Source organism: Thiocapsa imhoffii (genome assembly GCF_016583985.1).
GTDB classification, from domain to species: Bacteria; Pseudomonadota; Gammaproteobacteria; order Chromatiales; family Chromatiaceae; genus Thiocapsa; species Thiocapsa imhoffii.
The window spans coordinates 172,128-229,798 of sequence record NZ_NRSD01000003.1 but is presented as its reverse complement, the minus strand read 5'-3'; the positions used below and the strand labels follow the sequence as shown (position 1 = coordinate 229,798).

Annotated in this window: 44 protein-coding genes (2 of these 44 cut by a window edge); 33 read left to right on the top strand and 11 right to left on the bottom strand. The window is 64.0% G+C overall.

Going from position 1 to position 57,671, the window contains the following annotated elements; genetic code table 11:
- Both CKO25_RS05005 and CKO25_RS05000 read left to right on the top strand, forming a co-directional pair.
- A protein-coding gene (locus tag CKO25_RS05005; RefSeq protein ID WP_200386825.1) for a hypothetical protein crosses the window boundary here: on the top strand, positions 1–527 show its 3' portion. 28 nt of this gene lie to the left of the window's left edge; the window shows 527 of its 555 coding nt (coding positions 29–555); its start codon lies beyond the left edge, outside the window; its stop codon occupies positions 525–527.
- Positions 528–848: 321 nt separating this feature from the next.
- The gene (locus CKO25_RS05000) at positions 849–2,315 is read left to right on the top strand and encodes a sensor domain-containing diguanylate cyclase (RefSeq protein WP_200386824.1); all 1,467 of its coding nucleotides are present in this window, start codon (positions 849–851) and stop codon (positions 2,313–2,315) included.
- A 175-nt stretch (positions 2,316–2,490) separates the two neighbouring features.
- Here the strand turns inward: CKO25_RS05000 and CKO25_RS04995 are convergent, their stop codons facing one another.
- Entirely contained in the window at positions 2,491–2,760 is a 270-nt protein-coding gene (locus tag CKO25_RS04995; protein WP_200386823.1) for a hypothetical protein, read from the bottom strand.
- A gap of 450 nt (positions 2,761–3,210) precedes the next feature.
- On the opposite strand from CKO25_RS04995, the gene CKO25_RS04990 reads away from it, so the two are divergent.
- From CKO25_RS04990 to fdxB, 13 genes are all read left to right on the top strand, one after another.
- Positions 3,211–4,002, top strand: a complete 792-nt coding sequence (locus CKO25_RS04990; protein WP_200386872.1) for an ABC transporter permease — start codon at positions 3,211–3,213, stop codon at positions 4,000–4,002.
- Between the two features lie 148 nt (positions 4,003–4,150).
- The gene (locus CKO25_RS04985) at positions 4,151–4,888 is read left to right on the top strand and encodes an ATP-binding cassette domain-containing protein (RefSeq protein WP_200386822.1); all 738 of its coding nucleotides are present in this window, start codon (positions 4,151–4,153) and stop codon (positions 4,886–4,888) included.
- Positions 4,840–6,000: an MlaD family protein gene (locus CKO25_RS04980; protein ID WP_338115066.1), complete on the top strand. Its 1,161-nt coding sequence runs from the start codon at positions 4,840–4,842 to the stop codon at positions 5,998–6,000. The genes CKO25_RS04985 and CKO25_RS04980 overlap by 49 nt, the downstream gene beginning before the upstream one ends.
- Positions 5,988–6,749 carry an ABC-type transport auxiliary lipoprotein family protein gene (locus CKO25_RS04975; protein WP_242467418.1) on the top strand — a complete coding sequence of 254 codons (762 nt, stop codon included), beginning with the start codon at positions 5,988–5,990 and terminating at the stop codon, positions 6,747–6,749. Before CKO25_RS04980 ends, CKO25_RS04975 begins: the two co-directional genes overlap by 13 nt.
- A gap of 51 nt (positions 6,750–6,800) precedes the next feature.
- Complete coding sequence (locus CKO25_RS04970; protein WP_200386821.1) at positions 6,801–8,132, top strand: hypothetical protein; 1,332 nt, start codon at positions 6,801–6,803, stop codon at positions 8,130–8,132.
- A 4-nt stretch (positions 8,133–8,136) separates the two neighbouring features.
- Positions 8,137–9,039, top strand: coding sequence for a DMT family transporter (locus tag CKO25_RS04965; RefSeq protein ID WP_200386820.1), 903 nt, complete (start codon positions 8,137–8,139; stop codon positions 9,037–9,039).
- A 353-nt stretch (positions 9,040–9,392) separates the two neighbouring features.
- A complete protein-coding gene (gene nifE / locus CKO25_RS04960) occupies positions 9,393–10,853 on the top strand; it encodes a nitrogenase iron-molybdenum cofactor biosynthesis protein NifE (RefSeq protein WP_242467417.1) in 1,461 nt (486 codons plus the stop codon).
- Positions 10,846–12,252, top strand: a complete 1,407-nt coding sequence (gene nifN / locus CKO25_RS04955; protein ID WP_200386819.1) for a nitrogenase iron-molybdenum cofactor biosynthesis protein NifN — start codon at positions 10,846–10,848, stop codon at positions 12,250–12,252. The genes nifE and nifN overlap by 8 nt, the downstream gene beginning before the upstream one ends.
- Before the next feature lie 206 nt (positions 12,253–12,458).
- Positions 12,459–12,914 carry a NifB/NifX family molybdenum-iron cluster-binding protein gene (locus CKO25_RS04950; protein WP_242467416.1) on the top strand — a complete coding sequence of 152 codons (456 nt, stop codon included), beginning with the start codon at positions 12,459–12,461 and terminating at the stop codon, positions 12,912–12,914.
- Positions 12,911–13,378 carry a SoxR reducing system RseC family protein gene (locus CKO25_RS04945; RefSeq protein WP_200386817.1) on the top strand — a complete coding sequence of 156 codons (468 nt, stop codon included), beginning with the start codon at positions 12,911–12,913 and terminating at the stop codon, positions 13,376–13,378. The genes CKO25_RS04950 and CKO25_RS04945 overlap by 4 nt, the downstream gene beginning before the upstream one ends.
- Positions 13,375–13,848, top strand: a complete 474-nt coding sequence (locus CKO25_RS04940; RefSeq protein WP_200386816.1) for a NifX-associated nitrogen fixation protein — start codon at positions 13,375–13,377, stop codon at positions 13,846–13,848. The genes CKO25_RS04945 and CKO25_RS04940 overlap by 4 nt, the downstream gene beginning before the upstream one ends.
- Before the next feature lie 167 nt (positions 13,849–14,015).
- Positions 14,016–14,249 carry a CCE_0567 family metalloprotein gene (locus tag CKO25_RS04935; RefSeq protein ID WP_200386815.1) on the top strand — a complete coding sequence of 78 codons (234 nt, stop codon included), beginning with the start codon at positions 14,016–14,018 and terminating at the stop codon, positions 14,247–14,249.
- Between the two features lie 187 nt (positions 14,250–14,436).
- Positions 14,437–14,748 carry a ferredoxin III, nif-specific gene (fdxB, locus tag CKO25_RS04930; RefSeq protein WP_200386814.1) on the top strand — a complete coding sequence of 104 codons (312 nt, stop codon included), beginning with the start codon at positions 14,437–14,439 and terminating at the stop codon, positions 14,746–14,748.
- Between the two features lie 180 nt (positions 14,749–14,928).
- Here the strand turns inward: fdxB and CKO25_RS04925 are convergent, their stop codons facing one another.
- Positions 14,929–15,603 carry a YiaD family glycine zipper/OmpA-like lipoprotein gene (locus tag CKO25_RS04925; protein WP_200386813.1) on the bottom strand — a complete coding sequence of 225 codons (675 nt, stop codon included), beginning with the start codon at positions 15,601–15,603 and terminating at the stop codon, positions 14,929–14,931.
- A gap of 332 nt (positions 15,604–15,935) precedes the next feature.
- On the opposite strand from CKO25_RS04925, the gene CKO25_RS04920 reads away from it, so the two are divergent.
- The 8 genes from CKO25_RS04920 to CKO25_RS04885 all read left to right on the top strand — a co-directional run bounded on the left by CKO25_RS04920 (position 15,936) and on the right by CKO25_RS04885 (position 23,537).
- Entirely contained in the window at positions 15,936–16,532 is a 597-nt protein-coding gene (locus tag CKO25_RS04920; protein ID WP_200386812.1) for a DUF2878 domain-containing protein, read from the top strand.
- Positions 16,525–17,328: a DUF1295 domain-containing protein gene (locus tag CKO25_RS04915; protein ID WP_200386811.1), complete on the top strand. Its 804-nt coding sequence runs from the start codon at positions 16,525–16,527 to the stop codon at positions 17,326–17,328. The genes CKO25_RS04920 and CKO25_RS04915 overlap by 8 nt, the downstream gene beginning before the upstream one ends.
- Positions 17,325–18,044: a DUF6134 family protein gene (locus CKO25_RS04910; RefSeq protein ID WP_200386810.1), complete on the top strand. Its 720-nt coding sequence runs from the start codon at positions 17,325–17,327 to the stop codon at positions 18,042–18,044. Before CKO25_RS04915 ends, CKO25_RS04910 begins: the two co-directional genes overlap by 4 nt.
- Positions 18,041–18,586 carry a lipocalin family protein gene (locus CKO25_RS04905; protein ID WP_200386809.1) on the top strand — a complete coding sequence of 182 codons (546 nt, stop codon included), beginning with the start codon at positions 18,041–18,043 and terminating at the stop codon, positions 18,584–18,586. Before CKO25_RS04910 ends, CKO25_RS04905 begins: the two co-directional genes overlap by 4 nt.
- A 209-nt stretch (positions 18,587–18,795) precedes the next feature.
- Positions 18,796–20,625 (top strand): thiol reductant ABC exporter subunit CydD, encoded by a 1,830-nt coding sequence (gene cydD / locus CKO25_RS04900; RefSeq protein WP_200386808.1) that lies wholly within the window; start codon positions 18,796–18,798, stop codon positions 20,623–20,625.
- Positions 20,622–22,343 carry a thiol reductant ABC exporter subunit CydC gene (gene cydC, locus CKO25_RS04895; protein ID WP_200386807.1) on the top strand — a complete coding sequence of 574 codons (1,722 nt, stop codon included), beginning with the start codon at positions 20,622–20,624 and terminating at the stop codon, positions 22,341–22,343. Before cydD ends, cydC begins: the two co-directional genes overlap by 4 nt.
- A gap of 61 nt (positions 22,344–22,404) precedes the next feature.
- On the top strand, positions 22,405–22,935 hold the full coding sequence (locus tag CKO25_RS04890; protein WP_200386806.1) for a hypothetical protein: 531 nt from the start codon (positions 22,405–22,407) through the stop codon (positions 22,933–22,935).
- 179 nt (positions 22,936–23,114) lie between these two features.
- Entirely contained in the window at positions 23,115–23,537 is a 423-nt protein-coding gene (locus CKO25_RS04885; protein ID WP_242467415.1) for a DsrE family protein, read from the top strand.
- A 322-nt stretch (positions 23,538–23,859) separates the two neighbouring features.
- On the opposite strand, the gene CKO25_RS04880 is transcribed toward CKO25_RS04885, so the two are convergent.
- On the bottom strand, positions 23,860–24,507 hold the full coding sequence (locus CKO25_RS04880) for a hypothetical protein (RefSeq protein ID WP_200386805.1): 648 nt from the start codon (positions 24,505–24,507) through the stop codon (positions 23,860–23,862).
- Between the two features lie 210 nt (positions 24,508–24,717).
- Here CKO25_RS04880 and CKO25_RS04875 point away from each other — a divergent pair, with 210 nt between their 5' ends.
- The 3 genes from CKO25_RS04875 to CKO25_RS04865 all read left to right on the top strand — a co-directional run bounded on the left by CKO25_RS04875 (position 24,718) and on the right by CKO25_RS04865 (position 31,855).
- A complete protein-coding gene (locus CKO25_RS04875) occupies positions 24,718–25,305 on the top strand; it encodes a transglycosylase SLT domain-containing protein (RefSeq protein ID WP_338115065.1) in 588 nt (195 codons plus the stop codon).
- A 158-nt stretch (positions 25,306–25,463) separates the two neighbouring features.
- Entirely contained in the window at positions 25,464–31,019 is a 5,556-nt protein-coding gene (locus tag CKO25_RS04870) for an alpha-2-macroglobulin family protein (RefSeq protein ID WP_200386804.1), read from the top strand.
- A gap of 26 nt (positions 31,020–31,045) precedes the next feature.
- Positions 31,046–31,855: a BON domain-containing protein gene (locus CKO25_RS04865; RefSeq protein WP_200386803.1), complete on the top strand. Its 810-nt coding sequence runs from the start codon at positions 31,046–31,048 to the stop codon at positions 31,853–31,855.
- A gap of 86 nt (positions 31,856–31,941) precedes the next feature.
- On the opposite strand, the gene CKO25_RS04860 is transcribed toward CKO25_RS04865, so the two are convergent.
- The 6 genes from CKO25_RS04860 to CKO25_RS04835 all read right to left on the bottom strand — a co-directional run bounded on the left by CKO25_RS04860 (position 31,942) and on the right by CKO25_RS04835 (position 40,469).
- Complete coding sequence (locus CKO25_RS04860) at positions 31,942–32,910, bottom strand: 2-dehydropantoate 2-reductase (RefSeq protein WP_200386802.1); 969 nt, start codon at positions 32,908–32,910, stop codon at positions 31,942–31,944.
- Positions 32,911–32,931: 21 nt separating this feature from the next.
- Positions 32,932–34,944 carry an alpha-amylase family glycosyl hydrolase gene (locus tag CKO25_RS04855; RefSeq protein ID WP_200386801.1) on the bottom strand — a complete coding sequence of 671 codons (2,013 nt, stop codon included), beginning with the start codon at positions 34,942–34,944 and terminating at the stop codon, positions 32,932–32,934.
- Positions 34,945–35,024: 80 nt separating this feature from the next.
- On the bottom strand, positions 35,025–35,927 hold the full coding sequence (locus CKO25_RS04850; protein ID WP_200386800.1) for a carbohydrate kinase family protein: 903 nt from the start codon (positions 35,925–35,927) through the stop codon (positions 35,025–35,027).
- Positions 35,928–35,966: 39 nt separating this feature from the next.
- Positions 35,967–36,824, bottom strand: coding sequence for an HAD-IIB family hydrolase (locus CKO25_RS04845; RefSeq protein WP_200386799.1), 858 nt, complete (start codon positions 36,822–36,824; stop codon positions 35,967–35,969).
- Positions 36,825–36,832: 8 nt separating this feature from the next.
- Positions 36,833–39,001 carry an HAD-IIB family hydrolase gene (locus CKO25_RS04840; protein WP_200386798.1) on the bottom strand — a complete coding sequence of 723 codons (2,169 nt, stop codon included), beginning with the start codon at positions 38,999–39,001 and terminating at the stop codon, positions 36,833–36,835.
- A gap of 31 nt (positions 39,002–39,032) precedes the next feature.
- Positions 39,033–40,469, bottom strand: coding sequence for an SPOR domain-containing protein (locus CKO25_RS04835; protein ID WP_200386797.1), 1,437 nt, complete (start codon positions 40,467–40,469; stop codon positions 39,033–39,035).
- A gap of 423 nt (positions 40,470–40,892) precedes the next feature.
- Between CKO25_RS04835 and CKO25_RS04830 the strand changes: the two genes are divergently transcribed.
- Positions 40,893–41,396, top strand: a complete 504-nt coding sequence (locus CKO25_RS04830; RefSeq protein ID WP_242467429.1) for a low molecular weight protein-tyrosine-phosphatase — start codon at positions 40,893–40,895, stop codon at positions 41,394–41,396.
- A gap of 97 nt (positions 41,397–41,493) precedes the next feature.
- On the opposite strand, the gene rne is transcribed toward CKO25_RS04830, so the two are convergent.
- Positions 41,494–44,709 carry a ribonuclease E gene (gene rne / locus CKO25_RS04825; RefSeq protein WP_200386796.1) on the bottom strand — a complete coding sequence of 1,072 codons (3,216 nt, stop codon included), beginning with the start codon at positions 44,707–44,709 and terminating at the stop codon, positions 41,494–41,496.
- Positions 44,710–45,300: 591 nt separating this feature from the next.
- On the opposite strand from rne, the gene CKO25_RS04820 reads away from it, so the two are divergent.
- The 5 genes from CKO25_RS04820 (at position 45,301) to hrpA (ending at position 54,578) form a co-directional block, all read left to right on the top strand.
- Positions 45,301–46,389: an RluA family pseudouridine synthase gene (locus tag CKO25_RS04820; protein WP_371829696.1), complete on the top strand. Its 1,089-nt coding sequence runs from the start codon at positions 45,301–45,303 to the stop codon at positions 46,387–46,389.
- Positions 46,386–47,066, top strand: a complete 681-nt coding sequence (locus CKO25_RS04815; protein ID WP_200386795.1) for an HAD-IA family hydrolase — start codon at positions 46,386–46,388, stop codon at positions 47,064–47,066. Before CKO25_RS04820 ends, CKO25_RS04815 begins: the two co-directional genes overlap by 4 nt.
- Before the next feature lie 154 nt (positions 47,067–47,220).
- The gene (locus tag CKO25_RS04810) at positions 47,221–48,225 is read left to right on the top strand and encodes a S49 family peptidase (RefSeq protein WP_200386794.1); all 1,005 of its coding nucleotides are present in this window, start codon (positions 47,221–47,223) and stop codon (positions 48,223–48,225) included.
- Positions 48,226–48,367: 142 nt separating this feature from the next.
- A complete protein-coding gene (locus CKO25_RS04805) occupies positions 48,368–50,386 on the top strand; it encodes an EAL domain-containing protein (protein ID WP_200386793.1) in 2,019 nt (672 codons plus the stop codon).
- A 217-nt stretch (positions 50,387–50,603) separates the two neighbouring features.
- Positions 50,604–54,578 carry an ATP-dependent RNA helicase HrpA gene (gene hrpA, locus CKO25_RS04800; RefSeq protein ID WP_200386792.1) on the top strand — a complete coding sequence of 1,325 codons (3,975 nt, stop codon included), beginning with the start codon at positions 50,604–50,606 and terminating at the stop codon, positions 54,576–54,578.
- 68 nt (positions 54,579–54,646) lie between these two features.
- Here the strand turns inward: hrpA and CKO25_RS04795 are convergent, their stop codons facing one another.
- Positions 54,647–55,513, bottom strand: a complete 867-nt coding sequence (locus CKO25_RS04795; RefSeq protein ID WP_200386791.1) for an alpha/beta hydrolase — start codon at positions 55,511–55,513, stop codon at positions 54,647–54,649.
- Positions 55,514–55,659: 146 nt separating this feature from the next.
- Between CKO25_RS04795 and hypF the strand changes: the two genes are divergently transcribed.
- Positions 55,660–57,671, top strand: partial view of a carbamoyltransferase HypF gene (hypF, locus tag CKO25_RS04790; protein WP_200386790.1) — the 5' portion only. It continues 454 nt past the right edge of the window; 2,012 of the gene's 2,466 nt are visible here — the first part of the coding sequence; the start codon lies at positions 55,660–55,662; its stop codon lies off the right edge, out of view.

The window sequence follows — 57,671 nt, the reverse complement described above, 5'->3', positions numbered from 1 at the left end:
CGATGTACTTCGACCACCCACTGCCTGCTTCGGCCGCCGCCCTAATCGCCGCTGCCGCTGCCGCCTACGGCAGCGAGGCCGATACCGATACCGCCGAGCTGGCGCTTTTGCGGGCCTATCTGCAGGCGCCAGATCATCTTAGCGTGCTGGTCGCCTTATATCGCTTCTACTACTATCGCCAGCGCTACGAGGACGCCCTGTTGGTGGCCGATCGGGCCATCGTTGCGGCGGCGGCGGAACTTGGGCTGAGCTCGGACTGGCGTGCGCTCGGGCCGGCCGAACTCGGTGCGGCGGCGGTGCGCTCCATGACCCTGACCCGGTTTCTGCTGCTGGCCCAGAAGGGCGCCGGCTTTCTGCTGTTGCGTCTGGGCCGCCCCGCGGCCGCCCTGGAGCGGTTGGAGCAGGCTGCCGCCTGCGACGATCACGACCGCCTGGGCCTGCGCGACCTGCTCGCCTGGGCACGCACCGCCAGTGCCCGTGAGCAGGCCGCCGAACTGGGTGAGAAGGTGCACTTCATCCGGCCCTGAGCGCGCCTCCCGAACCCAGCCGGTGTCAAGCTCGACCGCCAGCACCGTGCTCATCTCGAAGCGACCGGTTTTTTGAGGCGCGACCTACCTCATCAATAACGAACTGGGGCACCTCGGTTGCAAGGCTCATCATCCAAGCGATCTCAAGGACAATCAGGCTCGCGAGTCTCTCCCACGCTGGCGTTTTGTTATCGTGTAGCACCACCACATGAACTCCAGTGCACTACCATGACTCTACGCCAACAGACGATGTCGTCGGCGATCCGCGCAGCGGCTGGGCGACAGCACCGATCTGCCGCGTGTTGGACGCGGAGGGGCGTCATGTCGGATTCCCCGGTCCCAGGAGATCCCAAGGAAGCTGTGATGGACGTGCCGGACAAGAACCAAGACACGCCGAGCGCGATCGTACAGGCGCGGCAACAGGCCGAGGAGCGGCTGCAGGTGAGCGAGGCACGCTGTCGTTTGCTCGCCGAGAACGCATCGGATGTCATCTGGACCATGTCGCTGGATGGACAGATCACCTATGTCAGTCCATCGGTGGAGCGACTGCGCGGCTTCACCCCGGAGGAGGCCATGCGGCAGCCGCTCGAGGACATCCTGACGCCGCCGTCCGTGGCGATCACGCTGGATTACCTCTCGCGCATGGCGGCTTTGCTACAATCCGGACGTTCGCCGGAGCGGACACGAAACGAGCTCGAATATCGCTGCAAGGACGGTTCGACCATTTGGTGCGATGTCCATGTCTTGCCGGTGTTCGCCGCGAACGGGACCCCGGTGGAGTTGCTCGGGATGTCGCGGGACATCACCGCCCTGAAGCGCGCCGAGAGCGAGGCGAAGCGCAGCGCTGAGTTCATCCGTAAGATGCTGCAGGATCTGCCGGTCGCCATCGCGGTGGCCAGCTTGGAGTCGGACCAACGGATTCTCTATCGCAATAGCGCATTCGATCGGCTGTTCGGCTGGACACCGCAAGAGATTCCCACCCACGAGGAGTGGTTCGAGCGGGCCTATCCTGACGAAGACTATCGCCGTGCCGTCCTCGACCGATGGACCGCGGCGCTCGCCCAGGCCGCCGCGCAGCAGGGGCAGGTGACGCCGCACGAATTTCGCGTGACGAGCCGCGACGGGCAGGTCAAGGACATCGTCATCGGCGGCACCATCCTCGACGACCGGCTGATCTGCTCCTTCGTCGACGTGAGCGTGCGCAAGCGCGTCGAGGCCGAACTGGTCCAGGCGCGGGATGCGGCGGAAACGGCGAATCGCGCGCTGAGCAAGGCCAATGCTGAGCTCCAACGACTCGCCGTTACGGACCACCTGACCGGCGTTTGGAACCGGTCCTATTTCGAGGACGCGCTCGCGGCGCAGATTGCACGCGCTGTGCGTGACGGCGTGCCGGTATCGCTGCTGTTGCTTGATCTCGATTGCTTCAAGGCAATCAACGACACCCACGGTCATCTCGTGGGCGACCGCATCTTGATCGAGTTGCCCCGTGTGATCGGCCGCCATCTGCGCGAGGTTGACGTTCTGGCTCGTTGGGGTGGGGAGGAGTTCGTGATCCTAATGCCGCACCGCGGGGCGCGTGAGGCGATGCACGCGGCCGAGACGTTGCGGGCACTGGTGGCCGCCCGAACGTTCCCCGAGGTTGGCACGGTCACCGTGAGTGTCGGCGTAGCGGAATACCGGCCTCACGAAAGCGACGATGCCTGGATCAAACAGGCCGACGATGCACTCTACGCGGCCAAGACCGGGGGCAGAAACCGCGTGTGTCTTGCCGATCGGGATATGGGATGAGCACCGAGGAGGGCCGTCATCGACGGCAGATCAGCACGACACCGAGAAAGGCCCTGACCTCCGGACTATCCCAATAGGGGCGGAGCGAGACCCACTGCCAATTCGAAAACCGTATCGACCGGATCCAGGCCTAGCCCAATCATCAGGGGCAGGCTGCCGAGCAGGCTCATCGCGATCAAAACATGGCCACGATGACGAACCCGTCGTAGTTGCGAATCGCTTGGCGGTTACTCAGCAGCGGCAACCAGAGCATCAGGCCGACAGCGAGGCTCACCAGCAAGGACAGCGCGAAGTGATCCGCCTTGCCATCGCCGTAACTGAGCGCAACCGCTAGCGGCGGCAACAAGGCCGCACTGAAGAGCACAAGGAAGATTCCAAGCGTTCGAGCGACCAGCGCGGCCTGCATGCGAGGGAGAATCCAAACCGATGGGTCATCGGCGGACATTTTCCATGTCCTCGGCATCGGCTCCCGTAAAAAGTCCGTAAATTCAGCTTCGCTCAGATCCCCCCTTCGAGGCCCGAACGCCTGGCGATCCGCCAGAACTCGGTGAGCGGCAAGCAGACGCCACCTGCGCACGCAGTCGCGCGATCGCCTGCTCCAGTTCGCTGTCTCGGGTTCCGCCGCGTAGGCTGTCGAGGGTCGGCTCGGCGGCCCCGATGTCGAGCTCCAAGGTGGCCTTGAGCTGGATCAGTTGGTCATCGATCTCGGGCTCGGCGAGGGGTGTGGCCGCGATCGGAGCGGCGGGCGGCGAGGGGGCGCGAGGTCAGCGATGTCGTGCATCTGGCCCATCATCGGATCGCCCTAGGCGCCAAAGATTCGGGCGGCGTTTCGAGGGCGGCGGAAATCGCCTAAGATGGCGTGGGACTCAGAGGAGGGCGGGATCAGTTGACTGGGGTGGCCGATCAGCGACCTGGTGGACCCTTCAGTGGGCCGACGGGGTGGATCAAAGAGATTGGTTTCGCGGGCGTGGCCCTGGCGAGCTGCGTGTCCTTGTATGTGGGCATTCTGTTTGGACGTGCGCGGCTCGATCTGCCGGCGTTCGTGGCCTCATTGCGGCAAGCCGGTCTGTCGATTCTGCCGGCGATCACCTTGATCAGTGTTGCGCTCGGGTTGATCTTGGGCCATCAGATCGAGGCCATCCTTAACCATATCGATCTCCCGGGCTTGATTGTCCTCTCCCTGACCTATGCGACCGTCATGGAACTGGTGCCGATCCTGGTCGGGATCTTGGTGGCGGGACGGGCTGGAGTGGCGCTCGCGGTGCGTCAGGCGACGCTCACGGTGACCGGTGAGATGGATGGATTATTGGCCAGTGGCGTCCACCCGGTGCAGTTCACCACCGGTCCCGTTCTGTTGGCGATGCTGATCATGAGTTTTGCCTTCGTGGTCTGGGGGACCTTGATCACCTTCATCGCCGCTGGGGGCTGGTTATGGGGGGTCTCGGGGATCTCCCCGGCGCTCCTGCTCGACTCGCTGCGGCGCGCCTTGAGTACCGCCGCACTGATCGAGGCGTTGATCAAGCCACTCCTGTTCGCGATCCTCATCGCGCTGATCGCGACGGTCAATGGCACGCGCGCTGGGCGCAGTCCACAGGGCATCGCGCAGGCCGCGACCCGAACCATGGTGGGTGCGGTCACGGCCATCCTGGTGATGGACTTGCTCTACATCGCCGTGTTGCGGAGTTGATGGGTATCGTGCACAGGAGACGCTTGCTGGCGCTCGGGTTGCCATGGGGTCGACACGATCGGGGCGTCCTCGATTGGGGGGCCGTAGTCGTGTCTTTTCCGGATGGTCTAGACTCCCGAGACCTTGCACGAACCCCGCGAGGTGTGACATGAGTGAGAGCCTGGCCCTCGAGGGCGTGTATCAGCATGTTGGCGGCCGACTGGCACTCGCGGACATCGATATCAGCTTGCCGCAGGGCGGCTGGCTGCTGATCTGTGGTCCGAACGGGGCCGGGAAGAGCCTCTTGACGCGGTTGATTCTGGGATTGGATCGACCCTCGGCAGGCCGGGTGCGGGTGTTGGGTCAGGATCTGGATGAACTGGGCGAGGCGGCGATGGTGCGACTGCGTGGCGCGCTCGGTGCCGTGTTGCAGCGCGGTTCGCTGCTGGCCGATTACACTGTGCTCGAGAATCTGTTGTTGCCCTTGCGCACTCTCGCCATGTCGCGCGATGACATGGCGCGGGCGGCCCGACTGGTCATGACCCTGCTGGGGCTCGACGGGCTCGAGAACCACCTGCCAAGATCCTTGTCACTCGGACAACAGCGGCGCGTGGAACTGGCGCGCGCGCTCATCCATCGTCCCCGCCTGTTGATCTGGGATGGTCTCTCCGACGGGCTCGATCCCGGGGTGGCGCGCGAAACCCTGGCGGTCCTGCGTCAACTGCGCACGAATCAGAACCTCAGCCTGATCGCGACCGACAATGGGCTCGACGCCCTGGCGGGAGGGGCCGAGCGGGTCGTGGTCCTGGAGCGGGGACAGATTCTGTTCGATGGCACCGCACCGGCACTCGAGTCCGCGTGTGCGAGCCGTTTGGACCTGCGCGTTGCGCTGCGGGGGCATCCCTGAACGCGCCGCGCCGCCCCGGGGATGGTCGCCTCGACCGGCTCTATTCCCCGCCCGAGATCGGTGCCCCCGGGCGACGGCGTGCGCACGCCGATCAGCGCGATCTCTTGCTCGCGGGTCTGTTCGTCAGCGCGATGGCCGCGGTCGTGGTGATCGCCTTCATGCTCGTGCTGCCTGGACTCTTTGGTCAGACCTATCGGCTGCACGCCTATTTTCCCCGTGCCGAGGGTCTCGACGCGGGGATCCAAGTGGTGCAAGAGGGGTTCGTGATCGGCTTGGTCGAGCGGGTCGAGCCGGTCTTTCCGGGTGATCCGGCGCATCAGGAGTCCTGTCTGGGGCTGGTTGGCTCAGGTGCCGATCGTTCGCCGAGTCTCCCCTGTTTTCGCGCGACCCTGCGCATCCGCGATCACTGGCCGATCCCGCTGGAGAGTCAAGCGCAGTTGATCAGCCTGGGCCTATTGCAGGGTGACGCCATCGAGATCCATCCGGGCCGTGAGCGGACATTGTTCGCCGACGGTGGCGTCATCGAGGTGCGCGCAGCCGATGCGGACCTGACCGCGCAACTGTCGGCCTTGATCGAGACGGTGCGCACCGTCGTGGAGGAGATGATCGCCCCCACGCTTGCGAGCATCCGCGATCAGGTGAAGACGATCGAGACCCTGATCGGCAGTGGCACGGATCAGGACGAGAATCGCGACCGTCTCGCGGGTGCCTTCGAGAATCTCCGACAACTGTCGGAAAATCTGGTGAAAGCGGTCGATGCCGAGGCCATCGGCGAGATCCTCACGTCGGTCCAGATGATGTCAGCAAGCCTAGCCGAGATCACCAGCGAGCTGGCCGGCAGCACTGATGACGTGCGCCGAGCGGTGACCGATTATGGTGAATTGGCCGTCGACATCCGCGGTGTCATCAATGAGAACCGCCCGGCATTGCAGAGTTCGCTCCAGGAGACCCAGTTTTTGATGCAGTCCATCGCCGCGGCCCTGATTCCCATCCTGACCAATATCGAGGATGCCACCCGCGATCTCTCCACGCTCGCGCGCGAGCTGCGCAGCGATCCCAGGTTGCTGTTCAAGCGCCGCGAGCAAGAGGAGCAGGCGCCTTGGTTTCGTTGAGCGGCGGGAGTCCCGGAACCGGGTGGCGTTCGGGCACGCGCGTCACCATCCGAGCAAGATGGGCCGGGCGTCATCCGGGTGGCGGCGTCTGGGTGATGGCACTCATGGCGGTGCTCCTGCTCCACGTGATCTTGGCCTCGGGATGTGGCACGCCCGCACCGCTGCGTGTGGATGTCTTCTATGCGTTGGACCCCGAGCCGCTGGAGACGCCAATCGGTCCGCCCCTGCCGGCGGCCCTGGAGGTGTCGGATTTTGCGGCGCGGGGTTTTCTTGGCGGTCGGCAGATCGTCTTTCGTACCCCATCGGAGCCGCTCCAGGTGCAGCGCTACGAGCGCCTGCTCTGGGCCGATCCCCTGCCGCGCGCGCTTTCTCGCAATCTGGTGCGTGCCAGCCGAGCGGGGGGCGTGTTCGACTTTACCCTGACGGCGGCGGATCGAGGACGCGCGGATTATCTGCTCGGTGGCGAGATCGAGCGGTTTGAGCATCTGCCGCCCGGAGCCGGACTGGAGGCCGATGAAGCCGTACCGGCGGAGGGGGGGCGGGTGATCGGAACCCTGAATCTTGCCTTGGTGCGGGCCGCTGACCGCAGGGTGCTGTGGGATCGTCGTTACCATCGCGAGGTTGCCGTCGCGGGGACCACGCCCGATGACATGGCCGCGGCCTTCAATCGGCTGGCGGCCTTGCTCGTCGCCGAGGTGGTGCGTGATCTGCGGGCGCTGCCTCGCCCGCCCAGCGGGGGGGATGCGTGATGCGCGCGGGTGGGGCCGCACTCTGTGAGTGCCCGAGGATGGCGCGGGTCCATGCGGTCTGACCCCTTTGCCGCGCTCGCCCCCCCTGGGTTCGAACACCTCGCGGTTGCCTGGAATCAACTGCGCACCGGTGCTCCGCCGCTGGCTTATGCGCTGAACCCGCGAGAGGCCCATGCCCGCGATCCACGACAACGTTTCGCGCGCCGCACCATCGCTGAGATCGCCTGTGAGACCGATCGGCTCGCGCTGATCGATAAGGTCTCTCCGCACAGTCTCTACGATCTCATGGTTTCGGAGATCTCGGAACCACCGAAGGCCACCCCGACGTCGGTCCACCCCGCCACGGGACGTCTGCTCTGGGGGCTCGGATGCGATTTCGTGCGCTTCGTCTCGACGCCCGCCATCATGCGGCGCTTCGAACTCGATGCCGGTGAACTGCACCTGGTGATTAATTCGGATCCTCACACCCAGGATCGCCCGAGTGTGCAGGCCGCGAAACAATTCCACCTGCACCTGCTGTACTGGCCGGGAACGGCTTTGAGTGCATTGGATACGGCGCAATCCCTCGGTGAGATGAGCGATCGCTGGTTACGCAGACAAGCGCTCGATCCCCTGAGCTTTCTCGGCGCGGAGGTGATCCACGACTCCTTGCAAGGCTTTGCACTCGAGCTCGCGGGTGCCCGCCTTGAGCCGCCCGATCACCAGGCGGTGCTGGCAGGGACCAGGCCACTCGGCTGCCTCATCACCCTGCCTGGCTGGGCGGTCCTTGAGGATCCGGCGTTCGAGTCGTTGGTGCGCCGGTTGCACCAGCATTGTGATCGGCTCGCGGCCGATCTGCTCGAGATCTTCACCGGTCGGCGCGAGGTCCCATTGCCCTGGCACCGCCATCCTCTGCGCCCCATCGCTGAGGTGGAGCAGGCGTTGGCTGACTATCCGCTGTCCAGGCCCGCGCGGGCTGGGTTGGTCGCATTGGCACGCGTGCTGCGAAACCTACCCGATGCTGGTGCGGCGCGCCTCGCGCGGATCGGGGCGCGCCGGCAGGTTTCCTTGATGACCTTGAATCAGCCCTGTTATGTCTTGAATCTGCATGCACCGGTCCGAAATCGGCTGGACATCCCCTTAGTCGAGGCCCCTCAGGTGCATCTCACCTTGCAGGCAAAACTGTTTTCTGGGATCGGTGGCGCGGGTCTTCTGACGCTCGCCGGCATTCCTAGCGTGCGTGTCATCCGGGGTGAGCGTCGGATCTCCGCGCACGACTGGCAGCGGCGCGCACGCTTTCAACGGGATTTTGCTCGCTTCGCTCGAGAACAGCGTGGAAGGATTGAGGGCGTCTGTTTTGGCCCACTCCGGCGTTTCGCCGGACTGACGAACGGCTGGATATGAGGGTATGGATTTTTCGCAATTCGCTCATGTCTGGATCCTCTTTTCGCTGGCATCAGCCTTCTTTCATGCCTCGCGTCTCGCTGTCACCAAGCACCTCAGTCTCGATTTCTCGACCGAGTTCCTGACCTTCTATGTCAATCTCAGTAGCCTGTTGATCACGCTGCCGCTCATCATCTGGCATCATCGGTTTCCCTTTCATGATCCGGTCTATCTGTTCGCCGTGGTGAGCGGTGGGTTGTTCTCGGCCCTCGGCGGTTGGGCTCTCAATGCGGCCCTGCACAAGACGGATGTCTCGCTCGTCGGTCCCCTGATGACCTTGACGCCAGGCTTTGCGATTCTCATCGAGTGGCTGGTCGCCGGCGCGCTGCCCGCCTCGATTGGCCTCCTCGGGGTGCTGTTGCTCGTGGTCGGTGGTTACGTGTTGAGCCTCGGCGATCATGAGGTGCGCTGGTATCTGCCCTTCCGGCGCATCATGACCGACCCTGGCAGCGTCCTGACACTCCTAGCTGGAGGCTGCTTTGCCGCAGCCAGTGTCATCGGGCGGATTGGCATCCAACTGAGCGATCCACTGTCCTTCGCGGTGGTGGTTGCGATCGTCAACCCCTTGATCCTTTTTGTGATCTTCAGTGTTCGTGATCGCTCCTTCTACCGCCAGATCAAGTTCGCGGTCATGCGCCGTCACGCGCGCCCGCTCTTGATCCTGGGGGCACTCTTTGCGGCGATGCGGATCGCCGATCAAATCGCGTTGAGTCTGACCCTCGCCTCCTATGCCATGGCGGTGAAACGAACCGCTGGGCTCTTTTCGGTCGCCTTGGGCCGTTGGTTCTTCAAGGAGACGCATCCGTTGGTGAAGTCGGCCGGCGCCGTGATCATGCTGTTTGGCGTGTTGGTCTTGACCTTGAAGTGATCAGCTGAGCCCGCTCGGGGAAGATTCACCTCGACCGCACGCGCAGGCGTTTGGCGGGGACAGCGTCGAGCGGATCCGAGAACGCGCGTCCGGTGCCACGACCAACGGGCCTCATCGCTTTGCTGACCTCCTGAGAACCCATCCAGCGCGGCCAGTCTCCCCAGCCCCCCTGACGCCGCGTTTGCCTGACGGATCTGCGGTGTTTCCCGACATGACATTTGTTGGAAATCCGACATTCCGGGTGCCTGCCAATGACCGGGTATCCGTTCCTGATGGGTGACCAGACCAGATGATGGTGATTGGCACGGGTGGTGCTTTCAGGCACTGCGACATGACTGCCTTCGGGATCTTCAATGAAACAGACAGAGATCGCCGCGCTGCTTGATGAACCGGCCTGCGCGCACAACAGCAAGACGAAGTCAGGCTGCGCGAAACTCAAGCCGGGGGCGACGGCGGGCGGGTGCTCGTTCGATGGGGCACAGATCGCGCTCCTGCCGATCGCGGATGTCGCGCACATCGTCCACGGATCCATTGCCTGTGCCGGTAATTCCTGGGACAACCGTGGGGCGCGCTCGAGCGGCCCGAGTCTCTACAAGATCGGCATGACCACCGATCTAACGGAGCAGGACATCATCATGGGCCGTGGTGAGAAACGGCTCTTTCTTGGTATCAAACAGGCCATCGAGACCTATGATCCGGCGGCCGTGTTCGTCTACAACACCTGTGTTCCGGCCCTGACGGGCGATGACGTCGGCGCGGTCTGTCGCGAGGCGCAGCGGCGTTGGGGAACCCCGGTGGTGTCGGTGGACGCCGCCGGTTTCTATGGCACCAAGAATCTCGGCAACCGCATCGCGGGCGAGACCATGGTGAAGCAGGTCTGTGGAACACGCGAGCCTGATCCGCTGCCACCCGGAATCGAACGTCCCGGGTTCAAGGTCCACGACATCAATCTGATCGCCGAGTACAACATCGCCGGCGAACTCTGGAATGTCCTGCCCTTGCTTGATGAATTGGGCCTGCGGGTGCTCTGCAGTCTGTCGGGCGATGCACGTTTTCGCGAGGTGCAAACCATGCATCGCGCACAGGTCAACATGATGGTCTGCTCGAAGGCGATGATCAATGTCGCGCGCCAACTCCAGGAGAACTACGGGATCCCCTGGTTCGAAGGGAGTTTCTATGGGGTCGCGGACGTGTCGCAGGCCTTGCGCGATTTCGCCCGCATGCTCGCGGATCCCGATCTGAGTGCGCGCACCGAGGCGCTGATTGCGCGTGAAGAGGCCGCGACCCATGCCGCGCTCGAACCCTATCGGACCCGCTTGCAGGGGCGCAAGGTGCTGCTCTACACGGGTGGGGTGAAGTCCTGGTCGATCGTCTCGGCCTTGCAAGACCTCGGGATGACCGTGGTCGCAACCGGAACGCGGAAGTCGACCGAGGACGACAAGGCGCGGATTCGTGATCTCATGGGTGCTGATGCGGTCATGATCGAGGATGGCAATCCGCGTGGTTTGATCGATCAGGTTCGCGCACAGGGGGTCGATATCCTGATCGCCGGCGGTCGCAACATGTACACCGCGCTCAAGGCGCGCATTCCCTTCCTCGATATCAATCAGGAACGGGAGTTCGGCTATGCCGGATATGTGGGTATGCTCGAACTGGCGCGCCAACTCTGCCTCACCCTCGAAAGCCCGATCTGGGAGGCGGTGCGTCGTCCTCCGCCCTGGGCACGAGTCGAGTCCAGCGATCCCCAGCCCGCCGCGGCATCCGTGACCCAGACGCTCAGCCAGGGCGCGTCCACGGGGGTGCGTCATGCCTGAGATCCTGAAACGGAACAAGGCGCTTTCGGTTAGCCCGCTCAAGGCCAGTTCAACGGTCGGGGCTGCGCTCGCTTTCCTCGGCTTCGCCCGCTGCATCCCGATGTTGCATGGCTCGCAAGGATGCACGGCGTTCGGAAAGATCTTTTTCGTGCGCCACTTTCGTGAGCCGATCCCGCTGCAGACCACGGCCATCGATCAAGTCAGCGCCATCATGGGCAGCGAGGAACAGGTCGTCGAGGGCTTAAGAACCCTGTGCGAGAAGAGTGCCCCGGATTTGATCGGCGTCCCCACCACCGCGCTGGTCGAGACGCAGGGGTCGGATGTTGCGATGGCGATCCGGACCTTTCGCCGCACCTATCCAGACTATGCGCGCACCGCGGTGGTCCCGGTCGCCACGCCGGATTTCACTGGTTCGCTGGAGTCAGGCTATGCCCAGGCGCTCGCGGCGATCATCGAGACGCTGGTGCCCATGCGGGCCGAGGCGGGGACCGTCCCCGGACGGCAGCCGCGACAGATCAATGTGTTGCCAGGCGCGCACCTGACGCCGGGTGACATCGAACATCTGAAGGATTTGATCGAGGCATTCGGGCTGACCCCCGTCGTGGTGCCGGATCTGTCCGATTCGCTTGATGGCCATCTCCCTGAGCTCGATTACAGTCCCCTAACCATTGGCGGGACCCGTGTCAGCGATCTCGCGACGCTTGGCGACGCGGCAGCCACACTGGTGTTCGGTCCAGCCCTCGACGCCGCGGCGGACATCCTCGCAACCCGCACCGAGGTGCCGACCTACCGCTTCGCCCATCTGATGGGTCTCGATGCGGTCGACCGGTTGGTGATGACACTCGCCGAGCTTGCGGGATGTCCCGTGCCGGCCAAGGTCGAGCGCCAACGCGCGCAGCTTCAAGATGCGATGCTCGATTGTCACTTCATGTTGAGCTCGACGCGGGTCGCGGTGGCCGCGGATCCGGATTTCCTACTCGCATTGAGTCGGGTGCTGGCGGACAACGGTGCCGAGTTGGTCGCGGCGGTTGCACCAGCCAACGCCGCTGCGTTGCGGCAGGTGGTGGCCCCCGAGATCAAGATTGGCGATCTGGAGGATCTCGAATCGATCGCGCGTGCACGCCATGCCGAAATTCTGATCGGCAATGCCCATGCGGTGCAAACGGCGGCACGTCTCGGCGTGCCCTTTCTGCGCGCGGGCTTTCCCCAATACGACCGGCTCGGCGGCTTCCGTCGGACCTGGATCGGCTATCAGGGCACGCGCGACGCCCTGTTCGATCTCGCCAACCTGTTGCTCGGTGAGGAGCGGGGTGAGATCCATCCCTACCACTCACGTCTGAAACCGCGGGCGAACGAGTCGGGTGACCCACTGCGTGGGGTGCGCGCTGGCACGCATTGAGCGTGCTCTGGTGGCCCATCCGGTCTGCTCCCGGCACGGCACTGGAATGGCGCACCCGCACGGTGGCCTGGGGTTCGATCCGGGGTTCATGGGTTCATGCAGTCGCGAGCGCGCCGGTACGCCAACCGATGCCAATCGCTGGGATCGACCGAGTGGCCTGATGGGAGGTTGCGATGGGACTGGAACGACGACTGAGAATTATGAACATGAATCAAGACGCGAACGGCGCGAACCCGTTGCAGATCAGGGTCGCCTTCGCGAGTTCGGACATGAAGCGAATCGATCAGCATTTCGGCGCCGCCGAGGCCTTCGTGGTGTATCACATCGATGCCCAGGATCATCGGATCCTGGAGGTGATCCAGTTCGCTCGCCTCGAGATGGATGGCAACGAGGATAAGCTCGCCGCGAAGATCGCCGCCCTCGCCGGTTGCGACCTCGTGTATTGCGAGGCCGTGGGCGCCTCGGCCGTCAGCCAACTGCGTGCCCAGGGCATTCAGCCGATCAAGGTGGCCCCCGGCAGTTCGGTCAGCCGGATCATCCGTGACTTGCGCGGCGAGTTGCAGGATGGACCCACTGGCTGGCTCGCCCGGGCGATCGCCAATCGGACCCCGGGGTGCGATCGCCGCTTCGATCTGATGGAGGCGGAGGGCTGGAGCGAATGATCGAGGCGACGGCAACCGTGGTCGAGAGCGGCGCGCGTGGGGTTTGGGTCGAGAGTGAACGGCAAACCGCCTGTGGGCAGTGCGCGAGCGCCGGTGCCTGTGGAACCGCGGTACTCGGTCAGCTCTTCGGACGTCAGCGCGAACGGTTTCGCATCACTGGCGGAAGCGAGCTGACGGTGGGAGAGCGGATCATCATCGGGATTCCGGATCGCGTCCTCGTGATGGCCTCGACGGTGGCCTATCTGCTGCCGCTGCTCATGCTGATCGGCGGTGCCGCGTTGGCGACTGTTCTCGGCGCGGGTGAGGGTGGCACCGCCGGCGCTGGGCTGGTCGGCTTGGGTCTGGGAATCGGGTTCGCGGCTTGGATCACCGGTGGTCGGCTCGCGCGCGAATACTATCGTCCCCTGCTGGTGCGTCGGATATCACCGATGGGGACATCAACCTGTGAGAGGAAATCAACATGACCGAGACTGCTGTCTCGACCGCGACTGACGCGGATCTGATGCAGACGCAATTCGTGACCGAAATGGATCGACAGATGCGCGCGATCGATCCCTATGGGGAGTTCGATCGGCTCTCCACTGCCGAGCTCTTGGAGCCCTTCATCCTGACGAAGGAAAAGCGCCAGGCGATCCCGTTGGTTGGTGATCCGGATGAGGTCCTGGTTGCACGGATGCGGGCCTTCTACAACGCGATCTCCGTCATGATCGAGTCCGAATGTGGACTGATGGCCGTGCCGCTCCTGCATCTCACGCACGAAGGGTTTGGACGGGTCATCATCACCGTGGGCAAGTTGGTCGTGTTGGATCGGTCACTGCGCGATGTTCATCGCTTTGGCTTTCCGAGTCTCTCGAAGATGAAGGATGAGGCCGACAAGATCCTCTCGGTTGCGCTCGAACTGATCGGTGAGTATTCCGATGTCGCAGGTCTGTGAGTCTTGCGGTTGAACGCCGAAGCGGGCTCGGTAGGGCAGGGGAGCGTGTGTTGACCGGCGGCCCGGACTGGGATCCGGTCAACCATGACCGTGGTGCCCCGGAGCGCGCCCGTCCTATGGGACGGGCGCGCCATGTCCGCCCTTGAACGAATAGGTGAGGCGAGGCCATGACGGAAACTGAGATCAAGGAGCTGGAGAAGGCGGTCCGCAAGGCGAAGCGGATCGCGACCGAGCAAGCGGGTGTCCTGCACGACCTCGTCGAAGACCGTCTGCCAGCAGGCTATGAGGAGATTCCGGCGATCGCACAGGCGACCTATGAGGCGTGCCAAGCCTGGGCCGAGGCAACCGCGCGACTCACGGCCGCGCAAGCGGATGTCGGGGGCCCAACGCAAAGCCTTTAGCGCGCTCGATCACCCCTTTGCTTGAGTTTCGACGGAGTTCACGCGGTCGTTGGTGAACGCAATCTCCGCAATAGGGGGCGGATGCCCCTGGGCAATCGTGCCGAATCGCTTCGGTCGTCTTGATCGCTCAAGACATGACACACACACGCACAGGCGCTCGCAGAGCGCCGAGATGGAGGGTAGACGCATGCAACCCATCACAGGTATCACACGTGGCGGCGTCGAATGGACGCCGGCGTTCGTGGTCTCGATCAACCAGTCCCATTGCATCGGCTGCGGTCGCTGTTACAAGGTCTGTCCGCGGGATGTCTTCGAATTGGTCGACCGTGATGACCTTGCACTCGAAGAGCTCGATGATGACGGCGACGATGATTTCGACGAGGCGCCCGGGATGGTCATGAATCTGAAAGACGCCCTAGACTGCATCGGTTGTCAGGCGTGTTCACGGGTCTGTCCGAAGAATTGTCTCGCGCACGAGTCACTTTCGGCTGCGGCATGAGCCACGGATCACCGTCCCGGTTGAGGCGCCAGCAGGGACGGATGGGGGCGATCCGGCCAAGACCTTGACGCCGTTCGACCACGGTGCGTCTGTGGTCGAACGGCGTCAAGGAGGCCGGTCGTCAATGCCCTGTGAAAGGGCTGTTCGGAGTCGCTCCAGATGTGGATCTGGTCGCCCCCGTCACGCGGTGATGGGGACGATCGTGATGTCGACACGACGGTTGAGACGACGGCCCGCCTCGGTTGCATTCGAGGCAATCGGCTGGTTCATGCCAAATCCGAATGCGACGATACGCTGCGGGAGGACCCCATCGGCCTCCAGATAGCGTTGAACAGCGGATGCGCGGCGCTCCGAGAGACCCTGATTATGCGCGGCCGAGCCGGTGTTGTCGGTGTGGCCCGAGACGATCAGCTCGGTCTTGCCATAGCGGTTGACGATCGCGGCGATTTTATCCATGGTGCTGAAGAACCCCGGCTGGATGCGATCGGAGTCGATTTCGAACGCCGTGGCCCCCGTCATGCGCACGAGGAGTTGATCGTTCGGCAACTGCTGGATGCTGATCATGCCGGCGGCGATCTCATCAGCGAGCGCACGCTCGAAATCACGCCGCTGATTCTCCATGTAGGCCCCTACCGCGGTGCCCGCGAGTGCTCCACCGACCGCTCCGATCAGTGCCCCCCGACCGGCATTGGCACTCATGGATCCAATGATGGCGCCTGCCGCGGCACCGGTCGCCGTGCCGATGGCGGCGCCGGCTCCAGTTTCAGTGAGCCCCGAGCCATCCGCGGCACACCCGACCAGGATGACGGCAGCAAGGGCGGACAGGGCGAGACGTTTCAAGGGGCGCAATGACATCGATCTTCTCCTTATCAGGAACAGGCAGGGAACAGGGTTTGGTTGGGATCAGGCGCACATCATATCCCAACGACAGCCTGCCTCGCCCAGTGTCTGTGTCCAGTGTCTGTGTCCAGTGTCTGTGTCCAGCGTCTTGCGTGCTGCTCTCTGAGGCGAGTCGCGCCCGCGAATCCTGCCGGGTGACTTGTCTCTGCTCAAATCAGCATCACTATGACCTCTACATCCATCATCGTCGACGATGGCGGATGAAACCCCGGGGTCATCATCCAATCACCGACCCCATGACTCACTGATCGCCGATGCGGCGACCGTCCGATGGTTTTCCTGTACTCATGAGCGCTGACCTACCCCATCCGATCCCGCGGATCATTTTGAATCTAGTCGCCTTTCAGATCGGTTGGTTGGCCTGCGTGCTGGGCGGCGCGCATCAACAACCCTGGTTGGGTGTGGTCGTGGTGGCGCTGGTCGTGGCCTATCATCTGAAACAGTGTGTGGCACCCGGGCGGGAACTGCGGTTGCTGCTCATCATGGGTGTCATGGGTGCGGTCTGGGATGGCATGTTGGTTCGGTTTGGATTCCTGGACTACCCATCCGGACTCTTTGTAGCCTGGCTCGCACCGGTCTGGATCATCGCCATGTGGGTCGGTTTCGCGACGACCTTGAATGTCTCGTTGGCCTGGCTCAAGGGGCGCTGGGGGCTCGCCGTCGTCCTGGGTGGCCTCGCGGGACCACTCGCCTATTACGCGGGTTACCGACTGGGTGGCGTGTATTTTCCAGACCTCTTCGTTGCCATGGTGGTGCTGGCCGGTGGTTGGTCATTCCTCATGCCAGTGAGTCTCTGGTTTGCGCAACGATTCGACGGTACGATGCGCGCCGCCGCAATGCCCTCTGATTCGCAATCTCTACGTGGGAGTCACACAGGTGTTTGATCTGAACCTCTATCTCTCCGGTCTTGTGGCGGCGCTCGGCTTGGGGCTGGGCGGCTGGCTGCTGAGTCTTAAGATGAACGACGTCAGCCTGGTCGACTCACTCTGGTCGCTCTTCTTTCTATTGATCGCCACGGTCTTCCTGTTGGGTATGGCCGAGGTCTCGGAGCGCGCCTATCTGGTGTTCTTCCTGGTTGCGATCTGGGCAGCACGCCTCAGTGTCTTTATCACCAGACGCAATTGGGGTCATGGCGAGGACCGTCGCTATCAGGCGATTCGGGCGGAGAACGAGCCTGGCTTTCGGTGGAAAAGTCTCTATCTGGTGTTCGGTTTGCAGGCGATCCTGGCATGGATCATCGCACTCCCATTGCTGGCGGTGACGCTCGGCACCAGCCCGCTCGGTTGGATCGATTATCTTGCCGTGGCGCTGTGGCTCGTCGGCCTCTTCTTCGAGGCCGTCGGTGATCAACAGTTGGCCGATTTCAAGGCGCGTCCCGAGAATGCCGGCCGGGTGATGGATCGCGGCTTGTGGCGTTATACACGCCATCCAAACTATTTCGGTGAGGCGTGCATCTGGTGGGCCTACTATTTGTTTGCTCTGGCCGCGGGGGGCTGGTGGACGATTCTCTCACCACTCTTGATGACCTTCTTGCTGTTGCGCGTCTCCGGAGTTGCCCTCCTGGAGAAGGACATCGGGGAGCGCCGCCCCGCGTATCGTGACTACATTGCCCGGACAAACGCCTTTTTTCCCGGCCCGCCAAGGGCCACGAATCCTTCGCACAGGGAGCACTCGTCATGATGACTGAAGGAAATCCGGTCCGGCCAGACCCGGTTCGCGGGGGACGGGTCGCGACCTGGATGATCTGCACGCGCCGGGTGATGTTGACGCTACTCGCCTCGATCGTGCTCACCGCTCCCGCGCACTCGGCGGTGACGGAGCCGATGAGCCTCCAGTTCGCGGTGTATCTCGATCGCAACGCGATCGGTGAGCATCGCTTCGAGATCAATACCTCGGACACGGGCGCGCGGGTGTCGAGCCACGCCAGTTTCGACATCAATTTTTGGATCTTCAACGCCTACCGCTACCGTCATGAGAGCCAGGAGATATGGCAAGATGGGTGCCTGCGGGCGATCGAGGCGGTCACCGACGACAATGGTCAAGATTACCGAGTGGTGGGCGAACGCAATGGCGACGCACTACGTCTCCTCGTCAACGACGCCCCGCGCGAATTGACGGGTTGTATCATGACCTTCGCTTACTGGGACCCGAATTTTCTGAAGCAGGATCAGCTGCTCAATCCACAAACGGGTGAGTTCATCCCCGTGCAGGTGACGTCGCATGGCATGGAAACCGTGCGCTTTGGTGATGCGGAGGTTCCTGCAGCCCGCTACACCTTGCAAACCGATGAACTAAACCTGGATCTGTGGTACTCCGAGATGGACGGTTGGCTGGCCCTTGAGAGCGACGTCGGACGGGGTCGAATTCTTCGCTATGAACGGATCGCACGACGATGAAACCACTACTGAGTCCAATCTTAATCGTGATCTTGCTCGCGTTTGCGAGCGGCTGTACCGAGGAAGGAGGCGCGCCCATGGAAACCGTCAAGCAAGTGGATCTCGAACGCTTCATGGGTGATTGGTTCGTGATCGCCAATATTCCCACCTTTGTGGAGAAGGGTGCTTACAATGCGGTCGAGTCCTACGCCTTGAATCCTGACGGCACCATCGCAACCACCTTCACCTTCAACAAAGATGGCTTCGACGGCCCCCTGAAGACTCACAACCCGACCGGCTTCATCCGTGATGAGTCCAATGCCCTCTGGTGGATGCAGTTCATCTGGCCCTTCAAGGCCGATTTCCGGATCGTCTGGCTTGATCCCGATTACAGCATCACCGTGATCGCGCGGGCGAAACGGGATTACGTCTGGATCATGGCGCGCGAGCCCGAGATCCCGGCGGACACCTACGAGCAGATCATTGCCTTCATCGGCGCGCTCGGTTACGACACCAGCAAGATCCAACGCGTGCCGCAACAAACCGTGGCGGATTTGACCTAAAGCAGGTTGGTTTCGCACTCACCGCGCGGCCCGTCCAGTGAACCGCGCGCGCATCCGCATCACCGCGGGACCCGGGGCTGATTGACAGGCCACGGGTGCCGCGGATGAATCCCGCTCATTTTGTCCGTTTTTCGCATTGATCGGACTGCGCCTGCTTCCTTATCCTCACCCTTTACGGGTCTCAGACCGACCTTCAGGCAGAGCGCAGCATGTCCGTTACCCTTTGGCTTAAGTCCCACCGCCCGCTTGCCGGGAATGCACTGAAACAGACCATCGGGTACGGCGTGGGGCATGGCCTGTTGGCCATCGCGCAGGCGTGGTTCCTGGCGCTGATCCTGAACGCGGTGGTCTTCGAAGGCGCGGGTCTCGAGGATCTCGGTCTGCTGATGGCGCTGCTGCTGGTCCTCTTTGCGCTGCGTGCGGTCGTCGTCTGGCTGGGAGAACGGGCGGCCTTTACGGCCGCGGCACAGGTGCGCAGCGGACTGCGCGATCAGCTCTATCGGCAACTGCAGCGGCTGGGCCCCGCCTATCTCGCCAATGAACGCAGTGGTGCCCTGGTCGAGACGCTGACGAAGGGCATCGACGACCTCGAGGGTTATTACGCACGCTTTCTGCCGGCCATGACCCTGACCATGATCCTGCCGCTCGCCATTCTGCTGGTGGTTTTTCCCGCCGATTGGGTCGCGGGGGCGGTGATGCTCGTCACGGCGCCGCTAATCCCGCTATTCATGATCATCATTGGCTCGAGCGCGCAGAGCAAGAACCAGCGACAGTGGAAGCAGCTCGCGCGCATGAGTGCCCATTTCCTCGATGTGATCCAAGGGATCACGACGCTGAAGCTGTTCGGGGCGAGTCGGCGGGAAGCGGATGTGGTCGCACGTGTCTCGCGGGACTATCGACTCAGTACGATGCAGGTGTTGCGCGTGGCGTTCCTGTCGTCGGCGGTGTTGGAGTTTTTTGCCGCGATCGGCATCGCCATCATCGCCGTGTTCATCGGGTTTCGTCTCTACGGTCTGGTGATGCCACTGCCGGACTGGCTGCACGGGTTGCCCGAGATCACCTATCTACAGGGGCTGTTCATTCTGATGTTGGCCCCGGAGTTCTATTCGCCCTTACGCAACATGGGCACGCAATATCACGCGCGCATGGCCGCCGCGGCGGCAGCGGAGCAGATGATGCGGGTGTTGGAGGCAACGCCGCAACAGCGGGTCGCCGGCCGCGATGTGTTGCGGGTGGCCCGTCCCTTTGCGGTGCGCTTCGAAGCGGTCCACTACCGCTATGAGGAAGGGCGCGATGCGCTTTGCGGATTGACCTTCGAGATTCCGGCGGGGCAGCGCGTTGCCTTGGTGGGCAGCAGCGGCGCCGGGAAAAGCACGGTCATCAATCTACTGCTGGGCTTTCTTGCGCCCACCCAGGGGCGCATCCTGATCGGCGATCAGGCGCTGGCGGATCTCGATCTGGATGCCTGGCGTCGTGAACTCGCCTGGGTTCCGCAGCAGCCGCGTCTTTTTCAAGGCACGATTGCGGAGAACATCCGGCTCGGTCATCCCGCCGCGGACCTCGCCGCGGTGCGGAACGCGGCGGCACGGGCGCATGCCGCGGAGTTCATCGAGGCCCTGCCGGCGGGCTATGAGACCCTGGTTGGCGAACGCGGCGTGGGCTTGTCCGGTGGACAGATTCAGCGCATCGCCCTGGCGCGTGCCTTCCTGCGCGATGCGCCCCTGGTGATCTTCGATGAGGCGACCGCCAATCTCGATCCCGAAAGTGAACGGCTCGTCCAACAGGGGATCGATGACCTGGCACAAGGCCGTACCTTGCTGGTCATCGCGCACCGGCTTGTCACCGTGCGCCGTGCCGATCGGATCCTGGTCATTGAGGCGGGGCGTATCCGGGAGTCTGGAACCCACGAGACCCTGTCCGCAACCGGGGGCATCTATTCGCGTATGGTGGCCGTGGATGCGGGCCTGGATCCGGGTGGGCGGGTGCTAACCGGAGCGGATCTGCCGCCTGCCTCCGCATCCTTGGAGACCAGCCGATGAGCATCCTATGGCGCCTTTGGATCCTGTTCGAACCCTATCGGAACTGGATGTTGGCCGGCACCCTCATCGCCCTGATCACCCTGCTGGCGAATGTCGCCCTGATGGCCCTGGCCGGCTGGTTCATCACCGCCATGGCGGTCGCCGGAGCGGCGGGGATCGCGATCAACTATTTCGCGCCCGCGGCCCTAATCCGCTTGAGCGCGATTGCTCGCACGGCGGGGCGCTACAGCGAGCGACTGGTCAACCACGAGGCGACCTTCCGGCTGATCGCGGAACTGCGCGTCTGGTTCTATCGCCATCTCGAGCCGCTTGCCCCGGCGCGGTTGCAACAGTTCCATAGCGGTGATCTGCTCAGTCGCATCCGTTCCGACATCGATGCGCTCGATAACCTCTATGTGCGTGTGATCGTCCCGGTTGCGGTGGCGATCATCAGTGCGGTGATCTTCGGCCTCTTTCTCTTATGGCACCATCCCACCCTGGCGCTGAGTGGATTGTTCTTTCTCCTGCTCGCCGGGGGCCTGTTGCCGCTTTGGTCGCAATGGCGGGGTCGGGCACCCGGTCGGCGGCTCGCCGAGGACGAAGCGGCGTTGCGTGCCGCCGTGATCGACGGCGTGCAGGGGATGGCGGAACTGACCCTCTATGGTGCCGACGCGCGACAAGCCCAGCGCGTCGATGCGCTGGGTCGGCGGCTGATCGCCGATCAGGAGCGCTTGAGCAGTGACCATGGACTGACTCAGGCGGCGGTTGGGCTGAGCGCCAATCTGAGTCTCTGGATGCTCTTGTGGCTCGGCATCCCATTGGTGCAGGACGGCACCCTGATGTCGCCTCAGTTGGCGATGCTGGCGCTCTTCACCCTGGCGAGCTTCGAGGCGGTCGCGCCCTTGCCCCACGCCTTCCAATTGCTGGGACGGACCCTGGCTTCCGCCCAGCGACTCTTTGCCATCGTCGACCTGCAGCCTGCCGTGCAGGATCCACCCGGCCCCTCGCCGCAACTCGAGCGGTTCGATATCCAACTGCGCGGTGTCGGATTCAGTTATCCCGGGGGCGGTTCACCCGCCCTAATCGACCTCGATCTTGAGGTTCCTGCCGGCGGCCGTGCCGCGGTGATTGGCGCGACCGGATCCGGTAAGAGCACGCTCTTCAATCTGCTGTTGCGCTTCTGGGAGCCGGATCATGGCGAGATTCGAATCGGTGGGCATCCGATCACGACCATCGCCGGTGAGGATCTGCGCCGCCACATCGCCGTGGTGAGTCAACAGACGCACCTCTTTGATACCACTATTCGTGAGAACCTGTTGATCGCAGCCCCTGGGGCTCCTTCCGAGACGGTCGAGGAGGCCTGTCGCATCGCTCAGATCCATGATTTCATCAGCGCGCTGCCCGAGGGCTACGACACCTGGGTGGGCGAGACCGGCGTTCGACTCTCCGGTGGACAGGCACGCCGGATTGCCGTCGCGCGCGCATTGCTTAAGGATGCCCCCATTCTCTTGCTCGATGAGCCCACCGAAGGACTTGATGTCGAGACCGAGCGCGGTCTCATGCAGGCCTTGGATCGTCTCATGGTCGGACGCACGGTGCTGTTGATCACGCATCGTCCGGCGGGACTGGATTGGGTCGAGCAGGTGTTGGTTCTGGATCAGGGACGCACGGTTGCCCAAGGTGACCCGACCGTGATCGCGACGGCCACCGGTGCGCCACTCTTGCGTGCGCTCGGATAGCGGCGCCGTTGCGTCGCGCCAGCGCCCGGATCGAATCTGCAACGGCAACCAGTAGGGTAGGATGAACGTCGAGATCGATGGCGAGACTGACGCCGCAGCCGTGTGGCCAAGTGCGGATTATGCCCATCAGGTGGCGCGTTTGCGTGGTGCGATTGGCGCGGACGTCTACCTGGTGGAACTCGAGCCCACCGCAGTCCAGCTGGGGATTCGCCACACGAGCCAGCCATTCGTTTTGCTCGACGTGATCGCATTTCCCCGCCCGGATCCGGCGCGTGGCATTGCACCTCATTTGATTTTGCTCGACGATGGTCGCGGGGTGAATTTGGGACGGGTGGCGCGCATCAGCCTGGAACGGCCCTTCGCACCGACGCCGGAGCTGGTGCTCTATCAAGATCAACGCGCGCTGCGGACGCTCTTGTTCGCGCCACGGCGCCTCGACTCGCGACTGATCGCCGAGCGCTCGCAACAGTTGCTTGGCCAGGTTCTGGGTCAGGGTCCAGTGGCGAACAGGTCCCCTCGTCTGGCCTCGCGCCAGGACGGCGATTTGATCCTGGAGCCCAGGACCAGTGACGCGGATCGGTCATCCGAATGACAGCGAGTCGGTACCCGCGGTGGTCCGTGTCACGCGCAATCCAGGACGGGAGGCATCATCTGTTTGCGCGCCCTGTCGGCAAGGCCACCGCAATCATCGGACACACGAATGAACCCAGCCGGTGCGCGGCGTGGATTCGTTCTGTGTCCATTCGTTCAACATGATTCCACGAGACTCTGATGATGCGTTTATTCTCCTTGATCCTGTTTGGTCTGGCCGTGTTCACCGCTGGGCTCATGGCACCGGCCTGGGCCGGTGATGAGGACCCACTCTTCATCAATCTGACGAGTGATGATCCCCACCGTGCCGACATGGCCATCACCTTTGGTGAGAGACAATTCGAGCGGGGACATCCACTGACGATCTTCCTGAATGACAAAGGCGTCTGGATTGGGGCGCGTGCACAATCCGAAATCTTTGGCCCGCATCAGGTGCGTCTGGGGACCCTCATCGAACAGGGCGCACGCGTGCTGATCTGCCCGATGTGCATGAAGCACTATGGCGTGACCGAGGAGGATGTGATCCCCGGGGTGCAACTCGGGAACCCTGAATTGACGGGAGGGGCGCTCTTCGCCGAGGACACCAAGACCCTGACCTGGTGAGCCGCAACCAGCAGTGCTGTGATCTGCATCCCAGCAGACCCCAACCTCAAGGTGATCGATGCGTTGCTCGGAGCGGGATACTGGACGAACGGGCGAGGCCCCGGGTGCGGACGGTGCGTCTCGTCATCGAGGAATTGTCACCAGGGCGCGGGCGCTTGACCAGCACCTCCGCTGAGGTGCGAACCGCCGGGCCTGGGTGGGTTGCTGGTACGCCTTCGCGGTGGTGATCGCGTTCGTGCCGGCTATTTCTTGAGACTGTTCCGACGCGCCCCCGGCGCGCGCTCGTGACGGCGAGCAACGCATTCCGGGGGAGGCGGTTAGGTTACGCCCTGGCCGCAGCCGCGCGCTTGGACATGATGGCACCGCGCGTGCCGATCAGGATCAAGGTGCTCGCCAAAAAGGCCACGCAACCCGTGATAGCGATAAAGGTCATGGGATGCTCTTGCGCGTTGGTGATCCCAAAGGTGTCGCCGATCGTTCCCAATAGTGCCGTGTTTTCCGGCGAGGAGAGAACAAAGGTGCAGAACACCATGAAGGCACCAAACACGGCGAATTTCCAATCCATGTGCAGGCCCGCCAACAGGCTTCCGAGGCCGAGCAGATAGAGCATCATGATCAGGTATTCCTGTTCATTGAGCGAGGCTCGCACGCCCTGCGTATGGAGCAGCCACAGCAGGCCGATCAAGATGCCCCAATGGAGCGCTTGTTGCAGCACGTAGAGCAGCGAGGGTTGATCACGCACGTAGGCTGGGCCGAAACCGGACAACAGTGAGATGAAGGCCACCACTGGGAGGAACGTCTCCCAGTAGGGTATGGTTCCAGATAGGTCAGATCGCGTCAGCGAGATCAAGGTAATGGCCGCGACGTAGAGGATCACGAGCGGAAGTAATGCGATCAATAACGAACCTTGATCAGTATTCTTGGCTTTCTTCGGTGTCTCCGACGAGGCGGCGCCATTCGATTTGAACACGGCGAACCCTCCTGATAGGGCGAGGTGGTGAATGTGTGTGGCGGAACCCACGCACTCCAGGGGTTTCGCCAATCCCGTCAAGCAATCGGATATTAACCCTTACTTTCGATGAGTGTTAAGGGATTTTCACCTAATTCACCACGTCGTGTCCGCTTGGCTCCTCCTCGCGAGCGGTTAGGTTGGCGTTGCGCGGCCCATTCGAGGGACATTTTGCGACTGCTGAACCCGCTTGGGGGCCGCCGCGGAACGACCCCGATCGCGCTGATTTTCGTCATCGGCGTCGTGCTCCTGACTGGTTGCGCCTCGGCACCGCCTCCTCCCGCGAAACCACTTGATGCCTGTGCGATCTTCCAGGAGCGTCCGAGCTGGTACCGCGCGGCAAAGCGCGCGGAGCAACGGTGGGGAACGCCGATCGGCATTCAACTGGCGATCATTCAAGCCGAGTCGAGTTTTCGTCACGATGCGCGTCCTCCGGGGCGGGTGTCGAGCGCCTTCGGCTATCCACAGGCGATCGATGGCACTTGGGAATGGTACCGGGAGCAGACGGGCCATCGGCGCGCGAAGCGAACGAATTTCAGTCATGCCGTCGATTTCGTCGGTTGGTACACGGATGTGACCGAACGCACCCTCGGGATTCCGAAAAACGACGGTTATCGTCAGTATCTGGCCTATCATGAGGGGCATCGGGGCTTCCAACGCGGGACCTATCGCCAGAAGGCCTGGTTGATGCGGGTCGCGCGCCGGGTCGATCGGCAGGCGCAGACCTATGCGATGCAACTGCGCGGGTGCCGACGTTGACACAGCAGGCCGGGGATGCCGCAACGGCTGGTCTGGCGCGAATCCGCGGTGGAGATCCCCCCGGTCGCTTCGCGATCGACCTGGTGAGCGAGCCGCCGCGCGGGTGAGTCTTTCACCCCTTGAGGTAGTCACGGTCGTGCCATTACCACGGAGCAACGATGATGTTCAGACGAGGAATCCGTTCGGCGGGTTGGATCCTGCTCGGGGGGCTCGGACTCATCACCACGGCCGTGCTCGGCGCCGACACAGAGGATCCGGGTGCCCGCGTCATGACCATGATGCCCGGGATCGACTACTTCGGGGGCGATTATGACACGCTCACGGATGTCGATCTGGCGGCCTGTCGGGATGCCTGTCAGGCCGATGAGACGTGTCTCGCCTTCACCTACAACCTCAAGGTCGGCTGGTGTTTTCTCAAACAGGACTTCGCTGATCCACGCCCCTTTGCGGATGCGGTTTCCGGGCGGGTTCTGGAAGGCACAGTGGGCGCGACCAACGCGGAGCGGACGGCGAGCCGCGATGCCGAGCTCAGGTTCCTGCCCGCGGCTCTGATCGAGGCCGAGCAACGGCTGGCGGCGCGGATCGCCGCGGGGCCACCACCGAAGCAAGATCTCTCCACACTGCGCGCCGAGGCCCGCGCCTTGGTCGCGACGAACCCCCTGCGCGCGGCTGATCGCTATGCCGATGCACTGCGTTTGGCACCCGCCGACCAAGACCTGTGGCTTGGACTTGCCGCGGCGCTGATGGCGTCCGATCCGCGCGATTGGGACGCCCGTCGACAGGCGCGCGAGGAGGCCACGGCGGCCGCAATCAACGCCTATCGGCAGGCCTTGAGCGACCCGCAACGCGCGATGGCGTTGGCGGTCCTGTCCGAGACCTTGGTGGCGCAGGAGTTCTGGCGGCCGGCGATCCTGGCACTGCGCGGTGCGCTGGCGCTCAGCGAGGAGGCGAGCTGGCGTGCGACCTACGAGCAGCTCCTGAGTGAGCATGGCTTTCGGGTGATTGGCCATGACATCGATGCCAATGCCGCGAGCCCCCGCATCTGCGTGCAATTCAGCGATCCCCTGGCTCCAGATCTCGGCCAGTACGCCGATTACATCCGCGTGGCTGAGCGCGCCGATCTGCCGGTCGAAGTGGAATCCAGTCAACTCTGCATCGATGGCGTCGAGCACGGTTCCCGTTATCGGGTTCAAGTGCGCTCGGGTGTGCCCGCGGCTGATGGAGAACGACTCGCTCAGTCGGTGGAACTGGAGCTGTTCGTGCGGGATCGCGATCCGATGGTGCGATTTCTCGGCCGCGCCTACGTCTTGCCCAAGGGCGGGGAGCCATCGATTCCAGTGGTGTCGGTCAACACCGAGCGAATCGACGCCGAGGTGTACCGCATCGGCGACCGAGCGCTGGCCGCTGCGGTCGGCAGCGGACGCTTTCGCCAACAGCTCTCGAGCTGGGACGCCGAACAGATCGCCAACCGCTCGGGCGAGTTGGTCTGGCACGGCACGATCGAGATCGAGTCACCAATGGTGAGCCGTCTGAATCGTGACGTCACCACTGCCGTCCCGGTCGGTGAACTGATCGAGGATCTGCGCCCGGGGATCTATGCCATGACCGCACAGGCACAGAATGCGCGCGAACCCTCCGACACGCTGGCCACCCAATGGTTTCTGGTTTCGGATCTCGGTCTTGCGGCCTTTTCCGGGAACGATGGGCTGCACGCGATCGTGCGTTCGCTCTCAAGCGCGCAGCCCGTGCCCAATGTGACCCTACGCCTGATCGCTTTAAACGACGACCTCCTTGCGGAGGTCAAGGGTGGTGCCGATGGGGTGGTGCGCTTTGAGCCCGGACGCTTGCGGGGCACGGGGGGCAACGCTCCGGCCCTGCTGGTTGCTGAAGGGGCGGATGGGGATTTCGGTTTCCTCGACCTGACGCAGAGTCCGTTCGATCTGAGCGACCGTGGCGTGACGGGGCGTGCGCCGCCGCAGCCACTCGACGTCTATCTCGTGAGTGAACGTGGCGCCTATCGTCCGGGGGAGTCGGTTCAACTCACGGCGTTGGTCCGCGACGCCCGCGCGGATGCCGTAACCGATTTGCCAATCACCTTCGTTTTCAAGCGTCCTGACGGGGTCGAGCACGCTCGGGTTCTGACCGCCGATCAGGGCCTCGGCGGTTACCGCGCGAGCCTGTCACTGAGCCGGTCGGCGATGCGCGGAACCTGGCGTGCCGCGACCTACAGTGATCCCGCGGCGCCCGCGCTGGCCGAGGTGACCTTTCTGGTCGAGGATTTCGTGCCCGAGCGCATCAGTGTCGATCTACACACCGCGGACGCGCGCTTGAATCCACTCGACCCGCTCGAGATCGCCGTGCAGGCACGGTACCTGTTCGGTCCACCGGCTGCTGATCAGCCGGTGGAGGGCGAGGTCCAGATCAAGCCGGCCGAGGGTCTCGCTGCCTTTCCCGGCTACCAGTTCGGTCTGAACAGTGAGCCGGTTGAAGCGCTCGCCACCCCCTTCGCCACGACTCGGACCAATGCGACGGGCGAGGCGATCATCCAGCTCGCCAATCCGCAACTGCCCCCGACCACGCGTCCCTTGGAGGCCGCCGTCCAGGTGCGGGTGAGCGAAGGCAGTGCGCGACCGGTCGAGCGCACGCTTACCCTCCCGGTCATCCCCAGTCAGGCGCGAATCGGGGTCAAGCCCCTGTTCGAAGAGGCGGTCGAGGAGGGTGGCAATGCCGTGTTCGAGGTCATCCTGGCTGGCCCCGATGATCAGCTGCAGTCCCCGGCGGGGCTGCGTTGGACGCTCTCGCGACTCACAACCCGGTTTCAGTGGTACGAATCGGATGGGCGCTGGAATTATGAACCCATGGTGTCGACGCAACGGATCGCCGCGGGTCATCTGGAAGACGCCGCAACGGACCTCGAAACGACGCCGTCACGCATCGAGGCGCGGGTGGAGTGGGGCAGCTATCGGCTGCGCGTTGAGCGGGAGGATGGCACGGTCTGGCCGGTCGATCTGGATTTCCAGGCCGGTTGGTCCGTCGCTGCGAGCGCGGTCGATACGCCGGACCTAATCAAGGTGGTCCTGGATCGCCCCAGCTATCGTGTGGGTGAGACCCTACGGGCGCGGATCGAGCCACGCTTCGCCGGCATCGCGCTGGTGATGGTGATGGACGATCGGTTGATCGAGATGCGCGCTCTGCCCGTGCCCGAGGAGGGCGCGACGATTGCGTTGCCGGTCACCTCGGCCTGGGGCCCCGGTGCCTATGTCACCGCCGCGCTCTATCGCCCAATGGATCTCGCCGCGCGCCGCATGCCAGGGCGCGCGCTGGGTATCACCTGGGCAAGCATCGATCCGGGACCGCGTCAGCTGGATCTGCGACTCGCGGTGCCGCCCGCGGCATCGGGCGGGGCCCACCGACCGCGCCAGCGACTCGAGATCCCTCTGCAGGTGGCCAATGCAACGTCCGGTGAACCCATCCATGTCACCATGGCCGCGGTCGACATTGGGATTCTCAACCTGACCCGGTATCAAGCCCCGGCGCCGGATCGTTGGTATTTCGGCCAGCGCCGCCTCGGGATGGAGATCCGCGACCTCTATGGCCAGCTCATCGATCGGATGCAGGGTGTGCCCGGAATCGTCCGCGCGGGCGGAGACCGGCTGCAGCTTCGTCTCGAGGGTGCGCCGCCGACGGAGGCGTTGATGGCTTTTCAATCCGAGATCCTGCGCCTTGATGCGGATGGGCGGGGCGTGATCGGTTTCGAGGTCCCGGATTTTAATGGGACGATTCGGCTGATGGCCATGGCCTGGTCGGCGCACGGTGTCGGGCACGCCGTCTCCGATGTGGTGATCCGCGATCCAGTCGTCATCATGGCGAGTCTGCCGCCTTTCCTGGCCCCCGATGATCAATCGCGTCTGCGGCTCGAATTCACCCATCTCGATGGACCCGCGGGGGCCATGACCCTCTCGATGACGGGTGGCGAGGAAGTGATCGAGATTCCGCCCGAGCAGCGCGAACAGACCCTGCTGCTTGACGGCGGTGGGCAGGCCGACGTGACGATTCCGCTAACGGCGCGTGCGATCGGTGAGGCGTCATTGCGCGTGGCCTTGCAAACGCCCGATGGTCAGGTTCTGACCAAGGATCTGCGCTTGAGTGTTCGTGCCAATGCCGCGCGCGTCTCGCACTCCTCGATCGTCGAGTTGCCCCCGGGCGGCACGTTGCCACTGGACACGGAGGGTTGGTCACGGATGGTACCGGGCACCGCGCAACTGACGGCCTCCATCACGGGGGCGGAGGCGCTCGATGTCGCCGGGTTAGTCTTGCGCTTGGATGGGTACCCCTATGGCTGCACGGAACAACTCACCAGTCGTGTCTTGCCCCTGCTCTATCTCGATGAGGTTGCAAGCCTGATCGGGCTCGGCACGCCGTCCACCATCGCGCAACAGGTGCACGAGGCGATCGGCGACATCCTGCTCAATCAATCCGCGAATGGAAGCTTTGGCCTCTGGGGGCTCGGTGGTGATGATCCCTGGCTCGACGCTTATGTCACCGATGTCCTAACCCGTGCGCGTGAGCAGGGTTATGCGGTTCCGGACACCGCCTTCACGATGGCCCTGGACCATCTGCGCAATCGCTTGGCCTATGTGCCGGATTTCAGCCGTGGCGGCGAGGAGATCGCGTATGCGCTCTATGTGCTGGCGCGCAATGGGCGAGCGGCCATCAGTGATCTTCGCTACTATGCCGAGTCGAAGCTCGATGCCTTTGCCACCCCCATGGCCAAGGCACAGCTCGCTGCCGCGTTGGCGCTCTATGGTGACCGTGCGCGCGCCGATCGGGTCTTCGCCGCTGCCGTTGCGATGCTGGGCACCGACGACGATGATGGTGCTTGGCGGATGGATTACGGCTCTGCGTTGCGCGATGGCGCGGCGGTGCTGACCCTCGCCGCGGAGGCGGATGCGAGCGGGGTGGTTTTAGAAGACCTGGCGCGGCGCTTGGCGCGGCACCAGGCTGATCTACGGCCGACCAGCCCCCAAGAGGATGCCTGGATGCTGTTGGCCGCCGCCGCCTTGATGCAGGGCGCGGAGCGACCGCGCTTGAGCATCGCCGGTGTGCCCTGGGAGGGTCCCTGGTTCAGCCGGATTGATGAGCAGGCTACGGCGGCATTACCAGTGGTCGTGGCGAATCAAGGTCAGCGTGGACTCACCGCGGTGGTGACGCACTCCGGGATTCCCGTGACCCCACAGCCCGCTGGTGGCCAGGGGTACCGGCTCGAACGTGCCTATTATGACGTGAACGGACGGCGGGTCGATCCGGAGACCATCGTGCAGGGTGATCGCCTGGTGGCGGTGCTGACGATCACGGCAGCTGACCGTCGTCAAGCACGCTTGATCGTCGACGACCCCCTGCCCGCGGGACTGGAGATCGAGAATCCGCATCTGCTGCGTGCGGGCGAGATTGGCGACCTCGGTTGGTTGGCGCTCGAGGAGGTCGCCGAACATCTTGAGTTCCGCGCGGATCGGTTCATCGCCGCGGTGGATCGCGCGCGCGGCGCACCACATCGTTTTCAACTGGCCTATCGCCTGCGGGCCGTTTCACCGGGTGTCTTTCTCCAACCCGCGGCAACCGTCGAGGACATGTATCGCCCTGAGCAGCGTGCCTGGACGGAAACCGGTCGGGTCCGGGTCAGGAGCCCGAATGTCACGTCCGTGGACGCCCTTTAATCGGATGAGTCTGGAGTTCATCAGCCATGAGACAGAACAGAATACGAGATCCTTTGGCCGGTTTTACCCTCTTAAGCCTGCTCTGGCTCGCGCCGGTGGCACTGGCTGATGAGTCTGTCACCCTAGCGGGTAAGGTCGAGACCATCATCGCCCTGAACCCACACCTTGGCGCCTATGAGCTCCGGGTGCAGTCCGCCGACGAGGGGCTACGGCTTGAAGGCGCGGTGCCGAGTGAGGTCGAGCGCGCGCTGGCCGAGGATCTGGCGCGTTTGGTCGGCGGTGGTGAGGTGCCGATCGACAATGCGCTCACGCTCGGTGCCACCTTCGCCGATGCGCCAGGACCGCTGGCGGCCGCGGTTGCCGATCTGAACACCGCGACCAAGATCCGGCAACGGCTCGGCTGGCAACGCAGTACCTCCGGGCTTGGGATCGATTTCGAGATCGACCAGGGGATCGTCCGGCTGCAAGGACGAATCGGCGCCTCAGGGCCACACGATGTGGCAGGGACCCTGGCGCGCACGACCGAAGGGGTGCGTGAGGTCTTCAACTACATCAATGTCGATCCGAACATGCTCACGGAGGATCGTGCGCGCCAAGAGGTGATTGCCGCGGAACCGCGCTCCGATAACTGGATCGCGAATCGGGTACAGGCCGTGCTGCAGTACGACACGACGGTGAATGCACGCAGCATCGAAGTGAGCGCGAGCGATGGCGTCGTCCTGCTGCGCGGGAGCGTCACCTCGTTGGCGGAGCGGCAGGTCGCGGAGGCCTTGGCGGCCGATGTCCTGGGGGTGCGAGAAGTCGAATCACTCCTGGTCTTCGAACGGCCAATGTGACACGCAGCCCGATCGCTTGCACGCGGCGCGGCCCAATGGCGGTCGCGCGGGTCAACAGCTGCCCCACCGAAGGCCTCGCCTGGCCGTCAGCGCCCGGGTTCGGGATTCCGCTGGTGATGACGCTCCAGGAAGGTCAATTGATCGGCGAGCATCTCGATCGCGGTGAGACGCAGACCCCGTGACTGGGCCTCGCGCAGCGGGCGGCGGTAGAGATACTCGATCTCCAGGGGGCGGTGCGCGAGATAATCCAGGCGCATGCTGGGCGCATAGGGTGTCATGCGTTCGGTCAGGGCCAGTCGCTCGGCGATGAAGCCGGGCGCGAACGGATGCCCGCAGGCTGCCGCCGCCTGTGCGACCTCGGTCATCAACTGCGTGGCGAGACGCCGAGCATCCGGGTCGGCCATGATGACATCGGTATTGGCGTTCAAGACGACCGAAAGACCGTTGAAGGGAATGTTCCAGGCAAGTTTTCGCCAGCGTGCATCCGCGAGTGATGGCAGCTCCTCGGTCGTGATCCCGCCCGCGGCCAACCGCTCCATCAAGGGCGCCAGCAAGTGGCGGTCGCGTTCGTGGACCGGAGCCAGGCCGATCGAACCATAGTCGAGGTGGGCGATCCGTCCTGGTCCGATCTTGTTCGCGCACAGAAAACAGACCCCACCGATCACGCGCGCCTCGGGGAAGGCCGCGACCAGTTCCTCCTCGGCGGTCAGTCCATTCTGAAGGTTCAGGATGATGGTGCCAGGATGGACCAGGGGGCGGAGCAGTTCAGGGAGACGATGGTTTTCCGTCGTTTTCAGTCCGATGAGGACGCAGTCACTGGCCGGGACGGGGTCTGACGCCGCGTAGACCTCGATCGGGGCGTGGTGACGGTCACCCAGCGGTGAGTCGACACGCAAGCCGTCGCGGCGCAGGATCGCGCAATCGCTGCGCGCGATGAAGCGCACCTGACAGCCCCCAAGCAGCAGCCGTGATCCATAAAAGCCGCCGAGTGCGCCGGTGCCCAGGACGGTGACGCTGGAGAGGGTCTGCGGCGACGCGGTTGGAGGTTCGGACATGATGAAGGACTCCGCGGCGACTCAGGAGAGGGAGCGACGTGGAATCGCGCCGAAGCTATCCTCGAACAGGGCACCAGGGCGCTGATTCGACAGCCAGTAGAAATGATAGGGCGGCACCACGACGCGGTTGTTGAAGATGGCAGGCGAGTCACCCGAGGCCAGGCAGGTGATCTGACCATAGCGAAAGAGACCACGGCGGTTGAGCGTTTCCAGATCCAGGTATTGCGGCTTGGTGTCGAAGTTGGCGACCACCAGCACCGAATTCGCCGCGAGACTCGGATGGGTGCGCAGGAAGACGAACAAGTGGGGGTTCTCGACATCGACGAGTTCGCGATTGTTGAAATCAGCGAAGGCCGGGGTGTCCTTGCGCACACTGATCATGCGCTTGATCCCTTCGAAGATGCGCCGTTCGACCGTGCCGTTGAGATGGCGACGTTCGGCGCGTGACCAGTCAATCCGTGGGCGATGGATCCAGCGTGCATCGCTTGCCTTGTGGCTGTCCTCAAGGAATGAGTTGTCATTGAGGGTACCGATCTCATCGCCATACCAGATCAAGGGGATGCCACCGAAGGACATGATCATGGCGTGCAGCATCAGGATGAGGTCGACGACCTCGGAAATGGCCTGCTCATCGTTGTCCTCGAGCGCGGCCTCGAGTCCGGCAAGCGAGGCGAGGGCACCGGCGATGCGTGCGTCACCCGTCTTGAGGTTCACGCCGAAGGGGCGCCCACGAGCGGGTGAGCCGGCGAAGGCGCCGGTGTACCAGTCCACGAGAAAACGACGGTGAGAGTAGGGATCGTAGTCGCAGGCCCGGATGTCGGCGTCGTCGAAACCCAGACCGATATCGTCGTGACACCGTAGATAATTCAACCAGGTCGCACGGTCGAGCTTGTTTGGCAGGCTCTTGATGCCCTGGTTCAGCAGTTTGGCGTTCTTGGTGGCGACGGCGTCCCAGAGCAGGGCCATGAAGGTGGCGTTGTAGGCGATCTCGCATTCCTTCGCGATGACCGCGTCCTCGCCGAAGTACTTGATGATTTCCGATGGGGCCACGATTGCCTCGGCGATGAAGAGCACACCGGGCGCTACGACCTGACAGCAGTCCTTCATGAGCTGCAGGATCAGGTGGGCCTCGCGTTCATTCTGGCAACTGGTGCCGATCTTTTTCCAAAGAAAGGCGACGGCGTCCAGGCGGACGATATCCGCCCCTTGATTAGCCCAGAAGAGGATGATGTCCACCATCTCAATGAAAACGGCGGGGTTGGCGTAATTCAGATCCCATTGGTAGTGGTTGAAGACCGTCATCACCCACTTGCCCATCGACTCGTCCCAGGTGAAGTTTCCGGGCGCGGTCTCGGGGAAGATCTCGGGCATGGTCGCCTCGAACATGTCCGGAACGTCGCGGTTGGGAAAGCAATAGTAGAAGTTCTGGTAATCGTGGTCGCCCTCCTGTGCGCGGCGTGCCCATTCGTGTTCGTTCGAGGTGTGATTGACCACGACGTCGAGGGTGAGCAGCATGTCGCGGCGGCGCATGGAGTCAGCGAGCGCGCGGATGTCGTCGACCGTGCCGGCGCGGGGATCGATGTTGCGAAAATCGCTGATGGCGTAGCCACCGTCACTGGCGCCCCGCGGACATTGGAGAATCGGCATCACGTGAACCATGTTGATGCCGAGTTCCTGTAAATAGGGGAGGCGCTCCTTCAGCCCTTGGAGATTGCCGGCGAAGCCGTCGCTGTAGAGGGCCATCCCCACCCATTGTTGCCCAAGGAACCAGTTATGGTCTTCCTCGCGGGCCATATCGATCTGTTTGAGCACGTCGGGACGGTCGATGTAAGCACGCGCGAGACGCTCGGTCAGGTGCACCATTTGCGCCTTGAAGTCCTCGCGATGCCCATAGAGATGGAAGAACAGCGAATGGATGGCATAGAAATTGGCGCCCAGCCGGGTGAAGAAATGCCGCAGATCCTGCCGGCAGATCTCGTTGCTGAGTTCATCGAGAATGTCGTTGAGGAGGGCGTGGGAGACCTGTTCGTACATCGGCGCTTCCGATCCTAGGCGAAATGGGTGGTTTTCAATGATGCGTTGGTGTGGGAGAGGACATTCGCCACGCGCGCGCTTTACTCCCAACGCTCGAGAAAGGGCTCGTACAGGCCGGGGTCGGCAGCGGTTGCGCCACGCTGTTCCACGATGCGCGAGGCGAAGGACTGCGCCCGCTCGAGTGTGCTCTCGAGGGGCCACTGACGCAGAAGACCGAGGATGAAGACCGAGGCGAAGGCGTCACCCGCGCCGACGGTATCTTGGATCGCTGCGGACGGTTCTGGTGCAACCCGCACGGGCGCCTGTTCGCGGCTCAGTGCCAGGGCACCCTCGCTGCCGAGGGTAACGACGAGTCCACGCAACGCGTAGGTCCGCAGAAAGACCGCGGCCTGCTCGCGCAGAGCCGTTTCGCTCGCTGCCGCGAGTCCGCTCAGCAGACTCAGTTCCGCGCGGTTGAGCTTCACCCAATGGGCACCTTGCAGCAAGTCCCGCGTCTGTTCGAGTGACCACCAAGGATCGCGTAAATTGACATCGAGGAAGCGCATGCCCGGGGCCGTTTCGCGCAGACCTTGTAACGCATTCGCCGAGGTCGGGCGGCGCAGGGCGAGGGTGCCATGATAGAGCACGGGCGCACTCGAGGGCCGCTCGGGTGGCCGGATGTGATCGAAGGCACGGTCCGGGATAATCTCGTAGCTGGGCTCGCCCTGCTCGAGGCGGACGCGGACCGCGCCCGTGGGGTGGTTGGGGTCGGTTTGCAGTCCGCTTGTGTCCATTCGCCACTGCTGCATGGCGCGTCGGACTTGCATGCCGTCGGCGTCGTCGCCCACGGCGCTGATCAACCGTGGCGCGGCGCCAAAGGCACGCAGATGCCAAGCCACATTGAATGGGGCACCGCCGAGGACACGTCTGCCGTCGGGGAAACAGTCGAAGAGGACTTCACCAAAGATATCGACGTTCAGTGGGTCGATCGGATGATCGGGCATGCATCTTCTCCAGAGCGGGTGGCCTGCGTGCGTGCGGCCTCAACGCGCCTCGGCAGTGGCTGTCAAGGCCGGAGTGAGGTCGGGGCGGAAATGGGCGATCCCCTCAAGGATCCCGGCGCTGTAATGTCCGTTCATGCCGGACCAATCGCCACGTGCGCAGTAGAGTCGGTCGCTCAAGCCCAGCGCCACGGCGCGTTTCTGGGCCTCGGCGCGGACCTCGGGATGTCCATTAGCGACCAGGACGGCGGGGATCGGGCTGATGAGAACCTCGAGATCGTTCCCGCTGTCGCCCGCGAAGACGGTGGTGTCATGGTCATGACCGAGGCGCCGCATCAGGAAGTCCACGGCGTGGAACTTGGTGGCAGAGGCCGGGAGAACGTCGAGCAGTCCGACCCCGGCCGCTTCGTCGATACTCCAGATCAGGCTGGCCTTGACGTGCAAGGGCGCGAGACGTTGCTGAAGTCTTTCCTTGAGTTGATCCACATCGAGTTCACACGGCGTTTCGTAGCTCAGCTTGAACCGACCCTGACGCTCGGGCTCCTGCAGACGCAATTCCGTCAGGTCGGCGAAGACCTCGATGAAGCGCGCGGCAGACTGCCCCGCCCAGTCCGGTGCAATCGCGTCACGCCAGGCCGTGACGGGTTGCCAGGCGTTGTGGGTGACGTGATAGAGACTCGTTCCCACATCGCAAATGACGAAATCCGGCGTGGGCAAGTCGTACTCAGCGATGGCCTTGCGCACGAGCGCCTCATGACGGCCCGTGACATAGACAAGTGTCACCTGGGGGTTGGCAACGAAACGTCGAAAACGTGGTCGTGCATCCGGTGATTCGCGTTCGCTGCCATTGGGAATGAGCGTCCGGTCGAGATCCGTGCACAGGAGGAGTGGTGGTGTCATACGCGTTGTCAGTCAGACTCCGGGATGCCGTCAGCCATCGCCTCGAGCGGGCGAGCGGGGACCACGCACGCGCCGAAGAAATCGTAATGCTCGATCGCTTCGAGGATGCCGAGGGCGTGAGAGGCTTGGGCGAAATAGATGTTATCCATTTCGACCAGCTGCGAGAGTTCCTCGTGGTGTCGATTGGCGACCACCACGGCGAGGGTGTTGCCGCGCATCATGTCCTCATCGGCGCCCGAGCCTCCCGCGACCAGGATGTGCTCGAGGGGAATGCCGAAGCGATGCGCGACATACCGTAATGCCTGGCCCTTGGAGGCGCGGATGGGGACCACATCGAGGAATTGGCCGAAGGCATGGATCACGTTGACCGACAGGTCGCGGGTGCGCAAGAGGGTCATGATCTCATCGAGCGGAGGTGCGACCGTGGGGTCATAGTGATACGCAATCTTGAAACGGCTCTGCTCGGCCCGGCCTTGTGGCACGAGTCCGGGGATGCCCTCCAGCGTGCGTCGCACCATCTGTGGCTTCCACAGATAGTCCACATGGTCGCTCCAGAAATCGTCGACCACCAAAGCGGCGCTGTAGTGGATCTCGGTGCCGAGGCTGGTGATCATGACATCCGGCACTGGGATGCCATGCCGTTTCAACTCGGTGAGCAAGGCATCGAGCCGGCGTCCGGTGGCAATGCCGAAGTTCGAGCAACGTTTGTTCTCGCGCATCATCTGCGTGAAGCGCTGCACCCCCTCGAGGTTGCCCAAGAGGCTTTGATCGAGATCGGTGAAGAGCGCGCGATCGCGATAGATGAGCCGTCGCCGCAAGGGTGGCGTGCTTGGGATGGGGTCGGCCCGTTTCGTCAAGGGGGCAATCCGATCACGATAACTGGCCGCGTGGGCGTGCCAGGAATAGCGTTCTCGCACGCCCGCGAGCCCCTGACGGATCAGTCCCTGGCGGAAGTCCGCATCGCTGAGAACGCGGATCAAGGCCGCGGCCATCGCCTCGCGATCGAGTGGGTCGACGAGCAGACCGTTGCGGCAGTTGCCAATGATGTCGACGGGACCGCCATTCTCGGTCGCCACCAGCGGCAGCCCGCTCGCCGCCGCTTCCAGCAGGGTTAGACCAAAGGGTTCGGTGAGCGCGGGGTTGATGAAGACACCGCCGGAGGATGCGGCAAGCCGATAAATCTCGGGGACATCATCGGCACTATGGTGTTTCGGAACGGCGATCTTGCCATAGAGGTCATAGGCGTCGATCGTCAGCAAGATCTCGGTCAGAACAGTTCTCGCCCCTTCGTCGAGATCGCGAATATCGTTGCGATTGCCCGCAATGATGAGGAGGTTGGCGAGTGATTGAAGGTGTTTCGATTCACCGAACGCTTCGATGAGCGCGACGATATTCTTGCGGTGATCGGCGCGCGACAGGGCCAGGATGAGCGGCTTGGTTGGATCATCCAGGAAACGCTCGACCTCCTCGCCGAAGGGGATCGGCCCGGCGTCATCAGCCGGTGGGTGAAACTGCACCAGGTCGGTTCCCGGTGGAATGACAACCATCCGCTCCGGGTGATAGTAGTCGTAGAGGGCGTACTGCGCTTCGATCTCATTGTGGGTGCTGGTGATGACGAGTTCCGCGGTGCCGAGAACCAACTCCTCCGCCTCGATCCGTCGGACCATGTTGTAACGCGCGTCAATCTGCGGCCCCTCGAGCCCCGCCGCGAGCAAGCGTTGACGTTTGTCTCGTCCCAGTGAGTGGCCCGTGTGCACCAGGGGGATGCCGGCGAGGTTGGAAAGGCGTACACCGACATATCCGGCATCGGCGTAATGGCTGTGAATGATACTCGGCCAGCGTCCGGCATCATGCAGCCAGGTGGTGAGATTGTCGACGAAGGCGTCGAGATGATCCCAGAGTTGCTCCTTGGGGAGGTATTCCTCGGGGCCGGCATCAATGCGCAGGATCCGGGCCTTGTCATTCAGGCGCTCGAGCGGTTGGGCATAATCGGTGCTGACCGCGGGGTCGACGACCCGGCGGGTCACGAGATCCACTTGCGTGACGTCGTCGCGTTCGGCGAGTGCGCGCGCGAGGTCGACCACATACTTGGTTTGGCCACCCGTATCCGCGTCACGCCCGAGTTCGAGTTCATGCCAGCGAATCAGTCCGTGAATACTCAACAGGAGGATATACATAGGGGGGCCCTGGGTTGGTCGGCAGCGTCGCTCAGCGCGTGATCTCGATGATGCCTAGTTGGGTCTCGGGAGGGAGAGGACGGATCCAGAGATCGAGCAGCGCCAAGGTGTCCGGGAGTTCCTCTTGCGCGCCGACCGCGGCGGCACGCGCCGGGTGCAAACTGTGGATCAGAACGTACCAGGGGCGGCCCTGAAAACTCTCTTCGCGAAAATAGACGCGCTCCGGCAGCGCTTCGCGTTGGGCAAAGTCAAGCAAGGAATCGAGGGAATGGAAGCCGATCAATTGCAGTGCGTGGTTGTCGTTTCCGACCTGCTGGAGTTCCTCCATGATCCGCGCATGCGGCGGCTCGCTTGTGTCCGCCCCGGGTCGCTCGGGAGCCACCTCGGGCGTCGAGGGGGCGACTATCGCTGGCGCGTCGCGCTGCTCTTCAATGGTGTCCGATTCACTGGGGTCGGAGTCGCTGATGTCGGATTCAGTGGTGGTCGTGTCAGCGGGCGGCACGAGCGCGCTCGTAGCGGATTCCGGCACCGCCGCGGCGGTGTCTGGCGGTGGTGTGGGTGCGGCCGGTTCGCGGGTCGGCGTCTCTGGATCAGGTTCTACTGAATCCTCATCAGGGCGTGCGGGAGCCTCAGTCGGTTCAGGTTCCTCCAGGGCCTGTTCCACGGCATCGCGCGCCGTTGCGGCCACGGGTGCTGTTGGATCAGCGTCCTGGTCAGGCGGTGCCGTGAATGGGGTGGGACGCTCCGGTGTCGCGGCAGTGCCCGGAGGCTCGGTGGAGAGTGTGCCAGAGGCTGTGCTTCCATCCTCTGCCGGCGCGGGCCTTGCCTCTTCGGCGGTGCGCTGTGGATCCGCGGGAGGCGCTGTCTCAACGCGCTGGTCCTCGAGGTCGTCTGCGGGTGGACTCAGCAGGGGCTCGCGCCCGCTGAGGATGTTCGCGGTATCCGTGCTCGGCGTTTGGAGATCAGGCGATTCCGGTGCGGCGTCTTCGCGCTCGCTTGGTGCGGGGGGCACCGTCTTGAGTCGTTCAATGGATTGGGACAAGAGGGCAATGGACCCACGCAGCCCCGCCAGGCTTGCCTCGATGGCTGCGTTCTGTGCCGAGATCGCGGCCAGACGTTCGTCGTCGCCCCCGAGTTGGGCGCGGGTCGTGATCAACTCCTGCCGCGCCTCGTCTAACCGGCTGTAGGCGTAGAAGGATGCCAACCCGATCAGTAATGTGATCAAGATCAGAATGGCCGCGAAGATTGCGGCTTGTTTCCTCAGGCGTGCCTCGATCTCATCATGATGGGTCTGTAGAGCGCGCTGCATGCGATTGCTAGTCAAGCGCCGGTCGTCGTCGACGTCGCCGATACGCGCCACCAGTTTGGTTTCGAGATCCTGATAATCGTTGCGCTGCCGCGCGACGAGTCGCGTGAGCAAGGCGACCCGTTCGGCTAATGAGGAGGTAGTGTCAGGCGTGTTGTCCATGTTTGATGCTCTCGATTGCGGCTGCGGGATCGGACGTCCAGGACCGGGCGCGCGATTTGAGTCCGCCGACAGGGGCGGGCTCTCGTCAACAGGCCCAGGCAAGCCATGTGCGACGCAGACCGAGGTACACAGGTCCTGGCTGGATCGCCGTTGCATCCAGCGCGGGCGCGCTCGGAGCACTGAGCGCTGTGGCTGTCGCACTGCTTCGCGATGGGTCACTCCGTGGTACGGCCGTCTGTTGAACGCGATGCGAGCCGCACGTGAAGCGTCTTAAATGGTGCCCGTCTGGGTTGCGCCAACCGTCTAACGGGCCGAACATTGCCCAATGCAAGGTCTATCATACCAGCCCGAACGGTGTTCGGCGGATCGAGGTCCGAGATGAATGAAGTGAAACCAGATGAATCGGGGCCGGCCACGGCGAGCATGCGGCGAGTGGAGCGGGACCTGTCACCACCCCTTGCCGTGCTGTTCGTTTGCATGGGGAATATCTGTCGCTCTCCCACGGCGCATGGGGTCTTTCGCCAACTCGTGAACGAGCGTGGATATGCCGATCGGATCCTGATCGATTCGGCCGGCACCCACGCCTATCATGTTGGTGATCCCCCGGATCGGCGCGCACGCGAGACGGCGTTGCAGCGGGGCATCGATATCTCGGACCTGCGTGCGCGGGTGGCCACACGGACGGATTTCGAACGCTTTGACTATGTTCTGGCAATGGATCAGGAGAACTACCGCAGCTTGCAGCGGCTGTGTCCGCGCGGGATGGAGACGAAGCTGCGGCGCTTCCTCGAGTTTGCTCCGGACTTCCGGATCCTCGATGTCCCGGATCCCTACTATGGCGGACAGCAGGGATTTGATCAGGTGTTCGATCTGGTCGAGGCCGCGGCGCTCGGATTGCTCGAAGACCTCATGCCGCGCTTGCGTTGAAGGCTCCGGCAATCGCGGCGGCTGTCGATCCCGCACCCTAAGAGTAGGGCACGACGGTCAGCCGCCTGGGGATGCCCGCGCACCGGCGGTTGCCGGTTCAGAAACCGCCCTTGGGCTCGGCTGGGTCCTGAGCGGGCACGGCCAGTGAACTGGCGGACGGCTCTGGCGTTGAGACTTGTTCGGCGGATCGATGGGGCGTGGTTTCGCCCGACGCGTGCGCGTGCGGTTTCGCGACCGCGCCGCCCGGATCGTCACCGGTCGTGTCGCGGGAGGGCGCCGGCGGCTCTGGAGCCTGCGTGGGCTGTGGAGTTGCCGGGGCGACGGTCGCGGTCGTCGGTGGCGGGATCGGCGCGGACGGAGGGTCCGGGATTGGCGTGGCCAAGGTCTCCCTTGGGCGCTCCTGGACCGACTCTGAGTGCTCGTCGGTCGCGGGTCGGCCGCTCCGATCGCTAGGCTGGAAACGTTCCGGCTCAGACTGTTGCACCGCTTGCGCGGCGTCGCTCGGCGCGCTGGACTGGGCTGTCTCCGCCGTGTGGTTGGAACCGCGCCGCGGGCGTGGTGCCTGGGTCCATTCACCCGCCGCGGTGGTGGTTGCGCGGGTCCGGTTCGCGGGTTCGGTGCCGTCGCCGTCATCTTCGCCCTGGTGCCGGGACGCGGACTGATCCTGCTGCACGACGGGTTCGAGGGTCTCCTGGGAGGACCCATCCCCATCACGGGTCTCCGCCGCGGACGTCGAGCGCCGTCGATTGCGTCCGCCGCGGCGGCGGCGCGATGAACGAGGCCGTTCGGCGCTCAACGCATCATCGTCCGAGGGCGTGGGGGCTGGCTCTGGCTCGTTCGCCACATCTTGGTGGCTCGCGTCCTCCGCTGGACCGTCCGAACGCCCTCGTGGCGGCCGGGAATGTCCCCTGTCCGCGGTTGACGCCGAGGTTCCCGTCGGTCGCTCGACTGGCGAGCGTTCCGCGGTCAGGTCGGATGAGGTCAGCATCAGGGCATGGGCGCTTGCAGGTACCACGGCGGTCGCCGCGCGGGCAGGTTCAGGCGCCGTCGCCGATCCCTCCTCGAGGTCCCGCTGCGAGCTGGTTGCGTCCGCGACCTCACCCTGTGCATCCGGGCGGGCGGACTCCTGGTCGCGACGTCCCTCGCCGAGGCCCGCACCGCGCCGGCCGCGTCCACGCGATCCACTGCGTCGCGAGCGGGATTCGCCGCTGCGCCGGCTCTGAGCCTGCTCATCGCCCTCTGCAGGGGTGTCAGTGGCACCGCGTTCGTCGCGGTCGAGGTCCTCGCGCGTGGGATCCTGACGACCGCCTCGCACCGACTCCGAACGCCCCCCCGATTCGGGCGCTGGGCGCGGACCGCGTGCGGAATCAGGCCGGGGGCGCTCCGCTGCCGGATCACGGCGTGTCGCATGGGCACCGCCCGTACCCCGGCGTTCGCCATGGCTGGTCTCTGCTTGGCGCCCGTGCGCTGGTGGTTGTCCGGGTTCGTGCGCGCGTCGCGTGGTCGACTCCGTTCCTCCCGGTTGCAGCCCCGTTGCTGGCGGCGTGATTGCCGCTGGGGACTCGACCTGACGTGAGGTGAAGAGGCCCGTCCAGATCCGTTTGAGCAGGCTTTCGGTTTCACCGCGACGCCCTTCGAGCGGCGGCGACGATGCCGTGGGCGTGGTTGCGGTCCAGCGTGGTTGTGGCGCGGGTGCGGGGGTGGCCGGTGAAACCTGTTTCACCGCCGGCTCCTCGGCTTGGACGGGATGACCGAGTTTCGCGTAGAACGGAGTCCCGACGGCTGCCGGCGGAGCGGTCATCTGGTAGCTCGCCTGATCCGCGGCGAGCTTGACCGAATCTTGCGTCCGGATGCGTTCGATCTGGTAGTCGGGGGTTTCCAGATACTCGTTCGGCAACAGCAGGACTTCGACCTCTTGGCGCTGTTCGATTTCGAGGATGCCGCGGCGCTTTTCGTTGAGTAGGAAGGTTGCAACGCTGACCGGCAATTGAGCGACGATGCGTAGCGTATTCTCCTTCATCGCCTCTTCCTCGACGATCCGCAGGATCGACAAGGCGAGCGATTCGACGCCGCGGATCGTCCCTTGCCCCTTACAACGCGGGCAGACCTGCTGACTCGATTCACCAAGCGATGGACGTAAGCGCTGCCGTGACATCTCCAACAAGCCGAAGCGGGAGATGCGCGCGACCTGCACGCGTGCCCGGTCGTGTTTGAGCGCGTCGCGCAGGCGGTTCTCAACCTCCCGCTGATTCTTCGGCGGCGTCATGTCGATAAAGTCGATCACGAACAATCCACCGAGGTCGCGCAGGCGCAGTTGGCGCGCGATCTCGTCGGCCGCCTCGAGATTGGTATTGAGGGCTGTCTCCTCGATATCGGCACCCTTGGTCGCACGGGCCGAGTTGATATCGATGGAGGTGAGGGCTTCGGTGTGGTCGATCACGATCGAGCCACCGGACGGCAGTCGGACCTCACGCTGGAAGGCCGACTCAATCTGACTTTCGATCTGATAGCGGGTGAAGAGTGGAACCTCGTCCTCGTAGAGCTTGAGCTTTTTGAGGTTGCTTGGCATGACCTGCCGGATAAAGCTCTCGGCCCGCTCGAACACCGCGCGGTCGTCGATCAGGATCTCGCCGATATCCACCCTCAGATAGTCGCGAATCGAGCGGATGATGACATCGCTTTCCTGGTAGATCAGGAAGGGTGCCTTGCGTTCCTGCGCCGAGGTCTCAATGGCCTTCCAGAGTTGCAGGAGATAGTCGAGATCCCACTGCAGTTCCTCGACGTTCTTACCAACCCCCGCCGTGCGCACGATCAGTCCCATGTCCTCGGGGATGCGCAGTTGGCTCATGGCATCGCGCAATTCGCTGCGATCCTGGCCCTCGATGCGGCGCGAGACGCCCCCGGCGCGTGGGTTGTTTGGCATCAGCACCAGATAACGCCCCGCCAGCGAGATAAAGGTGGTGAGCGCGGCACCCTTGTTGCCGCGCTCCTCCTTATCGATCTGGACGACGACCTCACGGCCTTCGCGGACGGAATCCTTGATATTGATCCGCGCTCCGGGTTTGACGCTTTCCGGCTCGAAATAGGCCCGAGAAATCTCTTTGAGTGGCAGGAAGCCGTGGCGATCGGCCCCGTAATCGACGAACGCGGCCTCTAGGCTCGGTTCAACCCGAGTGATGACGCCTTTATAGATATTGGCTTTTTTCTGTTCGCGCCCGGGGGATTCAATATCGAGGTTGTAGAGCTGTTGGCCGTCGACTGTTGCTACCCGCAACTCTTCCGGCTGAGTTGCGTTGATCAGCATGCGTTTCATAGATTGTGTTCCGCACTGCGGCGCGCTCCCCGGTGCGGGGGCTGCTTGTGGCGACGCCGCCTGGTGCAACACCGTGAGGGACTCGGCCTCTTGTCGTCGGAGTCATTCCGAGCAACAGGGGCAGGGTCCAAGGAGACGGTCTCGCCCGGCCAGCAGGAGCGCGCGCGCTGTATGTGAGTCATTGACGAGCGGCCCCGCGCGGGGCCGCTCGCCCCAAGTCGGCTCGTCGTCACGACGGGTCGATCATCGGAACGTTGAGGGCAGCACCGGCTGCGCGGTCCTCGCTCAGGCAGGGCGAAATGCGTTCGCGAGGTGTAGAATGCGCGGTCACTCGATTGAACGAGTCCGCGACACCCTGTGAACGTCCATCATCGAGCTGCTTGGACATCGGATGCCGGATGCGGAAGTCAGGGTGTGATCCATCGGCCAGGAATCGGCTTGATCGTTCGCGGCGTATCCTTGACCTGACTCCCTCGCTGCACTCACCGATCCGGGATAAATCTCGTAATCCGTGGGTGTGCGCAAGCCTCCGATCATATCAGTAAAGACGATTTAGCAGCAATTGAGCCCTTCAAGGCGGAACCACACCACGTGACATCAAGACCTCGCCGCTCCAAATCCGATCGGAGCACCGCCTCGCGGGCTAAGGTGCGCCAGCGCGAGCGGGCGCGCCCCGCCGCCGCGCTGACGCCAGCACCCGATCGCCGAGCCGCTCAAAGCGCGTCATCCGATGCCGGCGTGCGCATCCTGCGTGTTGATGCGGAGGCGAACGGGCAGCGGATCGACAACTTTCTCCTCCGCCACCTCAAGGGGGTCCCGCGCAGCCATCTCTACCGGGTGCTGCGTCGCGGCGAGGTCCGTGTCAACAAAGGCCGTATCAAGGCGAGCCATCGGGTCCAGGCGGGCGATCTCGTCCGCGTGCCGCCGCTGCGTGCGCCCCAGGTGGCGGATCCAGGCCGGATCCCCAGCGCGCGTCTGGCCTGGCTCAGCGAGGCGATTCTCCACGAAGACGAGCAGTTGCTGGTCCTCGACAAACCGGCCGGATTGGCGGTGCATGGTGGGAGCGGTCTGAGCTTTGGCGTGATCGAGTCGCTGCGTGCGCTGCGCCCGGGCGATGCCCTGGAACTGGTGCATCGCCTGGACCGCGAGACCTCGGGCTGTCTGATGATCAGCAAACGCCGCGGCACCTTGCGCCAACTCCATGCCCTGATGCGCGAGGGCCGCATGGACAAGCGCTATCGCGCGCTCATGGTCGGCGATCCGGGCCGGGACAAGATGATCGTGGATGCGCCACTGGTGAAGAATGTCCTGCATGGGGGCGAGCGGATCGTACGGGTTGATCACGAGCAGGGGCGGGCGGCCCGGACCCTGTTTCGCGTGCAGGCCCGCTATGTGGTTGAGTCCATGACGCTGACCCTGGTCGAGGCCGAACTGGTCACGGGGCGGACGCATCAGATTCGCGTCCATGCGGCATCCCTTGGCACGCCACTCGCGGGTGACCCCAAGTACGGTGACGAGGAGGCGAACCGCCGCTTGAAAGCGCTGGGTCTGGGACGCCTGTTTCTGCATGCCGCGGGACTCGGATGGACGCTCGGTGACCCGCCTCGATCCTATCGGCTGAGTGCGCCGCTTCCCGCGGAACTCGCGGTCTTCCTCACGCGCCTGGAGCCCTCGACGTGACCTTCGACTTGATCGTTTTCGACTGGGATGGAACCCTGATGGATTCTGAGGCACGGATTGTCAATTGTTTGCAGGCAGCCTTTCGGGATCTCGGTTTGAGCCCACCCGCGCGCGAAGTCGCCCGGCAGGTCATCGGCCTGGGTCTGGAGGAGGCGATCCTGCGTCTGCTGCCGCGGGGTGATGCCGCAACCCGTGGTGCCTTGGAGACGGGTTACCGACGCTATTTCCTCGAGGTCGATGCCACGCCCGCGGCGCTCTTCCCCGGTGCTCGCGAAACGCTCGAGACGCTTGCGGCGCGCGGTTACCGGCTGGCGGTTGCGACGGGCAAGGGACGTCATGGTCTCGCGCAAGCCCTGGCTGAAACCGGGCTTGGCCCGCTGTTTCAGGCCACGCGTTGTGCCGATGAGACACGGTCGAAACCGCATCCCCAAATGTTGCTCGAATTAATGGATGAACTCGGGGCCGCGGCTGCGGCCACCCTGATGATCGGTGACACCGAATACGACCTGCAAATGGCCATGAGCGCGCGGACCAAGGCGCTGGCCGTCTCCTATGGGGTGCATCCGGTTGCCCGACTCATGGCGCAGGGTCCACTCGCCTGCCTGGATGACCTCAGGGTCTTGCCCGACTGGCTCGATCAGGTTGCGCTCATGGGGGCGGACGCGTCGCCGCGGTGATACGGTTCCAGTCTCCTGTCGCGGCTCATCCCCTCGCAAGCGCGGTCGTGCGCATCCATGTTGGGTGCGAGCGTTGGTCCACCGCGGCGGGCAGCACCGCTCTGGACGGGCCATCCGAATCGATCGAATCAGCATTCTCATGCCGGAGTAAACCATGAAGTGGACATTCTGGACGCGTCGTCGCGACCCCATGCCCGCGCCCGATTCCCCTGACTGGGAACGAGCCCTGATCAATCAGTTGGCACTGGATCACCTGCGTGATCAAAGACGCGGCCGGCGCTGGGGCATCCTGTTCAAATTCCTACTGTTGGCCTACCTGATCGCGTTGTTGGTGATGGCGAATTCGCGGGATCTATTCGATCGCCTATCCTCGGGCGAGGCCCATACCGCGGTCATCAAGATCGACGGGGTGATCGCACCGGAAGCGGACGCGAGCGCGGATCGCGTCATCGCGGCCCTGCGCGAGGCCTTCGAGGCCGATGGGGTCGAGGGGATCGTCCTGCGCATCAATAGTCCCGGTGGCAGTCCAGTGCAGGCGGGCTACATCAACGACGAGATCAAACGTCTGAAGGCGAACTATCGCGAGGAGCACGATCAGGACCTTCCGGTCTATGCCGTGGCCACGGATCTCTGTGCGTCAGGTGGTTACTATGTGGCCGTGGCCGCGGATGCCATCTATGCCGATAAGGCGAGTCTGGTTGGCTCGATTGGTGTGCGCATCGGGAGCTTTGGCTTCGAGGAGGTGCTGAAGGAGCTGGGCGTCGAGCGGCGTCTGCTGACCGCCGGCGCGAACAAGGGCATCCTGGATCCCTTCTCGCCCTTCCCGCCGGAGCAACAGGCCTTCATCCAAACCGTACTGGACGATCTCCATGAGCAGTTCATCGCCGAGGTCAAGGCGGGACGCGGCGAGCGCTTGACGGATGATGAGGCGATCTTCAGTGGTCTGTTCTGGAGCGGGCAAGAGTCGGTGGCACTGGGCCTCGTTGACGGGCTTGGAAGCACCAGTTCGGTCGCGCGCGATCTGATCGGCGCCGAGAAGATCGTCGACTACACGAAGAAACGGGATCTGTTCGAGTCCTTCTCACGGCGGTTGGGTGCCAGTTTCGCGGCGGGTGTCCTGGACGTGTTCCTGGGTGTGGGGCCAGTGACTCTGCGGTGACGGCCGCCGGTGGGCGGCCGACAACGGACTTGCACGAAGAAAACGAAATGTGTTCAATTGAGTCCTCCCAACTTCCGGTCGGCTGGCGCGGAACCCACTCACTGTCGCGCGCTCCCAGACTGGTCCATCTTGGAGGACTGCCGTGGACCCGCTTGCGATCAGCCTCGAGCGCAACCCTTCCTATGCCATTCATCTCCTGACCCAGGATCGTGCGCTGAGCGCGCAGCTCGCGAGCGTGCTGCGGGACCGGGCGCTCCCGCTTGGGATCGCCGAGACACCTGAGCAGTTCAGGCTGGGTGATGGCCAGCCGCCGCCGCGGTTGCTCTTGATCGATGCGCGGGGACTCTCGGATCCACGCCGACTTGCCGACCTCGTCGCGGCATATCGTCGCGAGGGGACGCCACCGATCCCCTTCGTCTGCCTCGCGCAGGGCGGGGAGATCGCCCCCCGGCTGGCGGCCATGCGCGCTGGTGCCAGCGCCTGTCTCGAGCTGCCGCTCACGCCCGAGCACATCGTTGAACGCATCCTGACCCTGATTGGTGAGCCGGGCGCACGCGCGGACCGGGTGCTCGTGGTTGATGATCAGCCGGTTGCCGCGCTCTTCGCGGCACGTGTTCTCGAAGGTGTTGGCATCCTGACCGAACGGGTCATCGATCCGCTCGGCGTGCTCGATGCGCTCGCCCGCTTCGAGCCGGACCTGGTGCTGATGGATCTGCATATGCCCGGCGCATCCGGGATCGAGTTGACCCGCATCATCCGCGATCAGGATCGTTTTGCCGATCTCCCGATCGTCTTCCTCTCCGCTGAGTTGGACACCGAGCAACAACTGGCCGCGCTGCGGGTCGGCGGTGATGACTTCCTCGCCAAACCCGTTCCGCCTGATCGCTTGGTAGCCTGCGTTACGCAGCGACTCGCCCGGGTGCGGGAACGGGCGCGCCGTCAGCATGGGCGGGCCCTGATCGATGCGCTGACCGGCTTGCCAAGTCGCGAACGCCTCCTCGAGCGGCTTGGCCGATTGATCGGGCAGGACGGGGCCGATCCCGCACAGCGGGCCTTGTTCGCCTTCGCGCTGGCGGGGACGAGCCCGGATCTGCCTCGTCTCGCTGTCCTGCTCGCCGAGCGCATCCTGCGGCCTGACTGGGTGGCGCGCTTGGGCGAGCACTCACTCGGTGTGTTGCTGCGCCGCCCTGATGCCGAGGCGTGCGCCGCCGCCGGCGCGGCGCTGGCCGAGGCGCTCCATCGTGCCATGCCGGAGACCGAGATCGGGATCGGTTGGTGCCCGCTGTGTGCAAGCGGAGGGGATGCATTCACCCTGGCCTCTCGTGCTGGCAAGGCCGCGCTGGCGGCGCTTGCCGCCGGTGCGAAAGATCCCATCGGATATCCCCAGCAGACCTCGACCCCAGCCGCGACCGATGCCGTTGAGCCGGTCCGCGCGGCGCTGCGGGCCGAGCAACTCCAGCTCCTGTTCGAGCCCATGGTCACGCTGATGCAAGCGTCGCGGGCACGCTATGAAGTCTCTCCACGGCTGGTGGTCAGTGACGGTGAACTCTTGCCACCGGCTCTCTTCACCCCGGTCGCGCGGGCCTCCGGGCTGCAGGAATCGATCGATCACTGGGTGCTCACGCAGGGGCTCGAGGTCCTCATGAGTCATCATCGCGCCGGGACGCCGGTGCAGTTGTTCATCCACCAATCCCTCGCCAGTCTGACGCGTGCGACCTGGCTCGAACAGGTGCGCGATGAAATCAATCGACGTGAGTTGTTTCGCCTGCGTCCCGTGCTGCAATTTCAAATCGATGAGGTCGCCCATGCGCCTGATCTGTTGCACGAACGGGTGACGTGCTTGGCGCGTCTCGGCATTCGGGTGTGCCTCAATGGCTTGGATGCCAGTGACGAGGCGGGCGAGGTCCTGACCCGGGCACCGGTGACCTTCGTCAGACTGCAGCGCGAGACGGTCCACTCGCTGCCCGCCGAGGCACTTGCTGCGCTCATCCGCGGCGTGAAATCCTCCGGTTTCATCGTGATCGCGACCGGGATCGAGGCGCCCGAGACCATTGCGCGGCTGTGTCGGGCGGGCGCTGATCTGTTGCAGGGTCCCTTCGTGCAGCCCCCGAGTCCTGAAATGGATTATGATTTCAGCGGACCAGACGCGACTGGAACCTAACGGGCGGTGCACACGCCTGCATGGGTCTCGGGGTCGGCATCCTCCTCGTCACTGAGAGGCGTGCGTCCCGGCGGCAGGGCGCGTGTTCGATCCTGGGTGCGTGGGACTTGTTATCCTGTCCGCAGAGGACGATTTGCATCATCATGCCGGGCGTCACGGCTGGTCTGTCGCCAGGCCATCCACACGCACCCCACAATTTCCAGTTGCCACGTTTTTCTTGAACGAACTCCTGTTTCCAACCGACCTCGAACTCGACGCCTGTCTGACTCAGGATCGTGAGCGGCTGCGTCGTCGCGTCCGTGCGCTGCGGCGGCGCGCAACGGCTGGGGAGCCGGTCGCGCGCGGCCTGGAGGGGGTGTGGCAGCATCTGTACGCCTCACAGGCCATTCGTGAACGCCGCCGCGCCGCGGTGCCCGCGGTGTTCCGCTATCCGCCAGAACTCCCGGTCAGTCTGCGTCGCGCTGAAATCGCCGCGGCGATTTCAGCGCATCAAGTGGTCGTCCTCTGTGGCGAGACGGGATCGGGAAAGTCGACGCAATTACCCAAGCTCTGTCTGGAGCTCGGACGCGGTCTGGCGGGGCGTATCGGTCATACCCAGCCCCGGCGGATCGCGGCGCGCAGCCTCTCCGCCCGCATTGCGCAGGAATTGGGCGTGACGCGGGGCGGGCTGGTCGGCGACAAGATCCGGTTTCACGATCGGGTGCGACCGGAGACAGCGATCAAGCTGATGACCGATGGGATCCTGCTCGCTGAGATCCAGCGCGACCGATTGCTGAGCGAATACGATACCCTGATCATCGACGAAGCCCACGAACGCAGTCTGAACATCGATTTCCTCCTTGGCTATCTGAAGGGTCTGCTGCCGCGGCGGCCTGATCTGAAGCTCATCGTCACCTCGGCGACCATTGATCCCGCCCGCTTCGTCACGCATTTCGCAACGCCCGGCGTTGCCCCCGTGCCTGTGCTCGAGATCTCGGGTCGTACTTATCCGGTCGAGGTGCACTATCGACCCCCGGCGGAGGAGTCGGTCGGTGAGCGCGACGAGGCGATGCAACAGGCGATCTCCGAGGCGGTCGAGGAATTATCCCGGAGCGGGCGCGGGGATGTGCTCGTTTTTCTCTCGGGTGAGCGCGAAATCCGCGAAACGGCCGAAACCCTGCGCAAACATCATCCCCCGGCGACCGAGATCCTTCCGCTCTATGCGCGTCAAGGGCCGCGCGAGCAGGCAAGGATCTTCCAAGCCCATGGCACTCGGCGCGTGGTCCTCGCCACCAATGTTGCCGAGACCTCGCTGACGGTTCCGGGGATTCATCATGTGATCGATCCGGGTTTCGCGCGCATCAGTCGCTACAGCCACCGGCGCGGGGTGCAGCGTCTGCCCGTGGAGCGGGTTTCCCAGGCTTCGGCCGAGCAACGCAAGGGACGCTGTGGGCGAATTGCGCCAGGGGTGTGCATTCGGCTCTACAGTGAGGACAACTTCGCGGCACGGCGGCCATACACGGAACCCGAGATCCAACGCACCAACCTCGCGGCGGTGATCCTCCGCATGAAGATGCTCGGGTTCGGCGCGATCGACCGGTTTCCCTTCATCGACCCACCTGATCCCCGACTCGTGCGCGACGGTGAACGGACGCTCGAGGAGCTGGGCGCCATCGATGATCAGGGGGACTTAACCGAACTCGGTCGGCGTCTCGCCCGCTTGCCGGTCGACCCGCGCATCGCTCGCATGCTGCTCGCTGCCATCGATCAGCAGTGCCTGGCCGAGATGCTGATCATCGCGGCGGCCTTGAGCGTACAGGATCCCCGCGAACGACCCCATGAGCAGCGCTCGGGCGCCGATCAGATCCATGCTACCTTCGCGCATCCAGATTCGGACTTCCTCACCTTCCTCAATCTTTGGCGGTTTCTTGAAGGCGAGCGCAAGGTCTTGTCGCGCAATCAGTTCCGGCTGCGCTGTCAACGCCACTTCCTCTCTCACACGCGGGTTCAGGAATGGCATGACGTCCACAGCCAACTGCGTGAGCAGTTGCTCGAGATGGGGTTCAAGGAGAACGTCTCCGCGGGCACCGAGGAACAGATCCATCGGGCCTTGTTGAGCGGACTGCTGAGCCATCTCGGTGCGCTCGAGGGGCATCACGAGTATCTCGGCGCACGCAATACGCGCTTTCGCATCCATCCGAGTTCCGTCCTCTTCAAATCCTCCCCGAAATGGATCCTGGTGGCCGAACGGGTGGAGACAACCCGGGCCTATGGGCGCATTGCGGCACGCGTTCAGCCGGCCTGGATCGAAATGGCTGGGCGACACCTGTTGCAGCGCAGCTATTTCGAGCCGCATTGGCAAGCGAAATCCGGACAGGTCGCGGCCTACGAGAAGGTGACCCTGTTCGGCCTGACCCTGGTGGCGAAGCGGCGGGTCAATTTTGGTCCGCTGCGGCCTGCCGAGGCGCGTGAGATCTTCATTCGCTTTGCCTTGGTCGAAGGTGATTTCAAGACCCGCGCGCCTTTCTGGCGACACAATCAGGAGCTGATCGCGTCGGTGCGGGCGCTCGAAGCCAAGGCACGTCGGCGCGATCTGCTGGTCGACGATGAGGTGCTCTTCGCCTTTTACGCCGAGCGCATCCCCAGCGGAATCTATTCCGCCCCCCAGTTCGAGCAATGGCTGCGCAAGATAACCCGCACGCAACCGAAGATTCTGCATCTACGGCGTGAGGATCTGATGCGTCACGCCGCGGATGAGATCACCGCCGAACGCTTTCCGGATCGCATCGCGATCGGTGCGACACCCTTGCCGCTCGAGTATCGCTTCACCCCTGGCGAGACGGCGGATGGTTTGACCCTGGTGGTGCCCTTGCCCCTGATCAACCAGGTGACCGCCGCACGGCTGGATTGGGGCATTCCCGGTTTGCTCGAGGCACGCATCACGGCGCTGTTGCGTGGTCTGCCGAAGCGCGTACGCACCGCGCTCGTGCCCATTCCGGAAACAGCCGCGCGCTTGGCGTTGCTGTTGACGCCGGCGTGGGCGGCGGGTCGTGCGCCGCTTGACCGCCCCCTGTCACAGGTCTTGTCCGAACTCGTTTGGGAGCATCTGAAGGTGCGGATTGCCGAGGACGACTGGGATCCGACATCGGTGCCGCCGCATCTACGCATGAAGGTGCGGTTGGTCGACGAGAGCGGGCGGGTGTTAGCCGTCGATGAGGATCCGGACCGTCTCCGCCAGCGCTTTGGCGCGCTTGGGCTGGAACGCTTTGCCCATCTGCCGGATCCCTGGTCCGAACGCACGGGGCTCGTGCGCTGGGATTTCGGTGATCTTCCCGAACAGATCGAGCTGACACGTGCTGGCATTCAGTTGCGGGGGTTTCCGGCAGTGGTCGATGAGGGGCGTAGTGTTGGGATCCGGGTCTTGGATGCCGAGGACACCGCCCTGCGCGCCCATCGCGCCGGGGTGCGTCGCTTGTTCGCCCTGGCGCTGGATGCGCAAGCCCGGGTCCTGCGCCAGACCTTGCCCGATCTGGCACGGCTGCGACTCCAATATGCCAAGGCTCCCACCACAACCCGCTGGCCCGTCCTAGCCCCGGCACCAGCGGGCGACACGCGGCTGGCATCGCTTGATCTCCTCGATGAGCTCACGGCACTGATGCTGGATCGCACCTTCCTGAACACCGGCCCCGTGATCCGGCGGCAGGCTGAGTTCACTGCACGACTCCAGGCCTGCCGTGGGCAGCTCCAGCAGCAAGCCAGGGAGGTGGCGCACCTCGCTGAGACCATTCTCGATGCTTATCACCAGTTGCGCGGGCGGTTGGCCAGCAGCTCCCAGATGACCTGGCAACCCAGCGTTCAGGATGTGCGTGAACAGCTCGACAGCTTGGTCTTTCGCGGATTTTTCCAGGAGATTCCGGCCGTGCATCTCACCCAGTATCCACGTTACCTGACGGCGGCGCTACTCCGTCTGGAGAAGCTGACCCATGCCGCGGGCCGCGACCGTCAGCAGATGGCGAGTATGGCGGATCTGCTGACGCGCTGGCGTGAACGGGCCGCCGCGAGCCGCGCGGCAGGTCGCAACGACCCGCGCCTGGACGAGGTGCGCTGGCTGCTCGAGGAGCTGCGGGTCTCCCTCTTTGCCCAGTCGCTCGGAACCGCCGTGCCGATCTCGGTCAAACGCATCGAGACGCGTTGGCGGGAACTCGGACTCTAAAACAGCCCGGGCCGATTGGGCGGTTGACTCAGTGCGCCTCTGGTTGCTGCGTGCGCGGCCCGCGGGGTTCAGGACCGCGCCGAGGCAGCACAATGCCCATCGAGGAAGCCTAACAGGTCACCGACGTGTTGCTCGATTCGTTCCACCGAGTCGTGATCGGCGTCCGCGATCTCAAGGAGCCGATGATCCGGGCGGTTCGCACGCGCGATGATGTGGTAGGCATCGTGGATGGGCACGACGCGGTCGGCATCACCATGGACCAGCAGGACGGGGCAGGGGATCCGGGCGATGGTGTTCACCGGCGCAATGGTGTCGAAGCGGTGACCGATGAGCCATTCCACGTACCGAATGATCAGCATCGTGACCACTCGTGGCAAGCGCAGCCGCCGCACCGCATCCTCGGTGACCTGGGATGGGTGCGCGAAGGCCGCGATGCTGATCAGCGCGGCGATGTGGGGATTGCGCGAGGCCTCGAAGAGCGCGGCGCCGGCCCCCACGGAGTGCCCCAGCACCGCGACACAGGTGGCGCGCTCGCGGTGCTCGCGGTGTAACCAAGAGATCGCCATCCCCAGATCTTCGGCGAATCGTGGTAGTGATGAAAAGGTATCGCCATCACTCTTGCCGTGATTGCGCGCATCGAAGAGTAGGACGTTGAACCCGGCCCGCACGAAGGGCGCGGCCATGGGTAACATCTGCTCGGCATTGCCGCCCCAGCCGTGGAGGATCACGAGGGTGCGGGTCGCGGCGGGAGCGGGCAGCAGCCACCCGAATAGGTGACGACCCCGCAGCGTGGGGATGGTGACCCGCTCGTAGGCCAGGCCGAAGTCCGCCGGAGAGCCGGTTTCGCGTCTGCGCGGGGCGCGAAACCCGAGGTGGACGCCGACCGGGATCGCAGCGACGGCCAGGAGTAGGATGATGGTCAAGATGGTGGTCATGATCCGGCGAGGTCAGCCTTGTGTTCAAGAGTCATCCGACCATATGGGGGCAACCGGGCGGATGGGATCAACCGGAACGGATTGCGGTGACGCGCGAGCAGGTGTGCCGCGACCACGGACTCTTCATTCAATCGGATTAGGTGCCCATGCAAGCAGAGTCGATTCGAGTCCGTGGACTGGTGCAGGGCGTCGGTTTTCGCCCGACCGTGTGGCGTCTCGCACGCGACTGTGGCCTCGTGGGGGATGTGCGCAATGACGGGGAGGGCGTGCTGATTCGCGTTCTCCAGGACTCCCCGCGCGAGGCGAGCGCCGTGAGCGTCTTTCTCACCCGGTTGGTGGCAGAGTGTCCGCCCTTGGCGCGCATCGATCATCTCGAGCGGTCGGTGATCCATGACGAACAGATCCTGGCCGAACTGGGTGGCGCTGAGGGATTTCAGATCCTGGCGAGCGCGGCCACCGCCGCGCACACTGGGATCGTCCCGGATGCGGCCACCTGTGCGACCTGCGCGGCGGAAATCGCCGATCCGGCGAACCGACGGCACGGTTACGCCTTCACGAATTGCACACATTGTGGGCCGCGCCTGAGCATCGTCAAGGGCATCCCCTATGATCGGGCACGCACCAGCATGGCCCCCTTCCCCTTGTGCGCGGAGTGCGCGCGCGAGTACACGGATCCAGCGGATCGACGCTTTCATGCCCAGCCAAACGCCTGTCCGGTCTGTGGTCCGCGGCTGTGGTTGCTGGATGCGCGGGGGCGAGATGTGGATGCGGGCGAGCGCAGCGGATTGGATGCCATCACGGCGGCGAGCCGGCTTCTGAGCGCGGGACGCATCCTGGCGATCAAAGGGATCGGTGGCTTTCATCTCGCCTGTGATGCGACCCATGCCGAGGCGGTTGCGGAGTTGCGGCGGCGCAAACGACGCGATGCGAAACCGCTCGCCATGATGGCGCGCGACCTCGACGTTGTGCGCGGCTATTGCCGGTTGAGTGAGCAAGAGGCTGAGATCCTGGCCAGTCCGGCCGCGCCGATCCTACTCCTAGAACGGCGCACCGACGCGCCGGAGGGTGCCGGACCCGCAGGTCCACCTTTGGCCCCGCGGATCGCTCCGGGACAATCGACCCTCGGCATGATGTTGCCCTACAGTCCGCTCCACCATCTGCTGTTGCAGTCCTGGTCGCATCCGCTCGTTATGACCAGTGGTAATCTGAGCGAAGAGCCGCAGTGTGTCGAGAACACGGAGGCCCGCGATCGTCTCAGTGGTCTTGCGGATGCGTTCCTGTTGCATGATCGCGACATCGTCAACCGTGTCGATGATTCAGTGGTCCGGTTCATGGCGGGGGAGGCGCGGGTGTTGCGACGAGCCCGTGGTTATGCTCCGACGCCCTTGGGGTTGCCGCCTGGTTTCGCGCGGACGCCACCACTGCTCGCCCTGGGCGGCGAGCTGAAGAATACGATCTGCCTGGTCCGCGACGGCCAGGCCATCCTGTCGCAACATCTCGGTGACCTCGAGGACGCCAAGACCACCCGGGAGTTCAGCCGCACCATCTCCCTGTACCTCGAACTCTTCCAGTGCCATCCCGAGGTCTTGGTTGTCGATGCGCATCCCGATTACCGCTCGACTCTGATGGGTCGCGATTGGGCCGCGCAAACCGGGCAGACCCTGATCACGGTCCCCCATCACCATGCGCATCTTGGCTCCGTGCTGGCTGAGAATGGCTGGCCGCTCGATGGCGGTCCGGTGCTCGGTCTCATGCTCGATGGTCTTGGATATGGCGCTGATGGGACCCTCTGGGGAGGCGAATTTCTGCTCGGTGACTATCGGGCGTTCCGCCGGTTGGCGAGTTTGGCACCGGTGGCCATGCCCGGGGGGACGCGTGCCATCCGCGAGCCCTGGCGCAATCTCTTCGCGCAACTGGAGCGCGCCGGCGGCTGGTCGGTCTGGCGGGATGGCTATGGCGAACTGGCGGTGGTGCGATGGCTGCAGAGCAAGCCGCTCGCGCTGATGCAGAGGCTGATCGAGCGCCAACTGAATAGCCCGTTGGCGAGTTCAGCCGGGCGCCTGTTCGATGCCGTGGCCGCCGCTCTCCAAGTGGGACCCGAGGTGCTGAGTGATGAGGGAGCGGCAGCGATCGAGCTCGAGGCGTTGGCAAGTTTCGC

Coding starts and splice junctions, on each gene's coding strand:
- CKO25_RS04860 (WP_200386802.1), bottom strand. CDS start 32,910: ATGTCCGAACCTCCAACCGCGTCGCCGCAGACCCTCTCCAGCGTCACC.
- CKO25_RS04795 (WP_200386791.1), bottom strand. CDS start 55,513: ATGACCACCATCTTGACCATCATCCTACTCCTGGCCGTCGCTGCGATC.
- CKO25_RS05000 (WP_200386824.1), top strand. CDS start 849: ATGTCGGATTCCCCGGTCCCAGGAGATCCCAAGGAAGCTGTGATGGAC.
- CKO25_RS04865 (WP_200386803.1), top strand. CDS start 31,046: ATGAGACAGAACAGAATACGAGATCCTTTGGCCGGTTTTACCCTCTTA.
- CKO25_RS04870 (WP_200386804.1), top strand. CDS start 25,464: ATGATGTTCAGACGAGGAATCCGTTCGGCGGGTTGGATCCTGCTCGGG.
- CKO25_RS04950 (WP_242467416.1), top strand. CDS start 12,459: ATGAATCAAGACGCGAACGGCGCGAACCCGTTGCAGATCAGGGTCGCC.
- rne (WP_200386796.1), bottom strand. CDS start 44,709: ATGAAACGCATGCTGATCAACGCAACTCAGCCGGAAGAGTTGCGGGTA.
- CKO25_RS04840 (WP_200386798.1), bottom strand. CDS start 39,001: ATGTATATCCTCCTGTTGAGTATTCACGGACTGATTCGCTGGCATGAA.
- CKO25_RS04830 (WP_242467429.1), top strand. CDS start 40,893: ATGCGGCGAGTGGAGCGGGACCTGTCACCACCCCTTGCCGTGCTGTTC.
- CKO25_RS04970 (WP_200386821.1), top strand. CDS start 6,801: ATGCGGTCTGACCCCTTTGCCGCGCTCGCCCCCCCTGGGTTCGAACAC.
- CKO25_RS04855 (WP_200386801.1), bottom strand. CDS start 34,944: ATGTACGAACAGGTCTCCCACGCCCTCCTCAACGACATTCTCGATGAA.
- CKO25_RS04850 (WP_200386800.1), bottom strand. CDS start 35,927: ATGCCCGATCATCCGATCGACCCACTGAACGTCGATATCTTTGGTGAA.
- CKO25_RS04935 (WP_200386815.1), top strand. CDS start 14,016: ATGACGGAAACTGAGATCAAGGAGCTGGAGAAGGCGGTCCGCAAGGCG.
- cydD (WP_200386808.1), top strand. CDS start 18,796: ATGTCCGTTACCCTTTGGCTTAAGTCCCACCGCCCGCTTGCCGGGAAT.
- CKO25_RS04925 (WP_200386813.1), bottom strand. CDS start 15,603: ATGTCATTGCGCCCCTTGAAACGTCTCGCCCTGTCCGCCCTTGCTGCC.
- CKO25_RS04910 (WP_200386810.1), top strand. CDS start 17,325: ATGATGACTGAAGGAAATCCGGTCCGGCCAGACCCGGTTCGCGGGGGA.
- CKO25_RS04985 (WP_200386822.1), top strand. CDS start 4,151: ATGAGTGAGAGCCTGGCCCTCGAGGGCGTGTATCAGCATGTTGGCGGC.
- CKO25_RS04835 (WP_200386797.1), bottom strand. CDS start 40,469: ATGGACAACACGCCTGACACTACCTCCTCATTAGCCGAACGGGTCGCC.
- CKO25_RS04965 (WP_200386820.1), top strand. CDS start 8,137: ATGGATTTTTCGCAATTCGCTCATGTCTGGATCCTCTTTTCGCTGGCA.
- CKO25_RS04945 (WP_200386817.1), top strand. CDS start 12,911: ATGATCGAGGCGACGGCAACCGTGGTCGAGAGCGGCGCGCGTGGGGTT.
- CKO25_RS04920 (WP_200386812.1), top strand. CDS start 15,936: ATGAGCGCTGACCTACCCCATCCGATCCCGCGGATCATTTTGAATCTA.
- fdxB (WP_200386814.1), top strand. CDS start 14,437: ATGCAACCCATCACAGGTATCACACGTGGCGGCGTCGAATGGACGCCG.
- CKO25_RS04885 (WP_242467415.1), top strand. CDS start 23,115: ATGATGCGTTTATTCTCCTTGATCCTGTTTGGTCTGGCCGTGTTCACC.
- cydC (WP_200386807.1), top strand. CDS start 20,622: ATGAGCATCCTATGGCGCCTTTGGATCCTGTTCGAACCCTATCGGAAC.
- CKO25_RS04995 (WP_200386823.1), bottom strand. CDS start 2,760: ATGTCCGCCGATGACCCATCGGTTTGGATTCTCCCTCGCATGCAGGCC.
- CKO25_RS04890 (WP_200386806.1), top strand. CDS start 22,405: ATGAACGTCGAGATCGATGGCGAGACTGACGCCGCAGCCGTGTGGCCA.
- CKO25_RS04905 (WP_200386809.1), top strand. CDS start 18,041: ATGAAACCACTACTGAGTCCAATCTTAATCGTGATCTTGCTCGCGTTT.
- nifN (WP_200386819.1), top strand. CDS start 10,846: ATGCCTGAGATCCTGAAACGGAACAAGGCGCTTTCGGTTAGCCCGCTC.
- CKO25_RS04940 (WP_200386816.1), top strand. CDS start 13,375: ATGACCGAGACTGCTGTCTCGACCGCGACTGACGCGGATCTGATGCAG.
- nifE (WP_242467417.1), top strand. CDS start 9,393: ATGAAACAGACAGAGATCGCCGCGCTGCTTGATGAACCGGCCTGCGCG.
- CKO25_RS04845 (WP_200386799.1), bottom strand. CDS start 36,824: ATGACACCACCACTCCTCCTGTGCACGGATCTCGACCGGACGCTCATT.
- CKO25_RS04810 (WP_200386794.1), top strand. CDS start 47,221: ATGAAGTGGACATTCTGGACGCGTCGTCGCGACCCCATGCCCGCGCCC.